Origin of the sequence: Saonia flava (assembly GCF_011927795.1) — a bacterium.
Classification (GTDB): Bacteria; Bacteroidota; Bacteroidia; order Flavobacteriales; family Flavobacteriaceae; genus Saonia; species Saonia flava.
In genome coordinates this window covers 230686-288356 of record NZ_JAATJJ010000002.1, presented here as the reverse complement: position 1 = coordinate 288356, position 57671 = coordinate 230686, and the positions used below count along the sequence as shown (strand labels likewise).

General features: G+C 37.5%; 53 protein-coding genes, 1 tRNA gene and 1 pseudogene (2 of these 55 only partly in view). 28 read left to right on the top strand and 27 right to left on the bottom strand.

Annotated features, from left to right (window positions below):
• From GGR42_RS13415 to GGR42_RS13395, 5 genes are all read right to left on the bottom strand, one after another.
• Positions 1-1005, bottom strand: the 5' end (the start) of a protein-coding gene (locus GGR42_RS13415; RefSeq protein ID WP_167965070.1) for a sialate O-acetylesterase. 1668 nt of this gene lie to the left of the window's left edge; only the first 1005 of its 2673 coding nucleotides appear in the window; it begins with the start codon at positions 1003-1005; its stop codon lies beyond the left edge, outside the window.
• A 78-nt stretch (positions 1006-1083) separates the two neighbouring features.
• A complete protein-coding gene (locus GGR42_RS13410) occupies positions 1084-2277 on the bottom strand; it encodes an endo-1,4-beta-xylanase (protein WP_167965068.1) in 1194 nt (397 codons plus the stop codon).
• 34 nt (positions 2278-2311) lie between these two features.
• The gene (gene uxuA / locus GGR42_RS13405) at positions 2312-3478 is read right to left on the bottom strand and encodes a mannonate dehydratase (protein WP_317169697.1); all 1167 of its coding nucleotides are present in this window, start codon (positions 3476-3478) and stop codon (positions 2312-2314) included.
• A gap of 13 nt (positions 3479-3491) precedes the next feature.
• Positions 3492-4232 carry an SDR family NAD(P)-dependent oxidoreductase gene (locus GGR42_RS13400; protein WP_167965064.1) on the bottom strand — a complete coding sequence of 247 codons (741 nt, stop codon included), beginning with the start codon at positions 4230-4232 and terminating at the stop codon, positions 3492-3494.
• A 17-nt stretch (positions 4233-4249) separates the two neighbouring features.
• Positions 4250-6421, bottom strand: coding sequence for an alpha-glucuronidase family glycosyl hydrolase (locus tag GGR42_RS13395; protein ID WP_167965062.1), 2172 nt, complete (start codon positions 6419-6421; stop codon positions 4250-4252).
• Between the two features lie 321 nt (positions 6422-6742).
• On the opposite strand from GGR42_RS13395, the gene uxaC reads away from it, so the two are divergent.
• Complete coding sequence (gene uxaC / locus GGR42_RS13390; protein WP_167965060.1) at positions 6743-8170, top strand: glucuronate isomerase; 1428 nt, start codon at positions 6743-6745, stop codon at positions 8168-8170.
• Positions 8171-8229: 59 nt separating this feature from the next.
• Here uxaC and GGR42_RS13385 read toward each other — a convergent pair whose 3' ends face one another.
• Complete coding sequence (locus GGR42_RS13385; RefSeq protein ID WP_167965058.1) at positions 8230-9300, bottom strand: LacI family DNA-binding transcriptional regulator; 1071 nt, start codon at positions 9298-9300, stop codon at positions 8230-8232.
• Positions 9301-9631: 331 nt separating this feature from the next.
• Between GGR42_RS13385 and GGR42_RS13380 the strand changes: the two genes are divergently transcribed.
• Together GGR42_RS13380 and xylA are read left to right on the top strand one after the other, a co-directional pair.
• Complete coding sequence (locus tag GGR42_RS13380) at positions 9632-11116, top strand: xylulokinase (RefSeq protein ID WP_167966378.1); 1485 nt, start codon at positions 9632-9634, stop codon at positions 11114-11116.
• Between the two features lie 11 nt (positions 11117-11127).
• Entirely contained in the window at positions 11128-12453 is a 1326-nt protein-coding gene (gene xylA / locus GGR42_RS13375) for a xylose isomerase (protein WP_167965056.1), read from the top strand.
• Positions 12454-12519: 66 nt separating this feature from the next.
• Here xylA and GGR42_RS13370 read toward each other — a convergent pair whose 3' ends face one another.
• The 5 genes from GGR42_RS13370 to GGR42_RS13350 all read right to left on the bottom strand — a co-directional run bounded on the left by GGR42_RS13370 (position 12520) and on the right by GGR42_RS13350 (position 15800).
• The gene (locus GGR42_RS13370; RefSeq protein WP_167965054.1) at positions 12520-12978 is read right to left on the bottom strand and encodes a GyrI-like domain-containing protein; all 459 of its coding nucleotides are present in this window, start codon (positions 12976-12978) and stop codon (positions 12520-12522) included.
• Positions 12979-13303: 325 nt separating this feature from the next.
• Complete coding sequence (locus tag GGR42_RS13365) at positions 13304-14050, bottom strand: GNAT family N-acetyltransferase (RefSeq protein WP_167965052.1); 747 nt, start codon at positions 14048-14050, stop codon at positions 13304-13306.
• Entirely contained in the window at positions 14047-14496 is a 450-nt protein-coding gene (locus GGR42_RS13360; RefSeq protein WP_167965050.1) for a DMT family transporter, read from the bottom strand. Before GGR42_RS13360 ends, GGR42_RS13365 begins: the two co-directional genes overlap by 4 nt.
• Positions 14493-15122, bottom strand: a complete 630-nt coding sequence (locus GGR42_RS13355; RefSeq protein ID WP_167965048.1) for an NAD(P)H-dependent oxidoreductase — start codon at positions 15120-15122, stop codon at positions 14493-14495. Before GGR42_RS13355 ends, GGR42_RS13360 begins: the two co-directional genes overlap by 4 nt.
• 72 nt (positions 15123-15194) lie before the next feature.
• Entirely contained in the window at positions 15195-15800 is a 606-nt protein-coding gene (locus tag GGR42_RS13350) for a Crp/Fnr family transcriptional regulator (protein WP_167965046.1), read from the bottom strand.
• Positions 15801-16006: 206 nt separating this feature from the next.
• On the opposite strand from GGR42_RS13350, the gene GGR42_RS13345 reads away from it, so the two are divergent.
• Positions 16007-16954, top strand: coding sequence for a TIM barrel protein (locus tag GGR42_RS13345; RefSeq protein WP_167965044.1), 948 nt, complete (start codon positions 16007-16009; stop codon positions 16952-16954).
• A gap of 236 nt (positions 16955-17190) precedes the next feature.
• On the opposite strand, the gene GGR42_RS13340 is transcribed toward GGR42_RS13345, so the two are convergent.
• On the bottom strand, positions 17191-18318 hold the full coding sequence (locus GGR42_RS13340; protein ID WP_167965042.1) for a TlpA disulfide reductase family protein: 1128 nt from the start codon (positions 18316-18318) through the stop codon (positions 17191-17193).
• 313 nt (positions 18319-18631) lie between these two features.
• Here GGR42_RS13340 and GGR42_RS13335 point away from each other — a divergent pair, with 313 nt between their 5' ends.
• Positions 18632-19039 carry a hypothetical protein gene (locus GGR42_RS13335; protein WP_167965040.1) on the top strand — a complete coding sequence of 136 codons (408 nt, stop codon included), beginning with the start codon at positions 18632-18634 and terminating at the stop codon, positions 19037-19039.
• 78 nt (positions 19040-19117) lie between these two features.
• Entirely contained in the window at positions 19118-19471 is a 354-nt protein-coding gene (locus GGR42_RS13330) for a hypothetical protein (RefSeq protein ID WP_167965038.1), read from the top strand.
• Between the two features lie 13 nt (positions 19472-19484).
• Here GGR42_RS13330 and GGR42_RS13325 read toward each other — a convergent pair whose 3' ends face one another.
• The 5 genes and pseudogenes from GGR42_RS13325 to GGR42_RS13300 all read right to left on the bottom strand — a co-directional run bounded on the left by GGR42_RS13325 (position 19485) and on the right by GGR42_RS13300 (position 26881).
• Complete coding sequence (locus GGR42_RS13325; RefSeq protein ID WP_167965036.1) at positions 19485-20249, bottom strand: exodeoxyribonuclease III; 765 nt, start codon at positions 20247-20249, stop codon at positions 19485-19487.
• 141 nt (positions 20250-20390) lie between these two features.
• A complete protein-coding gene (gene ftsH, locus GGR42_RS13320; protein ID WP_167965033.1) occupies positions 20391-22352 on the bottom strand; it encodes an ATP-dependent zinc metalloprotease FtsH in 1962 nt (653 codons plus the stop codon).
• 381 nt (positions 22353-22733) lie between these two features.
• Positions 22734-23621 carry a S1C family serine protease gene (locus GGR42_RS13315; protein ID WP_167965031.1) on the bottom strand — a complete coding sequence of 296 codons (888 nt, stop codon included), beginning with the start codon at positions 23619-23621 and terminating at the stop codon, positions 22734-22736.
• Between the two features lie 52 nt (positions 23622-23673).
• A pseudogene (locus GGR42_RS16995) lies at positions 23674-23751 on the bottom strand (VOC family protein); the annotation flags it as partial.
• 235 nt (positions 23752-23986) lie between these two features.
• Positions 23987-26881, bottom strand: coding sequence for a glycosyl hydrolase 115 family protein (locus GGR42_RS13300; protein ID WP_167965029.1), 2895 nt, complete (start codon positions 26879-26881; stop codon positions 23987-23989).
• A gap of 176 nt (positions 26882-27057) precedes the next feature.
• Between GGR42_RS13300 and GGR42_RS13295 the strand changes: the two genes are divergently transcribed.
• Positions 27058-27131: transfer RNA gene (locus GGR42_RS13295), tRNA-Pro, on the top strand.
• A gap of 591 nt (positions 27132-27722) precedes the next feature.
• Here GGR42_RS13295 and GGR42_RS13290 read toward each other — a convergent pair.
• The 3 genes from GGR42_RS13290 to GGR42_RS13280 all read right to left on the bottom strand — a co-directional run bounded on the left by GGR42_RS13290 (position 27723) and on the right by GGR42_RS13280 (position 30037).
• Positions 27723-28787, bottom strand: coding sequence for a DUF1593 domain-containing protein (locus GGR42_RS13290; RefSeq protein WP_167965027.1), 1065 nt, complete (start codon positions 28785-28787; stop codon positions 27723-27725).
• Between the two features lie 17 nt (positions 28788-28804).
• Complete coding sequence (locus GGR42_RS13285) at positions 28805-29704, bottom strand: nucleoside hydrolase-like domain-containing protein (RefSeq protein ID WP_167965025.1); 900 nt, start codon at positions 29702-29704, stop codon at positions 28805-28807.
• Between the two features lie 75 nt (positions 29705-29779).
• Positions 29780-30037 (bottom strand): RNA polymerase sigma factor, encoded by a 258-nt coding sequence (locus GGR42_RS13280; RefSeq protein ID WP_167965022.1) that lies wholly within the window; start codon positions 30035-30037, stop codon positions 29780-29782.
• A gap of 482 nt (positions 30038-30519) precedes the next feature.
• On the opposite strand from GGR42_RS13280, the gene GGR42_RS13275 reads away from it, so the two are divergent.
• The 9 genes from GGR42_RS13275 to GGR42_RS13235 are packed head-to-tail and all read left to right on the top strand — an operon-like array spanning position 30520 to position 40803.
• A complete protein-coding gene (locus tag GGR42_RS13275) occupies positions 30520-31929 on the top strand; it encodes an L-fucose/L-arabinose isomerase family protein (protein ID WP_167965020.1) in 1410 nt (469 codons plus the stop codon).
• A gap of 8 nt (positions 31930-31937) precedes the next feature.
• The gene (locus tag GGR42_RS13270) at positions 31938-32762 is read left to right on the top strand and encodes a transketolase (RefSeq protein ID WP_167965018.1); all 825 of its coding nucleotides are present in this window, start codon (positions 31938-31940) and stop codon (positions 32760-32762) included.
• Between the two features lie 6 nt (positions 32763-32768).
• Positions 32769-33746, top strand: a complete 978-nt coding sequence (locus GGR42_RS13265; RefSeq protein WP_167965016.1) for a transketolase family protein — start codon at positions 32769-32771, stop codon at positions 33744-33746.
• Positions 33747-33750: 4 nt separating this feature from the next.
• Positions 33751-35190, top strand: coding sequence for a DUF1593 domain-containing protein (locus tag GGR42_RS13260; RefSeq protein ID WP_167965014.1), 1440 nt, complete (start codon positions 33751-33753; stop codon positions 35188-35190).
• A complete protein-coding gene (locus GGR42_RS13255) occupies positions 35187-36134 on the top strand; it encodes a D-ribose ABC transporter substrate-binding protein (RefSeq protein ID WP_167965012.1) in 948 nt (315 codons plus the stop codon). The genes GGR42_RS13260 and GGR42_RS13255 overlap by 4 nt, the downstream gene beginning before the upstream one ends.
• Positions 36135-36136: 2 nt before the next feature.
• Positions 36137-36754, top strand: coding sequence for a DUF2291 family protein (locus GGR42_RS13250; protein ID WP_167965010.1), 618 nt, complete (start codon positions 36137-36139; stop codon positions 36752-36754).
• A gap of 1 nt (position 36755) precedes the next feature.
• Positions 36756-38276 carry a sugar ABC transporter ATP-binding protein gene (locus GGR42_RS13245; protein WP_167965008.1) on the top strand — a complete coding sequence of 507 codons (1521 nt, stop codon included), beginning with the start codon at positions 36756-36758 and terminating at the stop codon, positions 38274-38276.
• A gap of 24 nt (positions 38277-38300) precedes the next feature.
• A complete protein-coding gene (locus GGR42_RS13240) occupies positions 38301-39272 on the top strand; it encodes an ABC transporter permease (RefSeq protein WP_167965006.1) in 972 nt (323 codons plus the stop codon).
• Positions 39273-39300: 28 nt separating this feature from the next.
• Positions 39301-40803, top strand: coding sequence for an FGGY family carbohydrate kinase (locus GGR42_RS13235; RefSeq protein WP_167966374.1), 1503 nt, complete (start codon positions 39301-39303; stop codon positions 40801-40803).
• Positions 40804-40819: 16 nt separating this feature from the next.
• Here the strand turns inward: GGR42_RS13235 and GGR42_RS13230 are convergent, their stop codons facing one another.
• On the bottom strand, positions 40820-41662 hold the full coding sequence (locus GGR42_RS13230) for a helix-turn-helix domain-containing protein (protein WP_167965004.1): 843 nt from the start codon (positions 41660-41662) through the stop codon (positions 40820-40822).
• Between the two features lie 688 nt (positions 41663-42350).
• Between GGR42_RS13230 and GGR42_RS13225 the strand changes: the two genes are divergently transcribed.
• The 11 genes from GGR42_RS13225 to GGR42_RS13175 all read left to right on the top strand — a co-directional run bounded on the left by GGR42_RS13225 (position 42351) and on the right by GGR42_RS13175 (position 52400).
• Positions 42351-42584, top strand: a complete 234-nt coding sequence (locus tag GGR42_RS13225) for a hypothetical protein (RefSeq protein ID WP_167965002.1) — start codon at positions 42351-42353, stop codon at positions 42582-42584.
• A 2-nt stretch (positions 42585-42586) separates the two neighbouring features.
• On the top strand, positions 42587-44443 hold the full coding sequence (locus GGR42_RS13220; protein WP_167965000.1) for a CBS domain-containing protein: 1857 nt from the start codon (positions 42587-42589) through the stop codon (positions 44441-44443).
• Between the two features lies 1 nt (position 44444).
• Positions 44445-45644, top strand: a complete 1200-nt coding sequence (locus GGR42_RS13215; protein ID WP_167964989.1) for a succinylglutamate desuccinylase/aspartoacylase family protein — start codon at positions 44445-44447, stop codon at positions 45642-45644.
• A 104-nt stretch (positions 45645-45748) separates the two neighbouring features.
• Positions 45749-46354, top strand: coding sequence for a flavin reductase (locus GGR42_RS13210; protein ID WP_167964987.1), 606 nt, complete (start codon positions 45749-45751; stop codon positions 46352-46354).
• Between the two features lie 8 nt (positions 46355-46362).
• Positions 46363-47526, top strand: a complete 1164-nt coding sequence (locus tag GGR42_RS13205; RefSeq protein WP_167964985.1) for a M20 family metallopeptidase — start codon at positions 46363-46365, stop codon at positions 47524-47526.
• Complete coding sequence (locus GGR42_RS13200) at positions 47523-48566, top strand: DUF1611 domain-containing protein (RefSeq protein ID WP_167964983.1); 1044 nt, start codon at positions 47523-47525, stop codon at positions 48564-48566. The genes GGR42_RS13205 and GGR42_RS13200 overlap by 4 nt, the downstream gene beginning before the upstream one ends.
• A gap of 256 nt (positions 48567-48822) precedes the next feature.
• Complete coding sequence (locus GGR42_RS13195; protein ID WP_167964981.1) at positions 48823-49560, top strand: sulfite exporter TauE/SafE family protein; 738 nt, start codon at positions 48823-48825, stop codon at positions 49558-49560.
• 10 nt (positions 49561-49570) lie between these two features.
• Positions 49571-50365 (top strand): DUF6544 family protein, encoded by a 795-nt coding sequence (locus tag GGR42_RS13190; protein WP_167964979.1) that lies wholly within the window; start codon positions 49571-49573, stop codon positions 50363-50365.
• 5 nt (positions 50366-50370) lie between these two features.
• Entirely contained in the window at positions 50371-51258 is an 888-nt protein-coding gene (locus GGR42_RS13185; protein WP_167964977.1) for a DnaJ C-terminal domain-containing protein, read from the top strand.
• Positions 51259-51266: 8 nt separating this feature from the next.
• Entirely contained in the window at positions 51267-51563 is a 297-nt protein-coding gene (locus tag GGR42_RS13180; protein ID WP_167964975.1) for a chaperone modulator CbpM, read from the top strand.
• Positions 51564-51572: 9 nt separating this feature from the next.
• Complete coding sequence (locus tag GGR42_RS13175) at positions 51573-52400, top strand: hypothetical protein (RefSeq protein WP_167964973.1); 828 nt, start codon at positions 51573-51575, stop codon at positions 52398-52400.
• Here the strand turns inward: GGR42_RS13175 and GGR42_RS13170 are convergent.
• On the bottom strand, positions 52393-52662 hold the full coding sequence (locus tag GGR42_RS13170; protein WP_167964971.1) for a heavy-metal-associated domain-containing protein: 270 nt from the start codon (positions 52660-52662) through the stop codon (positions 52393-52395). The genes GGR42_RS13175 and GGR42_RS13170 overlap by 8 nt on opposite strands.
• 10 nt (positions 52663-52672) lie before the next feature.
• Positions 52673-53188 carry an NADPH-dependent FMN reductase family protein gene (locus GGR42_RS13165; protein ID WP_167964968.1) on the bottom strand — a complete coding sequence of 172 codons (516 nt, stop codon included), beginning with the start codon at positions 53186-53188 and terminating at the stop codon, positions 52673-52675.
• Between the two features lie 310 nt (positions 53189-53498).
• On the opposite strand from GGR42_RS13165, the gene GGR42_RS13160 reads away from it, so the two are divergent.
• Entirely contained in the window at positions 53499-54392 is an 894-nt protein-coding gene (locus GGR42_RS13160; protein WP_167964966.1) for a mechanosensitive ion channel family protein, read from the top strand.
• 9 nt (positions 54393-54401) lie between these two features.
• Here the strand turns inward: GGR42_RS13160 and GGR42_RS13155 are convergent, their stop codons facing one another.
• The 4 genes in view from GGR42_RS13155 to GGR42_RS13140 are tightly spaced (at most 9 nt apart) and all read right to left on the bottom strand, a layout consistent with a single transcriptional unit that may run on beyond the window.
• Positions 54402-55076: an ABC transporter ATP-binding protein gene (locus tag GGR42_RS13155; protein ID WP_167964964.1), complete on the bottom strand. Its 675-nt coding sequence runs from the start codon at positions 55074-55076 to the stop codon at positions 54402-54404.
• Between the two features lie 9 nt (positions 55077-55085).
• Positions 55086-56348, bottom strand: coding sequence for an ABC transporter permease (locus GGR42_RS13150; protein ID WP_167964962.1), 1263 nt, complete (start codon positions 56346-56348; stop codon positions 55086-55088).
• Positions 56345-57427 carry an efflux RND transporter periplasmic adaptor subunit gene (locus GGR42_RS13145; protein ID WP_167964960.1) on the bottom strand — a complete coding sequence of 361 codons (1083 nt, stop codon included), beginning with the start codon at positions 57425-57427 and terminating at the stop codon, positions 56345-56347. Before GGR42_RS13145 ends, GGR42_RS13150 begins: the two co-directional genes overlap by 4 nt.
• 6 nt (positions 57428-57433) lie before the next feature.
• Positions 57434-57671, bottom strand: partial view of a site-2 protease family protein gene (locus GGR42_RS13140; RefSeq protein WP_167964958.1) — the 3' end only. It continues 854 nt past the right edge of the window; only the last 238 of its 1092 coding nucleotides appear in the window; the start codon falls outside the window, past its right edge; the stop codon is at positions 57434-57436.

Below are 57671 nucleotides of genomic sequence, written 5' to 3'. Positions count from 1 at the left end.
TCTTGGAGGGTATTGGTAGGTTATGTTACCTACTTTGGTTCCATTTACATAAACTTCATCGGCATCAACAATGCGTCCCATATATAGTTTAACATCTGTACCCATCATTTCCTCTGAGACTTCTACTTCTCGCCTAAACCATACTACTCCGTTTAAATCCTTTACGCCTTGATCTTCCCAATAACCAGGAATATTAAATCTTTTCCATCCTTTGGGCACATATGTTTCTTCAAACCATTTATGAGGACCAATTAACCCTTTGTCTTTAACTATAGGGGCTGTAGCATTCGAAAAATTAGGCCTCGATGTTACTGATTTGATGTATTCTTTATCCTTGTTTTTCTGAATGATTTCCGTTTCACTGGGAAATTCTTTAAAGCCACTTTCACTGATCCATGATTGGATAGGTGTTCCACCCACACTAGCGTTTATAACCCCAATGGGAACATTATATTTTTCATGTAAATCTTTGGCGAAAAAATAGGTCAATGCACCTATTCTCAAAATATCATTGCCAACAGCGGACTTCCATTCGCCCGATGGTAAATCGTTCTGTGGTCCATCTAAATTTGTTAGTGTTCTGATGAAAAAGTTTCTTATTTCAGGATAATGATCGGTTGCAACTTCTTCAGGGTATTTTTCTTTAACACGGCCCATGTTCAATACCATATTGGATTGCCCGGTACAGACCCAAACATCCCCAAAAAGAATGTTGTCCACAGTAATCTCATTACTTGCGGTAAAAGTCATTTTGTAGGGACCACCGGCTTTTTGAGGTTTTAGGTTAATAATCCATTCACCATTTTCGTTAGCTACTGTTCTATATTTTTTATTTTTAAAGTTTAACGTGATTTGTTCGCCTGAGTTTGCCCAGCCCCAAAGCTTGACTTTAGCATCTCTTTGTAAAACCATCCCATCACCAATCAATTGAGGAAGCTTTATTTGGGATTGCACACTAAAAAATGAAAAAAAACTTATGAAAAATAATTTTATCGTTTTGTCCATACTTTAAAATATTAAAAAAAGGAACAAAAAATATGCTTTCTTGTTCCTGTAATAAATTCCTATTCCATTTAAATTAGTTTAGTTTCCTGGATCTTCGCCATCCAAACCATTGATTAAACCTCTATGGGATATTTTGGTCATAAATTCACCATCATACAATAACGGCCAATCTCCTCCACCATCATACAACCAACTTTCCGTATCCCTAAATCCCCAGACTGTAATTCCAAATTGTTGGGCAACTGGCACTATCGCGGTATAATAATACCCAGCTCTTTGGTATTGGTTCTCTTGTTCTTCAGCTCTTTCTTGGGTAAGTTCTGTTACATCATCATTATAATTGGCTTTTACATCCAGCTCAGAAACATGTACCAAAAGGCCCGTATCGGAAATTTCCTGAATAGCCGTTGGCAAATCTGTATTTGGCCAATTATGGTTTAGATGCATTTGCATACCTATACCATCTATTGGTACATTATTGGTAATCATTTCGTTCACTTTATTAATAATTTGTGAGCGTTTGCCAACTTCACCAGCAATATTATAATCATTATAAAATAATTTAACATCGGCGTCCGCTTCTCTTGCCCATGCAAATGCCTTATCCATAAAATCATCTCCAATTCTTTGTGAAAAAATGGAACTACGTATAGTACCGCCATCAAAATATTCGTTTACCACGTCCCAACTGGCTACAATTGAATTCCCGTCGGTATCTTTTTCTTCTGCAAAATGGGCCACAGTAGCTTTAACATAATTTTCAACCAATGTTTCAAATTCTTCATCAGTTCCAGAAAAACTGTTCAACCAACCTGGAATAGAACTATGCCATATTAGAGCATGCCCATGTACACGAAGACCATTGGCTTTGGCATAGGCCACGATGGCATCGCCATCACTAAAATCATAGGTGTCGGCCGCAGTAAAAATATTGGCCATTTTCATATCATTTTCGGCTGTAATACTATTGTATTCAGTATTGAGGATATCTTTTCTTGCAACATCATTATCACTTGTTCCCGCCAGTCTTGCTGCGGAAATAACATTGCCTATAGGAAACTCGGCCACATCTTTAAGGTTTTCTGTGGCATCATACAATAAAGGGTCGGTTGTACCACCAGTAGAACCGCCACCAGTTTCACCTCCCGTACTTTCACCACCTGTGCCACCTTGTGTGGGTCCCCCAATCATTGGGGGAGGAGTATCGTCCCCAGAACTACAGCTAAAAAAGACGAATGATATACATAGCATTAAAATTTTTCCTGTTTTCATGTTTGTTTTTTTTGAGTTTATATATTTTCTATATTTAATTATTGTAAAGTTTATAGGATATACCTTTTTCAAGGCCTCTAAGTTCTGCTAAACCTTTAAGTCTTCCGATAAGGGAGTAGCCAACAAATTGTTCTTTTTCACCTTCAAAATCATGTAAAAATCCATGGTCTGGCCGCATAGGTAAATCAATACCTCTGGTATTCATCAACACAATTAATTTTTCCATGATAGCTTCCATGGGGTTATCCCCATTTAGGTGCTCAGATTCTTGAAAAACACCATCAGAACTTCTTTTTACGTTTCTTAAGTGCAAGAAGTGAATTCTGTTCCCAAAATCCTCAACTATTTTTACAAGATCATTACTTGGGTTTGCGCCCAATGAGCCCGTACAATAACATAGTCCATTGGCTGGAATATCAACAGATTCAATAATTTGTTTAATATCAGTATAGGTACAGACAATTCTTGGTAATCCCATTACCGAAAAAGGTGGGTCATCTGGATGAATGGCCAGGCTTAACCCTAACTCCTGCGCTATAGGCGCAACCTCATTTAAAAAAGCAATTAGGTTAGCCCTTAATTGCTTCTCATCTATTCCTTTGTAATTGTCCAATAATTCTAAAACCTCATCTCTTGTAAACCCTTTTGTACTCCCTGGCAGACCCAATAAAACACTTCTAAATAATGTTTCTTTTTCTTCATTGGAAAGAGTTTCACCATAAGCTTTTGCTTTTTCAATGTCTTTGGTTGAATAATCTTTTTCAACATTTGGTCGCTTTAATAGAAATAGGTCAAAATACATAAAAGCCGATCTGTTGTATAGGAGGGCTTTGGTTCCATTAGGATTTAAATGCGCATGATGCGTCCGCACCCAATCCAATACAGGCATAAAATTATAGGTGACCACTTTTAAACCACATTTGGCCACATTTTTAAGACTTACTTTATAATTGTCTATATATTTTTTAAAATCTCCTTTTCTACGTTTTATATCTTCATGGACGGGCAAGCTTTCAATTACTGACCATTCCAGACCTTCTGAACGAATAATTTCTTGTCGTTTTTTAATCTCCTCTATAGTCCATATATCACCAACAGGGATTTGATGCATGGCACTTACAATATGGGAGACACCACTTTGCCTAATGTCTCTAAGCTTTATCTCGTCATGCGGTCCATACCATCGCATTGATTGTTGCATTTGTATCATAACTCTAAAATCCTATACAATTACCTCCATCTACAGGAAGTACAACTCCTGTAATAAATTTTGCTTCATCTGATGCTAAAAAATGTACTGCATCACCAATATCCTCGGGTTCTCCCATCCTTCCCATTGGAGTTCTAGAGAAGACTTTCTCTTTTCTTTCGGGATCCGAATCTAGAGCTTTGGCGGTCATTTTGGTTTTAATAAAACCAGGTGCAATACAATTCACTCTAATGTTGTATTGGGCAAGTTCCACCGCCATTGCCCGTGTCATACCTTCAATGGCTGTTTTGCTGGAAGAATAGGCAATTACCTTTGGCAAACCGTATTGGGCAGCCATAGAACTAATGTTCACTATGCTACCGCCATTATTTGCCTTCATTACTTTTGTTACTTCTCTACTAATTGCAAAAACACTGGACAGGTTAATTTTTATAATATTTTGAAAATCTTCATCGGTAACATCGATCAACTCTTTTTTCATGTTGATTCCTGCATTATTGACCAATATATCTATGTGCCCTTCTTTTTTTGCGACATCAGCAATCAGGGCTGGAATTTTATCTAAATCACCTAAATCAAAAATCAAAGGTCTGGCATTCTTGCCAATTTCTGAACATGCATTCTCTGTCCGCTCCTTGGTTCTTCCTATAATGTAGGTAATAATGCCATTGTCGCATAATTTTTTGGCCGTGGCATATCCCAAACCAGAGTTTCCTCCGGTAACTATCGCTATTTTTTTGCTCATTTAAATAAAAAGTTGGTTTACCATCGAGGCCTTATTCCAGGCGCAAATGGAAATTTTAAAGATTTGTAATGTTCTAATGTTTTATCAGGTTTTTCCATTCCTTCTGGAAAGTCCATTTTAGAAAAAGTTTGAAAATACAACATACACGCATTTCTCCACCATTTTGCTTCTTTTAATTGTATTTTTAAAAGCATGGATACTTGATTGTGTCTTTGAGAATCAATATAGGGCTTCATGGCTTCCCATGTCGTAACCATGTTTTGAACATCATCCACACCTTTTTGGTATTTTAGTGCCATTCCGTCCCACAGTGTATTTCCATCCTTTAATGTATAGTCCCAAGCTAAATGATGGAACCATAACAAATCTATTTCTGGACAAGTGTCTAAATTCCCCCACATAGCGGCAAGTTCTGGTGCATATTGTTCCAAAGCATTACTTCCAGTTTCTGTACGGTCAAAACCAATACCATTTTCATCTGCCTTATGGTAATAAACGGGATTCCATTCCGGTCTGGACAAATTACCTACCCAGGGACCTGGACCATAATGGTGACCTGTGTCAAAAATGTGGTGCAGACCTAATGGGTTCATATAATTTACCACCATTTCCCTAGATTCCAACATCATTTTTTTAACGGGACCAATAAATTTTTCATCATTGGAAAAAGTACTTCTTATCCATTCGTCAGCAATGCTTTCTGCACTTAAATGGGGATTCCAGGCCAGTCTTCCAAAGCCGTACCAGTCTGCCTGTCCAAAAGGGTGTCCGGTCCAATTTATATCGTTTCCAATGTTGGATACCCCAGCCATTCCTGTAAGTTTTTTATTGTGCAAGGAACCATCAATTACCTTCGCAACTGTAGAACCTTTACCTTTTCTGTACGTATCTGCACTAAGTACTTCTTCATAGAGTTTTGGTAAAAAAGCCAAATGTGTTGCAAAACCTAGATATTCCTTGGTAATCTGAAATTCCATCATCAAAGGTGTTTTAGGCATGGCACCAAACATGGGGTGAAAAGGTTCACGTGGCTGAAAATCGATTGCTCCATTTTTAACCTGAACGATTACATTATCCAAAAACTGACCATCGTAGGGAACAAATTCACTATATGCTTGTTTCGCTCTATCGGTACTATCATGTTCAGAATATACAAAGGCACGCCACATAACAATCCCTTTATATGGTGCTAAGGACTTTGCCATCATATTTGCACCGTCTACATGGTTCCTGTTATAATTTTGTGGACCGGGCTGGCCCTCGGAATTTGCTTTCACTAAAAACCCTCCAAAATCTGGAATAAGGTCATAGATTTCCTTGGTTTTATTGTTCCACCATTCCTGTACATCGGCGTTCAAGGGGTCGGCGGTATCTAAACCACCAATTTCTATGGGGGCAGAAAATCGGGCCGTTAAGTAAACTTTTATTCCGTAGGGTCTAAAAACATCGGCAAGGGCTTTTACTTTCTCTAAATAATGTGGGGTTAATACCAAGGCATTGGCGTTGACATTGGTAAGTGCCGTGCCATTTATTCCAATAGATGCATTTGCCCTGGCATAATCTATATACCGTTGATCAATATAATCTGGCAATGTATGCCAATTCCACAAAGAAAACCCGGCAAAACCGCGCTCTACCGTCCTGTCCATATTATCCCAGTGGTTTAGCATTCTAACATCCAATTTTGGCGAGTCAACTATGGATAAATTTGTAATGGACTTATTTTGTTGCATTAACCTTAAAAAGTTGAAAACTCCATATAAAACCCCAACATCGTCATTAGAGGTTATAACGGTGTGCTTGTTCTTTCCAATCCTAATGGTTTTTATAATGAAGCCATCCTTGTTTAATTCTTTTAGGTCATCATTTACTTTTTCTAAGATAGATGAGGATAGTTTTTTTGAATTGGCAACAATCAAGGAATTAGTGGAATTTTCAAGATTCTTAAAGGGTACATTTTTCCCGAGCATTGCCATTAGACCTTTTATTAACTCTTTCTTGGTTACTTTTAGGGTTTCCGAATCACCTTCCAAATGGATGTAAGAAAGCGTGTTTACATATTCGTTTAACAAGTTCTCGTTTTCAATTTGTCTATATCCAAGCCATAGATCATAACCATTGGAGGCATAGGTAAAAAATGAAAGTTGAAGGAATGCAATAAAAAGCAACAAATATTTTTTTTGTTTCAAAACAGTATTTTAGGTTTAAGAATTGTTAAAAAATTATAGATTTTTTAATAGATTGCCTAATAGACGAAGGTAAATTAAGTGAAAATTATAGAGATTGGCAAAATATTTAACGCAATCGATTGCATATTTTGTTATATTTACCAAGTTTGCCTGCTATTGCTCATTTTTTATCAAGTAATTGGAGGTGTTTTTTTAGAAACCTAAATTTAGTATATAAACAACACTATTTTATAAAATAACAGAGTTGCCGTTTAAAAACAATCAACTCCTTATATCAAAAGAATCATTAACTTACAGTGGTTTTTGATAAAGTAAATGTAGATGAAGAATATTATTAATTCAGATTTCCTTTTAGATAATAAGTATTCCAAAATATTATATAGAGATTACGCCGAGGATCAACCAATTATAGACTACCATTGTCATCTTCCTCCGGATGAAATTGCAAATAATAGAGCCTTTGGGAATATGACAAAGCTTTGGATAGATGGTGACCACTATAAATGGCGTGCAATGCGTAATCTTGGCATTGCAGAGAAGCACATCACAGGTAATAGTTCGGACGAGGTTAAGTTTAACAAATGGGCGGAAACTGTACCTTATACTATGCGAAACCCTTTGTACCATTGGACCCATCTGGAGCTAAAACGTTATTTTGACATAGATGAAAGCTTAACAGTGGACAGTGCATCTAAGATTTATGGCCATTGTAATGAAAAATTGAAACAGCCGGAGTTTCATGCCCAAGGCCTTATAAAAAGAATGAATGTAAAGGTAGTCTGTACCACGGATGACCCCATTGATAGTTTGGCGCATCATAGAAAGATTAAGGAATTGGACATGGGCGTTAATGTCTTACCGACTTTTAGACCTGATAATATAGTACAAATTGATAAAATAGATTTTACGGATTATTTAAGTACGTTATCCAGTATAAGTACTATTGAAATTACTGACTTGGAGAGCCTTAAGGCAGCTATAAAGAGCAGGGTGACGTATTTTCACAGTATGGGATGTAGATTGTCCGATCATGGTTTGCCACATGCTTACGGATTAGATTTCTCTGAGGTTGAAGTAAACAATATTCTCAAAAATAGATTGAAAGAAAATCCTGTTTCAGAAATTGATGCATTAAAATATAAGTCAGCTATAATGTGCTACCTAGGTAGCTTGTACGCGGAGCATAAATGGGTTATGCAATTGCATTTGGGATCCATAAGAGATACCAATAAGGCATTATTGGAAAAAATAGGAATTAATGCAGGTGTGGACAGTATTGGGGATTATAAGCAAGCGGAGCAGTTGGCATCATTTTTAAATAAACTCAACAATAGTGGAAATCTTCCAAAGACAGTGTTGTACAACTCTAATCCAGCGGACAACGAGGTCTTTGCAACAATGGCGGGTAATTTTAGTGAGGAAGACATTAAAGGAAAAGTACAGTATGGTGCCAGTTGGTGGTTTTTAGATCAAAAAGATGGAATAACCAAACAACTGGATGCCTTGTCGAATATGGGACTTTTGAGTTGTGCCCTTGGAATGCTTACGGATAGTAGGAGTTTTTTATCTTTCCCTAGACATGAATATTATAGAAGAATCTTATGTAATATCTTAGGAAACGACATAAAAAATGGAGAACTTCCCAATGATATTAAGTGGATTGGGAAACTTGTTCAAGACATTTGTTATAATAATGCCAATGAATACTTTGAATTTTCCAATCTTGTTAAAAAAACACCGATATCCTAAATTATACTGGTGATAGGATTTTTGCCTCCTTGGTTTTTTTGAGCGTTTTAATAACAGAATTAAGTTTTGGGTTGCCTAGACTTTTTAGATTTTAACAATGCTTTGGCCCTGTTGGACGAATCCCTTATTATAAGTTCCGTGTTTAAAATGGTAACTTCAGAAATGGTTTTGTCATAATTAGCTCTAGAATGCTCTAAGATTCTTTTTGCAGAAATCTCCCCCATTTTTGCGGCAGGATGTGAGACCGTTGATAAAGCGGGATCAACAATGGAAGATATGGGATCGTCATTAAAACCTATAATTGCTAAATCTTCAGGAACTTTGATCCCCATACTTTTTGCATAAATAATGGCACTTACAGCTGCCGTATCATTGGCTGAAAAAATACCATCAGGAGGGTTGGGCAAAGCCATAAGTTTAGCAGTTGTTTTTCTACCTTCCTCAAAGCTCAACGTCTTAAAATATTTAATTAGTTCTTTCTCTACAGGTAATCCATGTTCTTTTAGGGCATCTACATAGCCCTTTTTTCTTTCCTCATACACATTTCTATGCTGCGCTCCCGCAAAATGTGCTATCCTCTTGCATCCCTGTTCTATTAAATGTTTTGTAGCGGAATAACCTGCACTGTAATTATCTATGACCACTTTGTAGGAATTAAGACTGGCAGGTACCCTATCTACAAAAACAACGGGGATGCCTTGATCAATAAATTGATTGAAATGTTTGTAATCAGACGTTTCCATGGAAAGAGATACAATAAGACCACTAATTCTACTATCGTAAAGGGCTTTGGTATTGCTTAGTTCGTTTTTGTATTTGTCATCAGACTGACTAATAATAACATTATAGCCCGCATTTCTGGCGGCTTCTTCAATCCCGCTAATCAAGGATGACATAAAAGGTCTGTTAATTCTAGAAATGGATATACCTATGGTTTTACTCTTATTGTTTCTAAGTCCGGCCGCCAAAGTATTGGGTCTATACCCCATTTCTTCTGCTGCGTTCTTAATTCTCTGAACAGTTTTTTTGCTAATGCTCTTATGATCGTTTAAAGCTCTGGAAATTGTGGAGGGAGAATAGTTTAATTCTTTTGCAAGATCGTATATGGTGATCTCCTTTTTAATACTCATGCTTAAGTGTAATGTTTATGTATACTAGGATTATAGGGGAATATCCCTCATATAGTGTAATATACTAATTTAATATAAATTATTCTTTAGTGGAAAAATGTTTTTAGGTGCAAAAGGAACAATTATTTGTGTCAAGCAGTTGGGTTTGGTATATTGGCTTCTTGGAAATTAATGTAATGAACAGTTAGTTGCCCAAATTTTATCTATTTTAGATTACTGCAAAATAAAGTCTTGATACCTTAGGGTAAATAATTCAGTTTTATGTTTACGAAAACGATTTCGTTAGCTATATTTGTCAACTTTAAATAATCAAATCTTAGGGTTAGAATTTATGTATTGGATAGGGTATGATATCGGAAGTTCGTCTATAAAAGCAGCGTTAATTGGTTCGGAAAGTGGTGAAGTTAAGGGAGTTGCGCAGTACCCAACGGTGGAAATGCCCATAATTTCACATGAAATAGGTTGGGGAGAACAAGAACCCGAGCTTTGGTGGGAAAATTTATGCAAAGCTACCCATAAGCTTTTAGAAGAAACCAAGGTAGCAAAGAAGGACATAAAAGGAGTTGGTATTTCTTATCAAATGCACGGTCTGGTCTTGGTAGATAAAAATATGAAAGTACTGCGACCATCAATTATTTGGTGTGACAGTAGGGCGGTTAGCGTTGGCGAGGAACTTTTTAAGCAATGCGGTGTGGACAAATGCGCTGATAGTTTGTTAAACTCTCCTGGGAATTTCACCCTGTCCAAATTAAAATGGGTAAAAGACAACGAACCAAAGGTGTATAGTGAAGTGCATAAATTTATGCTTCCCGGGGATTATATTGCCCTTAAATTAAGTGGTAAATGTACCACCACACCATCAGGCCTGTCAGAAGGGATAATGTGGGATTTTAATGCTAATGATTCAGCTGACTGGCTATTTAAAGAGGCTGGTATAGATACAGCTTTAATTCCTGAGATATTACCAACATTTGCAGAGCAAGGAAAAGTTAATTCTCAAGGAGCATCGGAAAGTGGGCTTCCTGAGGGCATTCCAATCATGTACCGGGCAGGTGACCAGCCCAATAATGCATTAGCGCTAAACGTTTTGGAACCTGGTGAAATTGCTGCGACCGGGGGAACCTCTGGAGTAGTTTATGCAGTTTCAGATAGTACAAATACAGTAGAGCATACCCGTATCAACAGTTTTGCACATGTAAACCATTCCAAAGCAAATCCAAGGATAGGTAAGTTATTGTGCATTAATGGTACAGGGATACAGTATAGTTGGATGAGAAATCAGATTACAGAGGAATTCTCATACAATAAGATGAACGATTTGGCCTCAGAAGCGCCCATTGGTTCGGACGGGTTGATTATTCTACCTTTTGGAAATGGTGCGGAACGTATGTTGAACAACAGCAATAAAGGGTCTAGAATAACCAATCTAAATTTCAATATTCATCAACAGGGCCATTTGTTTAGGGCCGCTTTGGAAGGTATTGCATTTTCTTTTGTTTATGGAATGGAAATCCTTGCGAACGATGGCGTGGATGTAAAATCAATAAAGGCCGGTAACGACAATCTGTTTAGGGCCGAGATTTTTTCCAATACCATAGCAACCCTTACTGGAAGTGAAATTAAAATAGTAGAAACAACAGGAGCAGTGGGGGCAGCAAGAGCAGCAGCCTATGCCTTTGGAGATTTTAAGTCTTTTGATGATGCCGTAAAATCGGATGAGGTTCAATATGTTTATAAACCTTTGGACAATAAAGAAGCATACCAAGAAGCTTACAACAACTGGAAAAAAGAATTAACAGATTATATTAATAATTGAATACGTATAAAATGAGTACAATAGGAGACAAAGAATACTTTAAAGGTATTGGTGAAATTAAATTTGAAGGAAAGGAATCTGACAATCCTTTAGCGTTTAAATATTACAATCCCGAGCAAGTAGTGGCGGGTAGAAAAATGAAGGATTGGTTTAAATTCTCTGTGGCTTACTGGCATACATTCTGTGGTCAAGGAGCAGATCCATTTGGGCCTGGAACACAAAATTTCCCTTGGGACGCACCATCAGATGCTATAGATGCGGCCAAGGCCAAAGCAGATGCCGCTTTTGAGTTTATTACCAAAATGGGCTTTGACTACTATTGTTTTCATGATTACGATTTGGTACAAGAGGGCGCCACTTTTGCAGAGTCTGAAAAAAGATTGGCAACCATTGTGGGTGTTCTTAAAGAAAAGCAAGCCGCTTCTGGGGTTAAATTACTTTGGGGAACGGCAAACTGTTTCTCTAACCCACGTTATATGAACGGTGCAGCTACCAATCCAGATTTTAATGTAGTGGCACGTGCTGGCGGACAAATAAAATTGGCATTGGATGCTACAATTGCCCTTGGTGGTGAAAACTACGTATTCTGGGGTGGTCGTGAAGGCTATATGTCCCTATTAAATACAGATATGAAGCGCGAGTTGGACCATATGGGACAGTTCTTAACTATGGCCCGAGATTATGCAAGGGCACAAGGGTTTAAAGGAACTTTCTTTATTGAACCCAAACCAATGGAACCCATGAAGCATCAGTACGATTTTGATTGTGCTACTGCTATTGGTTTCTTGCATGAATATGGTCTACAAGACGATTTTAAAATGAATATTGAGGTGAACCATGCTACTTTAGCACAACACACCATGCAGCACGAATTGGAAGTTGCGGCCGGTGCAGGTATGTTGGGTAGTGTAGATGCCAACCGTGGTGATTACCAGAACGGATGGGATACGGATCAATTCCCCAATAATGTACAGGAAGTAACAGAAGCCATGTTGGTATTCTTAAAAGCAGGTGGTCTGCAAGGCGGAGGTGTTAACTTTGATGCGAAAATCAGAAGAAACTCCACCGATATGGAAGATGTGTTCCATGCCCATATTGGAGGTGCGGATACCTTTGCCAGAGGTTTGATTACTGCCGATGCCATTATCTCCAACTCTCAGTATGATGCCCTAAGGGAAAAACGCTATAGCTCTTTTGATAGTGGAAAAGGGAAAGACTTTGAGAACGGTAAATTGGACTTTAAGGATTTGTATGATATCGCCATGGAAAATGGGGAACTGGACTTGCAAAGTGGCAAGCAAGAATTATTTGAGAATATAATCAACCAATATATTTAATTAACCAATCGACCTTTGGTCAAATCCCTGTTGATATTTCAACAGGGATTTTTTATGGGCTGTTTTTTATTTAACTCCAATATAAATGTCGGCCTCTCCATGGGTAGGGTCAATGGCTTTTTTTCCATAGACTTCAAAGTCAGAAATATAAGTTCTATTTAAATCTGTATTCCAAATCTTGTCCCATTCATCTTTTACCGCATTGTCCGTAAGGTCCCCTTTTGCCGTAAACTTGGTATATGTGGCAGGTTCTATTTCTTTGCCCACCATTCCTTCTGGAATGGTATCCAAGCTCCAAACTTTATACCCTAGAATTGTGGTATAGGGCTTGGTGTGGTCTTTATCATAGTCCGTATAGACGGCGTAGATGGTTTCGTCCAGCACATTTGGGATTTTGGTAACGATATTTTTGGACATAAATTCGCTCCAAAGGTTCCCAATATCTTTTTTTGCTTGGCCGTTTTCATTTGTGGTCCTTACAGATATTCCAATAACTTGAAAGGCGCTTAGTTGGTGTTTTTTCATATTTAACAGATTTTATTACAAGATTTACTACAAAATTAAACTGGGAATATGACAGGATATGTCAGGGGTAGCTACAGCCTTTAATTTTATCTTAAAATTTGGACATATGTGCCAAGAACAAAGCAACGTTTACATAAATTGACATCTAAAAGCTAAAACAGATTAATTGACGTTAGACTATGATGGACCAATTGCTTAACATTATCGAAAAAAATCCTTTTATCTTCCTTTCCATTGGGGCTTTGTTAATCCTATTTCTTGTCCGTTTGGAATACAAAAAGAACTTCTCCAAAAAGAAATAAAAATATACGTTTTTGTCAAGGACCTATACGGGTCTTTGTAAAGTGTAATTTTTGATCAAGAACTGTTCATGGAAACCCAGTTTTAGATATAAGTTTTTTCCCATTTCGGATGCCTGTAATGTGATGAGCCCATACCCATCTTCAATTGTTTTGTTTATAAGTAACTTCATAATATTTTCCGCGTGGCCCTGTCTTCTCATTTCAGGGGGTATTCCCATAGAATGAATGCCCAAAACAGTGTTGGTTTTGTGCACTAGTGCCGTTCCCACAGCTTTATTGTGGTCATAGGCTATGTAATAATCGATCTCATTAAAAGTTTTACTAATTGTTTCTAAACTAATAACATACCCAAACGATTTTATGAATAGCTCCGACCATAGTTTTGCTTCGTGTTCATTGGTGACCAGTTTAATTTTTATATCAGTTTCAATATCCAAAAGTTTATCGGGTTTTAATGACATTCCAATCTGCCCAAACTTTGTTTTAAAACCATTGCGCCTTAAAATCCCATCGTCACTGTTGTCATAAATGTTCCAAATTGGCAAAGTGATGTTCACTGGAACAGTGGCCAATTTTGCTAGGGTCAGATCCATGGTTTCCTGGGTTAGGTTTTGGTTGAACCACAATCTATTTGGCCATTCCGAACCTTTTATGGTGCAATATTCAAAATCCGGAGTTTTGAAATAAGAACCAAACGGAACGGCAACCGTTTTCCAAAGCGAGGTAAGGTTTCCTATATTGGCATTAATTAATGTATTGGCTTCTTTCATTTTATATTGATCAATAAAATTCCCGATAACATCGTAATTATTCCTGCTGTTCTATTAATTGTGATAGGTTCTTTCGGCAGGTTTAACCATCCGTAATGACCAGCTATTACCGAAAATGCCAGTTGCCCAAACAACCCCAATGAAATCATGGTGGAGATACCAAGTTTTGGAATGGTATAATAATATAGACTGATTCCCAAAACACTGAACAGGCCCCCTGTAAACCATAAATAAATGGGGATTTGTTTTATTTCTATCCATGTAGGGGTGTTTTTAACACTTAATACGGCAAAAGCAAAGGCAAACAGTGTACTACTTAAAAAGGCTGCGATAGAAGCAAGTAACGGATTTTTTAACAGTACGCCCAAACTGGAATTTAGGCCCCCTTGAGCGGCCAAAAGAACACCCCCAATAACTGCTAGTAGAGATAATGTATATTGGTTCATAGCACCTCGAATAATTCATTCAACGGTTTTCTAACTTTAGGACGGAACTGTGTTTGGTCCTCCTGTGATCTATACCCTACGGGCGCAATTACCGCTGCATTTAATCCTTGTTCTGTAAGGCCCAAAATTTCATTGTACTTCTCAGCTTCAAATCCTTCCATGGGACAGGCATCTATTTTTAGTTCCGCACAGGCATTAAGTAAATTGCCAAGGGCAAGGTATGTTTGTCTTATGGTCCAGCTTTTTTGTTCTTCTTCTGCCATTTCACCAATTTTTTCTTTCATAAAATCTCCATACCCACTTAAATCACTTACATCTATGCCCTGTTTGTTAGCGATTAGCTCAATATACCCATCAACATGTTTGCTTTTTACGTCTGTATAATTACAAAAAATGAAGAGATGGGAAGCATCGGTTATTTGGTTTTGATTCCATGAAGCAGGTTTTAATTTTTCTCTTATTTGCTTGTTTTCCACAACCAGCACCTTATAGAGTTGAAGACCATAGGAGGATACGGATAATTGGACGGCCTCTTTTAACATATCCAGGTTTTCTGTAGAAACCTTCTTTGACGGATCAAAATGTTTTGTGGCATAGCGCCATTTTAGATTGTTTAATAATTCCATGATGTTTTTTTTAATTGATTTATAGGGCAAAAATATCATGGGCCAATGAGCCTTGCATTTACATATGTTGATTTAAGAATTTTTCTTTAGATCTTTTCGGATTCTACTTAACTGTGTAGGGGTAATTCCTAGATGGGCGGCAAGATGCAGCTGCTGTATTCTCTGGTCAATATTGGGATGTTGTGAAAGCAGTTTTAAATACCTTTCGGTTGCATTTTCCATGACCAAGGAAATTTCCCTTTGTTCCTTTTCAATGACCCAATTGTTCTCCAAATAGGCAATGTAGAAATCTTTTAGGTCAATCTTTTCGGCTATAAATTGCCTGTATTTTTTATAGTCAAGGCTAATAAGAAGGGTATCCTCCAAGGCTTCCAAGGTAAAGTTGGATGGAGTGCTTAAAAGACACGAAACTGTTGAACCGGCAAAATCGGTTTCTAGAAAAATATTTTTGTTATATATATTTCCTTCAAGATCCGTTACGTATGCCCTTAAAGCCCCGTTGCCTATAAAATGTAGATTTTTTGCAATTTGCCCATTTCTTAGGAGGGTTTCACCCTTTTTTAAGGTTTGGAACGTAACTATGGATTTAATTAACGACCAGGACTCTTTGGTAATGGGAGCGTAACTTTCAAATTTTAATCTTAGATTGGTAATGTATTTTTCTTTGTCAATCTTCATTTTCGTTTGTTATGACCTACAAGGGTAAGATGCCCTTGTTTTAAAAGGGTAGAGGAACGAATAACTAAGGTAAGATTTAATTTTTTTAGGTTCAAATAGGGTTGTCAAAAAGTAGGGTGTCCAATTATTATTGTTAAGTAAATGCCCTTTTTTTATGGGGTGCAATTCTTTCGTTATATTAGAGTCTGGAATAACCACAACCAATTATGAACAGAAGAAATGTATTAAAATCAACACTGGCAACGGGAGCTGCATTGAGCTTGGGTGGCATTACAGAAATGTTTGCATCCAATAGGCCAGAAAATGGGAAAAGCCACAACTTTAAATACTGTTTAAACACCAGTACCATACGTACCCAGAACTTGGGTCTTATGGGTGAGATGGACGTGGCGGCCCAAGCGGGGTTCGATGGTATAGAAATATGGATGAATACCTTGCAGGCCTACCTTAAAAATGGGGGTGCCACGGCCGATGTTAGAAAAAAGGCGGCCGATTTGGGGCTTACCATAGAAGACTCCATAGGTTTTGCGGCGTGGATCGTGGATGATGAGGTACAGCGCAACAAGGCCATGGAACAAGTAAAGCAAGAAATGGACCTGTTGGCGCAAATAGGCTGTAAAAGAATAGCGGCACCACCGATGGGAGCAACCAACGAACCGGGACTGGATTTATTAAAAGCAGCGGAACGTTTTGGAAAGATGTGCGAGCTTGGAAAAGAAATGGGCGTATTGCCACAATTGGAGCTATGGGGCTTTTCCCAGAACCTGCATTTGTTTGGAGAGACCCTTTTTGTGGCTGCGGAATGCGGACACCCAGATGCCGTAATTTTACCAGATGTATACCATTTGCGTAGGGGAGGTTCCCCTTTTGAGGCTTTGGAAATGATCAATGGCAGCAAAATACAGATGTTCCATATAAACGATTATCCGGGGAATATTGCCAAACAAGAATTAACGGACGCCATGCGGGTGATGCCCGGTGATGGGGATGCCCCAATGGATAAAATACTGCAAACTCTTAATAGTAAAGGAGTGCCCATAGTGCTTTCTTTAGAAATCTTTAATGAAGACGTCTGGAAAATGGATGCTTTGGAGGCCTGTAAAATGGGCATCTCTAAAATGAAATCCAGTGTGGCCAGTGCCGTGGAAGGGTAGCACAGGACTAATTATAAAAGCTAAAATAAAAATCATTGTTAAAAACTTTAGCAAGGATTTTTTTATATGTTTTGGATTGTTTCGTTATTGGTTTTGGCTTGGAAAAGTTGCGGTTGATATACCATAATTTTGCGATGTTCATGTTTAAATACCATAACTAGTCTACTTTTAATTTCTAGCATAATGGAACAATTTTTTGGGCATTTTTGTTACGCAGTAGGTAATCTCAAATATTTTTATTCAGCTTTTTCAAAAAGTTTTTCTAATTCTATTAATGAAATATTCTTTTTAATAATAATTCCTTTTTTATTTAAAAGGTAATTTGTTGGAAACGAGACGATACCCAATGTTGAACTTTTAGTTCCATTTTCATCTAATAAGTTTGGCCAGGTCATATTTTTCTGTTCCATAATTTTATACCAATTATCTATGTCCTTAGTTTTATCAGTTGAAATACTAATAATATTAAATTGTTTTGGATTATACTTTGAATGTAATTCCTTTAATTTAGGGAATTGAGCAATACAAGGTCCACAATTACTAAACCAAAAATCTACAAGAGAATAATCAGCTTTTGAGTTTTCAGTAACATTTAATACAATTTCATTTAATTCTTTATTTTTCAATTTTATAATCGGAAAATGATTGCCAATTTTAAATGTTTTTGCTTTTAATATATTTTGTAATAGTACATTCGAAACTTTAGACTGTTTAATTGTAGTTGAAAGATTGTTATACGCATTTTCCAGTTCTTCATTATACCCATTATACTGAATATTCATAGCTATTTTCCAAAAAGAAACGAATGAATTTGGGTAATCTTTAGCGAATTCCTTTAAAATTAAATTTGATTCAAAAGTCAGTTTTTCTCTTGCATTTATTGCTGATTTCTCAATTGAATCTTTTGGAAAATCTGGACTTTTAATTTTTTTGAATTCTGTTTTAAACTTTTCTAAAGCTATAGATATTCGCTCTTTCAAAATCAATTGTTCTTTTTGAATTGTTGAGTTTTTACAGATTATTTTAGGGAAAACATTATAATATAAACTATCGATTATTATTTGTTGGTCTTTGGGTTCTAATATAAAATGAGAAGTTTTTGTTTTATCAGTTTCAATATAAAAAGGCAAGGGGAAATTGTTTTTTGTACTTAGTCTAAATTCAAATTTTCCATCACTTACTAGAACGCTGTCCTTTAAGGAGTTGTCAAAATAGTATTCATCGTCAAATAATGCCTTTGTTAAATATATGTTCCCATTGAAATTTTCTATTTTACCTTTAATAGAATAATATTCTTTAGGTTTTACTTTTTTGCAACTAATAATTATGAAAATTAAAAGCAATATGGGAGCTATTTTTTTCATAGAATTTCTTATAAAATTGTTTATACCATTAAAATATTGCACATTTTAATAAGTTATATTGACTGAAACAAGTTCAGCACATGTAACAAGGTTAGGCCTTAATTTTTTTGGTCTTAAGTGGGGGAGGTAATTCTTGTCACTAAGATATTACTAATTAATGGTTTATAAAAAACAATAGTAGGCATGGGTTATTTGTATAAGTTTTGGTGAAGAATTTGTAGTGCTAAAATGGCACAATACTGATCTAGATCATTTGCTCCAATAAAACAAGTTTGCAACTTTACAGCGTTTAACAAACAATACACTATCTATCATGAATGCAACAAGTTTAAACCCTAAAACAGAATTTTTGTTGGGCGCAGGACTAAATGTGCTGCACCAAGAAAGTAGGGAATGGTTAGAAACCATTGCCTTTTGGAAAGATGAAACTCGTTTTTTTGCAGACTTGCTACAAAAAAAAGAACTTAAGGAGAAAACCAAATCCGAGTATGGGAAAATGCTGGAAAATTTAGATAAGATCCATGCAAACCTTTTTGATTATTTAGCGGATGACATTAGGGGCCATGAAAAACTATTGTCCAAATTACATACCCAAGAAAAAGGTTTGGCAGATGGGGAGTACCGTGACAAACACCGCAACTTAAAAGAAAGAATGGATATTTTTTCAAATGATTTTAAGGAATTCAAAAAAATGGTATTTGGGTATGCAAAAAAACTCTGACAGCAAGTGGAATTAACTATTGGGCATTGGGCCAAGAGATGCTAAACCCTAACAATTAGTACGCTAAATAGATCATGTATGGAAATTGCAATTTTCACAAAAGAATATAAGACCTCCGATAGCATAGCCAACTTCATGGATTTTTATTATAGTCTAAGAATGAGGTATTTGGCAAGTGATTTTTTGGACAAGGGGTTGTCCCCAAAACAAATTACAGATGGAGTGGTACAGGCAATGAGGGCAGGCAGGTCTTCCGGTATTGATCTACGCCAACACTTTATGCCCATTTTTAGTGGAATGAACAAGGAAATTATCCGCGATTGCAAACTGTCCCGATTGGGGTATGCACTGGTACTTATGAATGCAGATGCAAGACTTACCGAGGTAGGTAAGTGGCAACTAGAGGTTTTAAAGAACTATTTTAATAAATGATTTCCTTTGAATATCATAAATCAATTTCCAGTGCTATGGGGCAATGATCGGAGCCAAGAACATCCGAACATATATTTACATTCTTAACTTTGTCCAAAATGGAATTGCTAATTAAAAAGTAGTCAATTCTCCAACCTGTGTTGCGTTCCCGTGCCTTAAAACGATAGCTCCAATAGGTATAGGCCACCTCATTGGGGTGCAAGTGCCTAAATGTATCTACAAAGCCGGAGGTTAAAAAATTATCCATACCGTCAATTTCAACCTGGGTATAGCCCGCTGTTTTGTTATAATTGGATTTGTCGTTTTTAAGGTCAATGGGTTTGTGCGCTACATTAAAATCGCCACAAACAATGACAGGCTTTGTTTTTTCCAGGTCCTTTAAGTAATTTAAAAAATCGGCATCCCATTTTTTTCGGTAGTCCAGCCTATCCAATTGTTGGCCAGAGTTGGGAACATATACATTGACCAAGTAGAAATTAGGGTACTCTGCACATTGTACCCTACCTTCCTCATCATGTTCGGCGATACCCATATCATCTTTAATGTTAGTAGGTTCCATTTTACTCAATATTGCCGTTCCTGAGTATCCTTTTTTATCGGCCGAGTTGTATTCTTTGTGATACGTGGTCATTGGGGCCAATGCTTTTTCCACCTCATTGTACTGCGCCTTGGTTTCCTGTAGACAAAGGATATCTGGGTTTAATTGGTTTATGTTTTCAAAAAAATCCTTTTTAACAACGGCGCGTATGCCATTAACGTTCCATGAAATAATTTTCATTCCTCTTATTTATTGTTTTAAATAAAAAAATAGCTCCAATTAAATATAGTAAATCAGGGCTATTTTTAAAAAATAAGTAGCTAAAATTTAGCTGGGCCTATTCATAATAGTGCACTTTAAGCTCAATTTTACATTAAAAATTTATTCCTTAGGGTTCACTAGAATTTCCACCCCCCTTTCACCTAGAATTTCTTCTAGATCTTCTTTTTCCACGACTTCTTTTTTTAAGAGCATTTGAGCTAGTTTTTCTAATTGGTCCCTATGCTCCAGCAAAAGATTTTTTGTTTTTTCATAGGCTGTTGTTACTAAATCCCGTACTTCTTTATCAATTAATTGAGCCATGCTCTCACTATAGGGTTTGCCCAATATGCGTTCATTTTGGCCCGAGGAATCATAAAAACTTATTGGACCAACTTCCTCGTCCAATCCGTAATAGGAAACCATATTATAGGCTTGTTTGGTTACCTTTTCCAAATCATCCAAAGCACCAGATGAAGGTTCTCCAAAAATAATTTCTTCGGCTGCGCGCCCACCTAAAGAAGCACAAATTTGGTCCATAAACTGTGACTTTGTAACAATTTGGCGTTCTTCTGGCAGGTACCATGCAGAACCCAGTGACTTCCCCCTGGGAATAATGGATACTTTAACCAAAGAATCCACATTTTTTAAATACCAGCTTGCCACGGCATGGCCTGCTTCGTGATAGGCAACAATTGTTTTTTCCTCCTGTGAAATAATTTTGCTCTTGCGTTCAATTCCGCCCACCACACGATCTCTTGCTTCCATGAAATCACTTTGTTCTACTTCTTTTTTCTTTTTACGGGCCGCGATCAAAGCTGCCTCATTGCACATATTGGCAATATCTGCTCCTGAAAATCCAGGACTAAGTGCGGCCAGAGTACCTAAATCAACTGTTTTTGCATATTTAAGGGGACGAACGTGAACTTTAAAAATTTCAATACGTTCTTCTTTTGTAGGAAGCTCTAAATAGATATGTCTATCAAATCTTCCTGGGCGTAACAAAGCTTTGTCCAGAATATCTGGCCGGTTGGTAGCCGCTAGGACAATCACACCTGTATTGGGGCCAAATCCGTCCAATTCTGTGAGCAATTGGTTGAGTGTACTTTCACGCTCATCATTTGCTTGAAATGCATTTATCTTACCGCGGGAACGTCCCACGGCATCAATCTCGTCAATGAAAATGATACTGGGGGCCTTTTCTTTGGCCTTTTTAAACAAATCACGTACTCTAGAAGCTCCAACACCAACAAACATTTCCACAAATTCCGAACCGGACATGGAGAAAAAAGGAACCTGGGCCTCCCCGGCTACAGCTCTAGCCATTAGTGTTTTTCCTGTTCCGGGAGGACCTACCAACATGACTCCTTTGGGAATTTTAGCCCCAAGTTTGGTATAGGTCTCTGGGTTTTTTAGAAAGTCGACCACTTCCATAACTTCCGTCTTGGCCTCCTTTAAGCCTGCAATATCATTAAAGGTTACAGAACTTTTAGCTCCTTTTTCGGTAAGCAAAGGGGTAGATTTTCCAAAGTTGAACAAAGAGCTGCCCGTATTTTTTCCCTTTCCCATTCTCCTAAGTAGGAACAGCCAAAAGAAAATAAAAAGCCCTAAAGGTAAAATCCATGATAGGATATTTCCCCAACCGGTTCTGTTTTCGTAGCTAATATCTATTTTGTCTTCTTGGGAAAAATCCATTTGGGCTTTTTGTACTTTTTCCTCAAACATTTCTACCGAGCCAATGGTTATGAAATAGTGGGGTCCATCTGTGGAACTGAATTTCCCTTTAAGAATTTCCTTGTATTTTGGGTCTTCTAGATGATCCTTTTTTATATATATTTCTGCTGTTTCTTTGTTGACCACTACTATTTTTTCAACATCATGCTGTGCCAACATGGTATGCTCAAAAACCGACCAACTGGTTTCTTTAAGGTTGGAAATGGGATTTAAGAACAAAGAAAAGAACAACACTGCGGCATATAGAAAAAAGTAAAACCATCCAAAACCATATCCTCCACTAGGAGATTTTGGATTGTTCTTTTTGAACCAATTGAACTTTTTATTTTTTTTGATGGGTTCTTTATTCATTTACTGGGATATGTTTGGATATTTTTTAAATACATAGTGTCCAACAAAAATATTTTAAGCAAAATGGTTTGGGAATGATATTAATCATACAATCCATATATTTTGCCAGTAAAGAGGAATAAGGGCCTAGGTTGAAATTATGGCAATGGTACAGGAACAAAAGAATCTAAAAATATCGGTATCAATTTTTATATGGAAAATGTTCTTATGTAGTTGAGAGTTACGACTCTGGTTATTATTGTGGAATTTTACCTGTTAATTCTATAACCTTACCTTTTCTTAGAATTGAGGATTTTATATTGCTGCCCGGTTTTAGACCTTGTACCAATTGCCATGCGCTCATTAGGTTATCTTCATTTGTCAAAGGAATGGTTTCTAGGGTCAATAGATATCACCTCCAACCAATAATTCTTCATCGTTAAGCGTCATTTTATAAAAACCACCTTGCAGTCCCATGGCATCACCTAATGAGAGGGGTGCTACCCTCTGTACCAATATGCCGGCCTTCTGTGGTAAATTTAAAACCTCTGCCAGGGACCCAGTAACAAAATAAGATTCTATACCTGTCCATACAGGTCGTTCTTCGCTCAGTAGTCTTTTAGCTATGTTGGAAGTAGCGGCAAAGGATATCCCTTGAAATCCTTGGGAATGACTTAAAATGAAACTGGCAATCCCTATAACTTCTCCCTTCATATTGAACAAGGGGCCACCAGAACTACCTTCATTAATTGCAGCATCGGTTTGAATAAATTCTGTTGTTACAAACCCACTCAGTACATGTTTTCGGGAGTATTTACCACTAACGTACCCTACGGATAGGGAGTGTCCCAATCCAAAAGGTGCGCCAATAACAAAGACTTGTTCACCAATTTTAACTTTATCGGAATCTGCCAAGGTAACCGGTGATAGCAAGGTACTTTTTGGTTTGGTAAGTTTAATAAGTGCAACATCTGCCATGGGATAGGAGTACATAACTTTAGCTGGAACCTCTTCACCATCTGAAAAAACCACAAGTATGGATGCTGCGGTTTGTACTACATGGGAGGCTGTCATGATATCTCCTTGTTCTGAAACAACAAATCCAGAACCAAGACCCTCCAGCGCAATCATTGTTTTTATTTTGCCATCTCCCATTATTTCTGGCTGGAGTGTTTTTATTAAAACTACAGATTTGTTGGCCTTATCATAAAGTTCACTAATATCTTGGGCAAAACTTAATGTTGCCCAAAAAAATCCAAGTATTAGAGTAATGTTTTTTGTTTTTTTCATTTTCAAAAATGTCTACACTATCGCAGGGTTTCTTCTTTAATTAGCCCAACTTTTAATGATTTTGCCAGGATACGCCAAACTTGTCCTTTAGCCATCCAGGATTACTCTCTTTTGCATCATGATCCGTAAGTTTATTCCAGAACTAATCTATTTCCTGTTGATTTTTAGATTCCACCACAAAGAATATGGCTTCATTAAAGGTGAAATTATGGGCTCTTGCACCCATCCATGGCCATTAATACTTTGTGGGGATCAATTACAAATTGGGAAAAAGGGAACCGTAAAATTCCGCAGCAACTTTTGTGTTGCCATCATACCAAATGCATGGATAAATGTTATTCCCATGGATACTAAGATACTACTATTTATTTTACATAAATACTCTCCGAAGGGCCTAAATAGGATTCTTTTAACCCACCAGTATCTATCACAAATTTTTGAAAAACAACCCCTGCATCCACCATCCAAATTTTTAGGGTGTGCGTACCACTTTTTATGTTGGGGTGGACAGATTGTTTTTTCTTGATATGGTCCGTTACCGAGTTGTTCCACCAGTCTGGGTATTCCCAATCCGGTACGGTTTCCCCTTCATGTATGTTGATGATCTGTGGTGCTTCATCATCTATGGCAATGGCATATTTTAGACCTTCGTTCTTTTGGTAATTTAGGGTAGGAGAGAGGTAGGTATCTATTTTTAGTTCCCCCTCGTTGAAAAGGGTAAATTCATATTCAATACGGGGAGTATTCTTGCCCAGTATTTGCCTTTCGGCATCGGCAGGCTCCATTGTTATGGCAGAATTGGTACGGCCCATGTTGGGAACTACGGTCCAGCTGATATTTTTTGAGTTGAATGTATTGCTAAAATGTGCAGCTTCAATAGAAACAACACCATTGTTCTCTACAAAACCGGAAACCTCTGGCAAATTATTTTTAAGGGGTACAGTAATGGTGAATTCATTCCCTGCACCAGAGAGAACAATTTCACCAGTTTCTTGACCTTTTGGGGCTTTGCTCCAGTCGATACTTACCCTAACTTTTTCATCGTATTGTATTGAGCCACTTTTAGAAGAAAGTTTGATCCAATCATTTTTAGCGGTTAGGGTATAGCTTAATTTTTCTTTACCCCTGTTAAAAATTTCCAAGTAGTAGTTTTGATCATTTATAGGGTCGAAAGGGGAAAAGCTTCTACTAAACAGACCAGAACGGTTCCAACGAGAGGTAACACCATTCTCCAGCACGTAACCCAATTGGGCAGAAGGTTCTATTTGAAGATAGGACACTTCGGGCATTTTGTTATAAGGTGGGTTGTTCCATGACCTATATCCAATATGGGTTTGGGACATCATGTGGTTCCATTTGCCATTTTCCATCTCTTCATGGTATTGGCGAACAAGTTCCGCATCCTTAAAGAATTTTTCTTTTACCACATCTGCATAATAGTTGGCCGATGCCCTGCCTTGATCACCATACAGCTTGTTTTTACCGGCAGCAATGTACATCTCATTTAGATTGCTGCTAATTTCCACAGGAAAAAGCACCAGTTGATAAAAAGCCGATTTATGGGTTTCTGGAAGTTTTTCATAGATATTTTTACTTCGGGCAAGTAGTTGGGTGTATTCCTCAAGGATTTTATCCGCTTCACGATAGTTTTGTAGGCTATAGGTATCTGGTTTCAACATTTCTGGCGTGCGGCGTGCGGCATACTTTGTAGAAAGGGATAAAATCTCTCCAATTTCTGTAGCAAGTTCATCACCAAATTGCTTTTTTACCCAGTTTTCATAATAGTTTGGTAAATCCTCTGCTTTTATGGCCTCTGGATCCCAGGCAAAATCCAGAAAGAAGCTAGTGGGCAGTTCCATGGGTTTAATATCCCCCACATTGACCAACCATAAATCTTTTACACCGCGTTCATAGGACAGGTTCATTTGTTCCCATACCTTTTCTATTTGCGTAACATTGAGCCATCTGTAGGATACAGGACCCCCAACAAAATCAAAATGGTAATACATTCCAAAGCCACCTTTATGGCTTAGGTCCTCTTTTTTTGGTAAGATGCGCACATTGCCCCAGTTATCATCACAGAAGAGAATCATGATATCATCATCTACCCGCATTCCCTTGTCATAATAATCTTGAACCTCTTTGTACAAAGCCCAAACCTGTGGAGTTTCTTCTGTAGGTTTTCCGGTAACATCGGCTATGATTTTACGTTGGTCCACTATAATGTTTTTCATTAGATCAACCACAGTTTCTTCACTCATGGCCTCATCACCATCTCCACGCATACCCAAGGTAACAATGCTTTCATGATTACCCATACGCTCTATACCAGCACGCCAAAACTCTTGTAGTTTTTCTTTGTTTGTTTCATAGTTCCAAGCCCCATCTTTATTACTGTCCCATTCTGCATGTGCCCGCATCATGGGTTCATGGTGGGTAGTGGAAATTACAATGCCGTATTCATCGGCCAATTGGGCATTTTCTGGATCATCTGTTACAAAAGAGCTGGGTTGCCACATGGCAGGCCATAGGTAATTGCCCTTATTTCTTAGAATTAATTCAAAAACGGTTTCGTAAAATTGATGGTTAAAGTCACCGAACTTTTCTTTTGCCCAGTTTCTCAGTGCCGGAGCTTCATCATTGATAAAGATTCCACGGTATTTTACTTTGGGCTCGCCCAGCGTGTGAATGCCGGAAGTAACGTGCAATTCGGTTTGTTTAACTATGGGCATATCTGCCCAATAATACCAAGGGTGAATGCCAATTTGTTCGGATAAATTATACATGCCATATATAGTACCACGTTTGTCACTCCCTGCAATGACCAATGCTCTCTTTACGCCTGGCATGGGATTTTTTACGGATAGGGTAATGAACTTTTCCCATTTGCCCTCCAATAGGGAAGCTTTTATTTTTCCTGATTCTACTAAAATGTTAATAAGGGGACTTTTGCCCAGAGTACCAATAATGACAATGGGACCACTATCGGAAATAGTGTCTTTAAAAAGATTGGGTCTGGTACCTGTGACTTTGTAGAGATCGTTCTGTAAATGCCCAGCAACTTTTTGAACTCCTGAAAAATCTGCAGAGCTCACCAATAAATTGACAGGTACCCCTTTGCTTGCCAACGGAAAACTTTTTTTAGTGGGTTCTTTGGTTACATAGTCGGTTTTATCTGATGCTGTTAATTGTGTAATGGCTGAAAGTACAAGAGAAAGAGTTAAACAGTATTTGATTTTCCTTAAAGGCAACAGCTTCATAATAATATAGTTAAATTGATTCATTCAAATATAACAAAACATTCCGCAATCGATTGCGTAGATGTGTTAAAAAGAGTGTGCAATGCCAGAACAATAGTTGTAAATACGATTGATATATTTTTTAAATAAAGTTGAAAGAATTTGGTTCAACTTTTCTATTTTTGCAATCCTACTTTCGGGATGTGGCGCAGTCCGGTAGCGTACACGGCTGGGGGCCGTGTGGTCGCAGGTTCAAATCCTGTCATCCCGACGAAGCGGAAAAGTGATTTGTAAAACAAGTCACTTTTTTTGTTTCCAGAAAATTGGAAACACAGTTTTTAAAATTGAATGGAAACAATAATAAGAATGGCATAAGCCATCACTTTTCCATTTGGACTGAGGGTTCACTAGGATTCTGTAAATCCTGTCATCCCGACGAAACGGAAAAGTGATTTGCAAAACAAGTCACTTTTTTTGTTTTTCTTCCCTTTATTATAATTGCCATGTAAAAAGTTTGAAGATCGGCGAATTGGGCTAATAGAAAATGCGCCAGCTCTCACTTACGCATTCTAACCAAACTACTTATTGAGAGAGAAAATCTCCTTCAATTGTATCTCATTAACTTTTCGATATAGTATGCTTATGCTTGAAGCAGTCCCTTTATGTCCTGTGATATTGGTTTGAACTCTTATAGACCAACCAAAACCCACTCATGGTCTTTAACCCTAATTACATATCCGCCACCGAGAATAACCAATACCGCTGTACCATTACGCACTGTGGCGTCTGGTACAAACGGTATTATTGATGGTTTATCATCATCACTGGTTTCATGGATAGCTTTTTATATGTGGCAACTTGTTTAATCAACCATCCAATCCGCTCGTTTTGCAAAATCAGCCTGAATTTCTTCTAGCCATTTTGAAACGCTTTCACGTCCAGGCCCATCATACCAATGATTCTTAGCTGGGTCACGTTGTTCATATTGCCCACCCCAACTTTCTTGATTGGGTTGGTCCGGGTCGTTTTTGCCATTTATGGCACTAATTAAGTGCAAAAATGTTGGTGTATCCCCCTCCTGCATGCCCGGAGGTTCTGGGTTAAAACCAGATCTGGGGTAAATGGCACCTAAAGGACCATGATTTTTTCTGATATTGGTATTGAGCCATTCCAAATTGCCCAATGGTGATTTTTGAGCGAACATTCCCCCATAGGTTTTTTGCGAAACGATCACGAACAAATTGGGAAAGTTGTCTAGCATCCACTGACCTGAACCATCTTGACCGGTCTTACTTCCTAAGCCTATCATAAAAATCCGCATTTTACTTAGAAATTTGTCCAATTCCTTAGGTGTTCTAGTCTGCTGCACTTTCCAAATGGCCTGGGCGACCTCTTGCGGACCACCCCAAACACCAATCCATACCGGTCTTGGGTCATCTTCATCTATAATTTTGATAATTGCTTCTGAACCATCACTATTCTTGCCCTCTCCAATAATTTCCTCAACAGGTTTTCCCCAGTTTCCGGAACGCCCTTGGTAGGTAACTGATTTTAAATGGTCTGCAGTTGGAAATTTTGGATTGTGTTTTCTAAGATTCTCATCAACTTCATCATACAAGTCCAAAATATCCAGAATATTTTGTTTGTTGGCGATATTGGCAAAAGTACCGGAAGAAGCTATTAAGGCCTCAACTTCTAAATCATTGGTGTATAAAAGAAAGCGAACCATAGATTGAATGTCATCAGGATCACTTCGTTTTTCAGCTGGACCATAACCCGCTCCGCCGGGGATGACGTCCAAAGGAGGGAAATCCGAAGACATAATAACACGATACGGTTTTTGTTCGGTAATTTCTTGTGTGGCCAAAGGTTTACAAGAACCTATGACGAGACATACTAATAGTAAGGGTTTAATAAGAGATTTCATTGTATTTTCTTTAATTATTATTCTACATGGATTACCATTCTACGGTATCGGGTCAATTTTGGTTCACCATTATCACTTACAACCAATAGTACGTGCAAGGTTTTTCCCGATGCATCTTTTGGCACCTTAAAAGTGGCCGTTTTTTGCGTAGGATTTTTAATATTCAGTGTTCCTTTATAGGAGCTTGGTTCGTGGTAGTACCTCCATTCATAATAAAGCTCATCACCGTCGATATCGCTGCTGCCTGTAGCATCTAAGGTGATTTTCTCTTTTGGTTTGACATGGACTTCCAAAAAGTTAAGACTTTCATCACCATTCAATACAGCTTTTGGAGGGTGGTTGGCTTCATCAAAATCCTTTATACACCAATCCATTCTTGCCTGAAAATCATTTTGAAATTCCCTTGCCCAACGGCTGATGGTATGCCCTAAACTGTCTTTTTTAATATTGGATTCAAGGTCAACCCATTGTGTGTCCGAGCCAGCTTGCTTTTGAAGGCGACCACCCCAGCCACCCCAATCTGGGTGTTCCATATAGCTTAATCCATTTGGGATTAAACCAAAGTAGGTCTCTGAATCGGCACCGCCTAGTTTCCCCCAGCGTATGGGACATAAGGCGCCCAAGGGGCCATGATTAAAACGCACATGGGTATCCAACCATTCTTTACTATGCAATTCTGGTGGGGCAGAATAAATAACACCACCTGTAGATACTAAATAAACCAAGTTTGGAAAGTTCTCTTGAATCCAAAGTCCCGTAGCGTCTTGATGACCCCACGCATACACCCTCAATTTGGATATGAATTTATTTAATTCTTCTTCACTTCTATCATTTCGTACTCTCCACAGTGCTTGCGCCAGCTCTACGGATAGTTTATTATTTAATTCGTTGATTGCAACCAACTGTTCGGCCTTCATGGGGCTAATTTGTTTTACACTAAGATATTCAAGCCTTACTTCCTTAGATTTGGATTTTCTGAAGTAATCTATTATCTAATACTTCATAGCTGTATGGAGATAAACTTTCATACAACCATTTACCTTGAAAGTTTTTCTGTTCCATAGATTAATAAAAATCTCCTGTATTATGTCCTCAACATCGTTCTTTGATTTAATTCTACTGTAACCTATGGCGTAAAGTGATTCCCAGTATTGTTCATAGAGTGCTACAAACTTCTTTCTACATATACTATTTTCGCTAATTTCATTTGGTGATATAACAGGGCCTATATAAGGATTTTGGCTTTTCATAGTAGAGTATTAAGATTTTGTTCCAAACCTTTAATTTTTCGGATTTATAAATTTAACCTCGCTTTTAACTTAAAACTAACCGAAAAATGAATTAAACTAGATGAATTCCGAGGTCCTTTAATTATTTTTTTTGTAACTTTTGTAACTTTTGTCAAATCTATGTTTATAGCGGTGTCTACATTTAAAGATTTGCAACATCTATAAGAAAGGCAATCGGAATCTAGAGATAGATTTGGAGTAAAATCTTAAAGTAGACTTTCGTGTTTTTAAAGACATCAAAAGTGTCATTGCATTATCAGATGTAAACGCTGCTTCAATTTTCTTCAATTTGATGGCATATATAGGTAAATGATAGATTTTAATATGAATATAACTGGTTTTTGTTTGTTTGCTAGTAGTAAATTGAACCGTTGAATATTCGACTCGTCCCTTGCGGAAATCTCTAATTTATAAGATTCTTAATAACAAATATATAGCAGCATATGAGTAAACCAATTAGCCTGGGTATTATAATAGGAAATAGAGATTTTTTCCCCGACAGTTTGGTGGAAAAAGCAAGAATTGAAATTCTTGACGTTTTTAAAAAACTTAACCTTAAATCGGTCTTGTTGGATACCACGGACACCAAACTTGCAGGTGTTGAAACTTTTAAAGATGCCCAAAAGTGTGCGGAACTGTTCAAAAGGCATAGTGAAGAAATTGCAGGGGTATTGGTCTTGTTGCCCAATTTTGGAGATGAAAAGGGAGTGGCCGACACCTTGAAACTGGCAAACTTGAATGTTCCTGTTCTCATTCAAGCATATCCAGATGAGCTTTCTAAAATGAACGTTATCAATAGACGTGATTCCTGGTGTGGTAAAATATCGGTCTGCAACAACTTATATCAATATGGAATCAAATATTCCTTGACCAGCAAACATGTTATGTCGCCTTCCGAAGAACTGTTCCAAAAAGATTTAATGGATTTCGTGGCGGTCTGTAGGGTAGTTAAGGGGTTGCGCAACGTTCGAATCGGAGCCGTGGGTGCAAGACCTGGAGCATTCAATACGGTTCGCTATTCAGAAAAAATTTTACAAAGAAATGGTATTACCGTTACTACGGTAGACCTATCCGAGATTCTCGGCAAAGCGGACAAACTCACAAAGGATGATACTGTGGTCAAACAACATTTGAAGGCTATAAATGCCTATGCCCCTAAAGGTAAAACCCCCGATGCGGCGATGATCCAAATGGCGAAATTGGACGTTGTGCTCAATCAGTTTGTGGAAGAATATGCACTGGATGCTACGGCAATACAATGCTGGACATCATTGCAACAGAATTTTGGGTGCAATGTATGTACAAGTATGAGCATTATGTCAGAGAACATGCTGCCATCTGCCTGTGAAGTAGATGTAACGGGAACCTTGAGTATGTATGCCATGCAGTTGGCTTCCGGTTCGCCAAGTGCTTTGGTCGATTGGAACAATAACTACGCCGATGACCTCAATAAATGTGTGCTATTTCATTGTGGCAATTGGGCAAAATCGTTCTTGCCCGATATCGAGATCAGTAATGCACCAATTTTAGGAACTTCTGTCGGAGTAGAAAATACCTATGGAGCATTGGATGGGCGTACCCCTGCAAATCCATTGACTTACGGTAGAATAAGTACCGATGACCCAAAAGGTATTATAAAGGCCTATATTGGGGAAGGCGAGCTGACAGATGACCCCTTGAAAACATTCGGTAATAGGGCGGTGGCCAAAATTGAAGACCTACAAGGATTAATGAATTATGTATGCAAGAATGGCTTTGAGCACCATGTTGTCATGAATGCATCCAAGACCGGTGCAATATTGAACGAAGCCTTAGGAAATTATATGGGCTGGGAAGTGTACAATCACAAATAGTTTAAGACATGACCGATAGAGAAATGAAGTTAAAATCAGTGTACCTAAGAAAAAGCCTTCTCAAGTACATCTATAAGGCAAAGGCGGGCCATACGGGCGGTAGCCTTTCGTGTACCGATATTCTCAATGTACTTTACAATCGTGTTTTGAACGTTGATCCGAAGAATTTCAAAAATCCCGATCGAGATCGCTATATTCAAAGTAAAGGACATTGTGTGGAAGCACTTTTTGTGACCTTGGCCAATCGTGGGTTCTTTCCGGAATCGGATTTGGAAACACTATGTCAATATCAATCGCATTATATAGGACATCCGACGAAAAAAGTAAACGGGGTTGAGCAAAATACTGGTGCCTTGGGCCATGGCCTTCCGATCTGCGTAGGGGAAGCAATTGCGGCAAAACTGGATAATAAAACACATCGCGTATTTACCTTATTGGGAGATGGAGAATTGCCCGAAGGTTCCAACTGGGAGGCCTTTCTATCCGCTTACCACTATAAATTGGATAACCTGTACGCCATTCTGGATTACAATAAGCAACAGATAACAGGGTCGAATGAGGAAGTGATGAACACCGGTTCTGTTCGTGATAAATTGGAAACTTTTGGCTGGTCAGTAAAAGAGGTCGATGGGCACGATCTAAAGGAATTGGAAGCAGCCTTGAACAACGGACCTTTTGAAACAGGAAAACCAAATTTTATTGTAGCGCATACTGTTAAAGGCAAGGGCGTAAGTTATATGGAAGGCAATATAAAATGGCATCATGGTGTACCCAGTCAAGAAGAGTATGAATTGGCTCAATCGGAATTAACAGAAGCGGAAGCTGAAATCTAGAGACCTATGCAGTTAGATAAGATACACGAAAAAGATTTAAAAATGGGAATAGCCAATCAAGTGGTTTTTTCAAAAACCCTTGAAGAATTGGCGGCTAATGATAAGGCGATTCTCGCAGTTACAAGTGATTCACGTGGCTCTGGAAAATTGGTGCCATTTGCTGAAAGATACCCGAAACAAATTGTGGAAGTGGGTATCGCGGAGCAAAATCTTGTTGGTGTGGCAGCAGGTCTGGCCTCGGCAGGCAAGAAGGCTTTTGCTGTATCTCCGGCCTGCTTTTTAAGTGCTAGGGCTCTAGAGCAGATAAAAAATGATGTTGCCTATTCTGATAATCCCGTAAAATTGATAGCTATAAGCGCCGGAGTGAGTTACGGCGCATTGGGTACCACACATCACAGTTTGCATGATTATGCAGCATTACGCTCCATTAATAATATGACGATTGTTGCTCCAGCCGATAATTTTGAAACCGAACATGCGGTGCGTAAAGCGGTGGAATTCAAAAAACCTATTTATCTCCGCCTGGGAAAAAAGCCAATGCCGTTTTTGAACGAAGCGGACCAAAGTTTTGAGTTCGGAAAAGGACGTGTTGTTAGAGAGGGTGAAGATTTAGCCATTATCGCTAATGGTGAAACGGTATATCCTGCATGGTTGGCAGCAAAAGCCCTGGAAGAAGAACATGGTATAAAAACTACGGTAGTAAGTATGCATACCATAAAGCCCTTGGATACCAATTTATTGGAAGATATTGCTGTGAACGGTAGGCCTATACTAACTGTTGAGGAACATATGGTCAACGGAGGTTTGGGCGAGGCCTGTGCTTCCTTTCTATTTCAAAACAGATATAAAAATCCATTTAAGATTGTTGGTATTCCAGATGAATATACTGTAACAGGATCACAGGTTGAAATCTTCAATCATTATGGGATTTCAGGCTCTGGATTGAAGGAATCTGCATTAGAACTAATTAACAGTAAAAAATAACCGGATGAAAAAGTTCAAACTAAAAACCGTTATAATTTTCATTTTAATGATTGGAATACTGCCCGTACAGTCACAATATTTTAACCAAAAACCAAGAGTATTCGTTCTTACGGACATTGAAAATGAACCGGATGACGCTCAATCATTAGTCCGGTTTTTGACATACTCCAATATGTGGGATGTTGAGGGGATAGTTGCGACTACCTCTTGTTGGCAAAGGGATAAAACGGCGGAATGGCGTATACATGAAATAGTGGACGCTTATGGAAAGGTAAGAGACAATCTGGAAAAACATGAATCGGGATATCCTGAATACGGATACCTCAAAGGCATCATAAAAAAAGGAGTTCCAAAATTTGGGATGGCCGGGGTTGGCGAAGGGCAAGATTCTGAAGGATCAGAGTGGTTGATAAAGGCATTGGAAAAGGATGATGACCGCCCGCTATATGTTCAGGCTTGGGGTGGTGCCAATGTTTTGGCACAGGCGCTCTGGAAGATGGAACGTACCAAAACTAAAGCCGAACTGGATAAAATCATTTCAAAAATCAGAGTGTACACCATTTCGGACCAAGACGATACAGGCCCTTGGATTCGCAACAATTTTCAAGAAATTTTCTATGTTGTTAGTCCTGGTTATGAAGAAAACGGTGGAGGACAATATCATCTCGCTACATGGACCGGAATTTCGGGAGATAAATTCCATGGGCGTTTCGTAGGTCCTGATTTTTCGATTGTTGACAATCCGTGGCTTGATGAACATATTAGAAATAACCACGGGCCCTTAGGTGCAGAGCATCCACATACGGAATACTTGATGGAAGGTGACACTCCTTCGTTTCTTGGCCTGGTCAACAATGGTCTTAACAATCCCGAACACCCTAATTATGGCGGTTGGGGCGGCAGGTATGAGTTATATATTCCTCCTTTTAAAAAATACATGTACGAACCCGAATTACGGCCAATCTGGACCGATGCCGATGATGAGGTATATGGTCCAGCCACAAAATCAAATCATACAAGCAACCAAGCTACAATCTGGCGATGGAGGGAAGCCTATCAGAATGATTTTGCGGCACGTATCGATTGGAGCAATACCTCTGATTTTAAGAAAGCTAATCATCCTCCTATTGCAAAATTAGATCATCCAAACGAGTTGCTCGTGCATTCCGGTGACAAGGTAACCTTAAGTGCTGGGGGTTCAACGGATCCCGATGGCAACAACCTAGCTTACAATTGGATGCTTTATAAAGAAGTCGGTACTTTGAACATTAGCAGAGGCGGCCTCGAGTTTAAGGATGCCAATGCGCAAGTCACAAGTTTTGAAGCACCAAAAACCGATAAGGTAAAGACCATGCATATTATTCTGAGCGTTACCGACGAGGGTGCTCCAAGTTTAACACGTTACCAAAGGGTAATTGTCAATATAATGCCCAAAGTTAAATGAGAAAAAACATAGTCTATTTAATAGTAATTTTAATACTGTCTTTTACAGGTTGTAATTCTCGAACAGATAAGGCACACGAACTGAAAAAAATGGCGGTGGTAATTTCTACTTTAAATAATCCTTGGTTTGTGGTGTTGGGTGAATCAGCAGTAGAAAGGGCCAAAGAACTAGGTTATGAAGCCACCATTTTTGATTCGCAGAACAACACTTCAAAAGAAGCCGAACATTTTGAAAATCTGATTGCAGCGGGATACGATGCTATTTTGTTTAATCCCACCGATTCCGAAGGTTCCGTATCCAATGTAAAACGGGCAAAACAAGCAAATTTGCCCACTTTTTGTATGGATAGGGAAATTAACTCCTTGGATGTGGCCACCTCTCAAATAACCTCCGATAATTTTTCAGGATGCGTTGCGCTTGGGGAATATTTTGTTCGAAAACTAAACAAAAAAGGGAAATACGTTGAGCTATTGGGTTTGGTCGGCGACAACAACACTTGGAACCGTTCTAAAGGTTTTCATAGTGTGGTAGATTATTTTCCCGAACTTGAAATGGTAGCACAGCAAAGTGCCGATTTTGACCGGAGCAAGGCTATGGAAGTGTTGGAATCCGTGATGCAATCGAACCCTGATATTGATGCTGTATTCTGTGGAAACGATGCCATGGCCATGGGCGCCTATCAGGCCTTGATCGCAGCTGGAAAGGCAGATAGCGTAATGGTTTTCGGATTTGATGGTGCTAAAGATGTCATGGATGCCATTAAGGATAAAAAAATAGTGGCCACTGCCATGCAATCGCCCAGGCAAATGGCGTTTACCGCAGCAGAAATGGCAGATGAATTCTTAAAGGGGAAACGGGATTTTAGTAAAAAAACACCCCTACAGGTAAAAGTAGTTACCCAAGAAAATATCGATGAGTTTGGTGCTTATGGTTCAGATAATTGATTATGAATAAAGTATTAAAATATAGCATATTGGTTGTGGTTCTCGGACTTGCCCTTTACAATTCCGTCAATATTGAACCGTTGGATCAAATCAAAAAGAGCAAAAGTGACTTGGTATTCAATGCAGCTTCCTATGCCACCGATTTTATGTCCAACAAAATTGAAACGTTGCCTGCGATCAATGCTTCCAATTTTTTGGGCAACATCTCCGATGACCTCGAAAATTATACTAAACAAAAAGGGAAAAAACTGGGCATCAGCGATGAGTATAGTTTTATCATCGAAGGTGAAGCAAGGATAACCGAAATCGAAGAGGAGTACGTTACGGTTCTGCTCGAAGAAAACCAAGAACTGAGAATTTCGACCGAATTTATATTCGGTAATGCCATTCGAGATGGCAGCGGAATGGCCAATATCGATGATTATCAAAACACGATGGATTTCAATTCCATTTCCGTTGAATTGAACAATATTGTCCGTGAAACCGTTGTGCCGTCCTTTAAGAAGAAAGCAAAAATTGGGGATATCTTATATTTTAAGGGAGCCGTTACAATTGATATTGCAGACACACAAATAAATGGGATTAAAGTGATTCCAATGATCATTAAATTCAGCGACTAAATTGGAGAATCTATCCGACATATTATTTGAGGCCCAAGGCATTACCAAAAGATTCGGCGGGGTTACCGCATTGGATACAGTTAACCTGAAAGTGCACACAGGCAAGGTCAATGTCATTGTTGGTGAAAATGGTGCCGGTAAATCTACTTTGATGAAAATTTTGTCAGGAGTGTATCCTGACTACGAGGGCAAGCTCCTTTTCAACAATGAAGAGGTTCATTTCAATAGTCCGAAAGAGGCTATGCAAAAAGGAATTGCCATTATCCATCAAGAATTGAACCTGATTCCCTATTTGACTATCGCACAGAATATCTTTTTAGGCAGGGAGATCCGAAATGTATTTGGGCTTCTCGATTCAAAATTGATGCGCTACAAAACCAAGGAACTTTTGACACGGTTGGATTGCAATTTAAATCCAAGCACATTAGTCTCCGAACTAAGGGTGGGCGAACAACAATTGGTTGAAATAGCAAAGGCCTTACTAGGTGAGGCAAAAGTCGTGATTATGGATGAGCCAACGTCGGCCATTTCCGACTCGGAGGTCGAGTCTTTATTCAAAATTATTGCCTCCTTGAAAGAGCAGAACGTGTCCATTTTATATATCTCCCACAAATTGGATGAGCTCTTATTGATCGCAGACCACTTCATTGGGCTGAGGGATGGAAAAATGGTAGGGACCATTGAAAATTCCGCCCACGCCAAAAAGGATGACCTCATTCGTTTGATGGTCGGACGGGATATTAAAAATGTGTTTCAAAAAGAGAAAGTACCCTTAGGGGAAGAAGTGCTAAGAGTTGAAAAAATGAGCCTGCCAAGAAAGTTTGATAAAAGGAGTTATGTCTTTAAGGATATCGATTTTAGTGTAAAAAAGGGGGAAGTCCTCGGAATTTTCGGACTGATGGGGGCAGGGAGAACCGAGCTTTTGGAAACCATTTTTGGATTACACCCCAATCTAATGTCGGGATCCGTATATATTGAAAATAAAGAAGTTAAGTTACGATCCGTCATGGATGCCATTAGAAATGGAATGGGCCTGGTGCCTGAAGACAGAAAGAAAGATGGTCTAGTCTTGCAGATGGAAATAACCAAGAATGTAAGTATGGCAAGCGTTGGGCAAGTCGTAAAGAACGGATTAGTGAGTTCAAAATCAGAAGCCAGCTTGTCGAAGAAATATATCGAGGCGTTAAAGATAAAGACCCCTTCAGTAATGCAGTTTACGAAAAACTTAAGTGGTGGGAATCAGCAGAAAGTAGTGCTTGCAAAGTGGTTGGCGACGAATCCTAAAGTCCTGTTTCTTGATGAGCCTACAAGAGGAATCGATGTGAACGCCAAAAATGAAATCTACCATCTGATCAATTCGTTGGCAAAAAAGGGATTGGGTCTTGTTGTTGTTTCTTCTGAACTACCGGAAATATTGGCTATTGCCGATCGCATTTTGGTCTTAAGTGATACTAAAATAAATGCCGAATTAAATCAAGAAAATGCCAGTGAAGAACTGCTTATGCAAGCTGCAATATTATAAAGAACAAGCAAGAATATAACCAAAATGACCAATGTTAAAAGTACCTTGTTGAAATTCCAGTCCATTATCGCTCTTGTGGCTTTATGTATTGTATTGACTATACTTTCCGATAAATTTCTGACACCCGAGAACGGATGGAATATTATGCGACAGATTTCAATCAATGTCTGTATTTCGGTAGGGATGACCTTGGTAATCCTTACCAAAGGCATCGACCTTTCTGTAGGATCTATGCTTGCTTTTGCAGGAGCCATTACAGCGGGTTTACTAAAAAACGGAATAGCGATTCCATCGATGAACATCTTATTGGAGTTTACTGTTTTCGGAGCCATTTTCGCCGGGTTAATGGTTGGGGGTGGGCTTGGAACCTTTAATGGGTGGATGATTACAAGATTCAAAGTTCCCCCTTTTGTAGCCACACTGGCGATGTTGACCATTGCCAGGGGGGCCACAATGTTATGGACAGGGGGTTTTCCCATAACTGGTTTCGGAGACACTTTTGCATTTATAGGAACGGGGTGGTTCTTGGGCATTCCCATGCCGGTTTGGATTATGGCCATGGTAGTTGCCATTGCCATTGTAATCACTAAGAAAACGGTCTTCGGCAGGCACATTTATGCCGTTGGCGGTAATGAGAGTGCCGCGCGTTTATCGGGCATCAATATTAATAAGGTAAAAGTCTGGGTGTACGCCATTGCTGGCATTTTGTCCGCTGTAGGCGGTATTATTCTCATTTCTCGATTAGATTCGGCCCAACCCAATGCAGGTATGAGTTACGAACTGGATTCTATTGCAGCTGTTGTCATTGGGGGCACTTCATTATCGGGAGGCAGGGGTTCCATTATGGGCACCGTGCAAGGGGCTTTGATCATTGGGGTTTTGAATAGTGGTTTGGTTTTGTTGAACGTATCCCCCTTTTGGCAACAAATCATCAAAGGATTCGTCATATTATTTGCTGTGATCATGGATCGTTTAAACCATCCGAACGAGGATTAGTTAATCAAAAAACAGTATTTTGACCAATATGACAACATCTTATATTTTAGCTATTGATCAGGGTACTAGCGGTACTAAAGCGATTATTTTTGATCAAGAAGGGAAACTTGTTACCAAGGCCAGCGTGCCTTTGGCTTCCTATTACCCAAAACCCGAATTTGTTGAACAAGATCCTGAGGAAATTTATCAAAATGTGATTGATGCGGTTGCTCATTGTCTTCGCGAATTTGAGCAACAATATCCAGGGCATAAGGAAAAAATAGTTAGCTGTGGTATATCTAACCAAAGAGAGACCTTTGTACTTTGGGATGAACACGGTCATCCTCTGTGCAATGCCGTGGTCTGGCAATGCAAACGCTCTATTGCAATTTGCAATGGACTTCAGGAAGAAGGAATGGAAGCCGAAATATCGACCAGAACCGGATTAAAAATTGACCCCTATTTTTCTGGAACCAAGCTCATTTGGCTCTATAAGAACAACAAAACAGTAAAACTTGCCATTGATGAAGGGCGGTGTCATTTCGGAACAGTCGATACATGGCTGCTATACAAACTTACCAATGGTGCGATGTATGCGACTGATATGACCAATGCTTCTCGCACCTTACTTTTTAATATTTCGGATCTTAAATGGGATACCCTAATACTGGAAAATTTTGGTCTTTCGAAATTAAAAATGCCAGAAATAAAGTGCTCCTCAGCACAATTTGGTACTACTACTTTAACTAATCATTTTATAGAAGGGATTCCTATAACAGGACTTATTGGTGACTCCCATGGCGCCGCATTCGGAGAAAGGTGCTTTAGCCCAGGAACCGCAAAGGCTACTATGGGAACAGGTTCGTCTGTTTTATGGAATACAGGGAACAATCTAGTACGGTCGGAAAAAGGAATGGTTACCACCATCTGCTGGAGTATAGAGGGTAGAGTCGACTATGCCTTAGAGGGTGTGATCGTGAGCTGCGGCGCCACCATTGAATGGCTTAAAAATCAATTGGAACTTTTTGAGAACAGTGCTGAGACAGGACAAATGGCCACCAGCTTGACCAGTAATGAAGGAGTTTATTTAATTCCAGCCTTTAGCGGCCTTGGGGCACCCCACTGGCAAATGGATTGGAAAGCTTCAATTCATGGGATTACCTTCAAAACGGACAAAACACATTTTGTACGGGCTGCATTGGAATCCATTGCCTATCAGATCAAGGATGTTATATCCGTAATGGAAACTGAGAGCAATATTATACTGAACGAATTAAATGTTGACGGAGGTATTTCGGCCAATTCTTTTCTAATGCATTTCTTGACCGATTTATTAGGAACTAAGGTAGTCAATATTGGTATTGCAGATGTTTCGGCATTAGGGGTAGCCTTTATTGCTGGCTTGGGTGCGGGACTCTGGAAAGACTTAGACGATTTGCCCAAACCAATGGAAAATTTACAAGTTTATAAACCTTCTTCAAAAAATGATCTCGTTAAAAAGAGCTATGAAGGTTGGCTAAAAATAATGAACGAAAGAAAATTGACGATATAGTTTATCTTTTCAAAAACTATGTACTAAATTCTTTCCGAAAATCCCTTGGGGTCATATCGCTAAATTTTCTAAAAGTTGCGTTGAATCTACTAATTGAGTTAAACCCTGATTCATAGGCAATTGAAGTTATCGAATCTTGGGTAATGCTTAACTTTCGTTTGGCATACAATACCCTTTGTTCCAGTAAATAATCAGAAATAGTATAACCAAATGCTTTTTTGAATATGACGTTGGCGTAGTCTGGGTGTAATTCCACGGCCTTAGCTACATCTATGACTTTAATTGGACTATTAAAGTTTTTGGCGATATAGACAGCTATTTTTTCAACCAAATTTATCGGGAGCGGCTCAACCTTTTCGATAGAAGAAGTGGCATTCATTGTTCGGTAAGCAAACCGCTTTAAATACGCCTCGATTTCTAGACTACAAATTTCCTTCAGAACCTCCGTGTCCCTATTAAGTTCATTGGCCCAACGTTTGAATATTTGATTTGCTAAAACAGGATTTGAAGGTTTGTAAGTCGTAGCCTTGAGTTCGCCTCGAAAGAGCATGTCCAAAAATCGCTTTGGGAGATTCCAACTGAGCAAAGTGGAAAAAGGAATTGTAATTACGTGGTAAGGAGCGTCATTGGAAAAATCAACAATCTGATGTGGAAACAATGCCCAAAAAACAATCATCCTACCTTTTTTGATTTTAAATTTTTGGTCATGAATCAAATAAGACAATGATCCTTCTGGCAAATAGTTGATTTCAATCTCATTATGCCTATCCGGCCTTTCCATTATCTTGGGCTGCCATAACTCACATGTCAAGCCGTATGGCTTTAAGTCCTGCCTGTTTTCATCGAATTTCTTTAGCATGTCGTAAAATGATAGATTATAACGTAAATGTAAGTCATATCTATTTAAATACTAGTAATAATAGATGGCTATAGTTCATAATAATATGAAGAGCGACTTAATTTCTATTAGTAGATTATACTACTGAAATTTGGATAACAGTATGGAATTTTAAGTTAGGTAAGGTTACACCTAGAGTTATATTTTACCTGTCCAAAAGATTTAATACAATGCTCCGCATAATTATTTATAGTCTTTTCAAAATAGCAATAGCGCCAATCAGGATAACTACCACATACGACAGTTGTATAAAACGGCCATTTTACGGCACAATTTTTTATGAAAAAGTTTAGATAGCGGTTAATTGCAAACCATATTTTAAGTAATTTCATTAAATTTATATTGCAAAAACATCTATAAGTTTTGCCTCTGGATGTGCTGTTTTAAATGCAGTTTAAAGTTCGGTTAATAAGTTTTTCAAATTAGTGTAAAATATTGACTGTTAAAATTTTGTGTATACCATTTTCTTTCTGTCATCCCGACGAAACGGAAAAGTGATATGTAAAACAGGTCACTTTTTTTGTTTCCACCAATTCTTGTTTTACAAGACTATCGCAAACAGAAATAGTAGTATAGGCATTTTAGGACAATGACATTTATCATATGAGCCTAAAAGAGAGAAAATTATATTTGGGTAATTGAAACAATAATGAAAAGAACAATTGCCCTTACTGTAAATTCGACTATCAATAAAAGCAATACCATTGCCAGGAATGCACTCAATAAGAAATTGAGCTGTGCTGAGCCCATTTTTGAAACTACTAAAAATGGAATAACTATTTCAAAAGGAAGAGAAGAACGTGGTGAAAAGGAAGATGCAGCTATACTCTATGAATGGATAGGTTCCAGTTCTAATAATCTTAAAAAAATTCAAGTATTTTAAAAATGGGAACGCACCAAGTAAATAAAATAGATAGGGAGACAAGGGCAGAATTTGTGCGACATTTATTGAGCGATGTAAGGGCATTGGAAATAATGTTGGAAAAAGGGTTGATAGAATCCGGGATTAACCGCATTGGCTCAGAGCAAGAGTTTTGCCTGATCAATGAAAATTGGCGCCCTGCAAAAAATGCAATGGCCATACTAGAGGCAATTAATGATCCTCATTTTACCACAGAAATGGCTCTCTATAATCTTGAGATTAATTTGGATCCATTAGAATTAAAGGAGAACTGTTTTTCCAAAGCAGAAAAACAACTAAAGGATTTGTTAAGGAAAGCTTCTTTGGTGGCAAAAGAGCAAGAAACCAAAGTTTTGCTTACAGGTATATTACCCACAATTGGCAAAAATGAGCTTCAGTTGGAGTATATGACACCAAGCCAAAGATACCAGCTGTTGAACGAGACAGTAAGACAGATGAGGAAAAAGGATCTGGAGCTGCACATTAGGGGAGTGGACGAACTTTCCATAATCCATGATTCCATTTTGTTTGAAGCTTGTAATACCAGTTTTCAAATGCACCTTCAAATTTCCCCAGAAGATTTTGTATCCAGTCATAATTGGGCACAGGCAATTTCGGGTCCTGTACTGGGTATTTGCGCCAATTCACCAATGCTTCTCGGAAGAGAACTTTGGAGCGAAACACGGATTGCCCTTTTTCAGCAAAGTGTAGATACAAGAAGCTCTTCCTATACTCTAAAAGATAAGGAAGCTCGGGTAAGTTTTGGAAATCATTGGGCCTCTGGGTCAATAGTCGATATTTTTAAAGATGATATTTCAAGGTATGAAGTATTGTTGGGGACAGCTATAGAAAGGAATTCTCTTGAAGAACTGGAAAAAGGAAATATCCCCAAGTTAAAAGCTTTGGCCTTAAATAATGGTACTATCTATCGTTGGAACCGTCCTTGTTATGGACATGGAGAGAAAAAAGCCCATGTACGCATTGAGAATAGATATATTCCTGCAGGCCCAACTGTGCTGGATGAAATGGCCAACTTCGCTTTTTGGGTGGGATTAATGATAGGAAGACCATCCAAATATGATGATATGCCCAACCTTATGGATTTTAAGGATGTGAAGGCAAATTTTATAAAATCTGCCAGAACTGGTAGCGATAGTATAATGCAATGGATGGGCAGGAGTGTCCCGACTCCAGAGTTGGTTGTTAAGGAATTGCTTCCATTGGCATACTCAGGTTTGGAAAAAGCATCCATTGACAAGGAGGATATTGAAAGATTCCTTGGGGTTATAGAAAAACGGGCAAGTGGTATGACAGGAGCTAAATGGAATATTAGAAACTATCGCCAACTTAAAAAAAGCATGAAAAAGGATGATGCCCTGGTAGTATTGACCAAATCTATCTATGAAAACCAACAAGGCCAATTGCCAATCCATGAATGGCCTATGATGACGGAAGTATCAAAAGACGTAAAACACGCATATTTGGCAGAACATATAATGTCCACACAGCTTTTTACAGTAAACAAAAATGATTTGGCAGATATGGCGACCAGTATAATGCAGTGGAAAAATATTCACCATGTTCCCGTAGAGAACGATGAAGGTGAATTATGTGGATTGATAACATGGTCCCATATGAAGGAGCATATTAAGGTCCCAAAAGAGCAAAGTGATAGTATAGTAGCAGATATTATGATAACCAATGTAATGACTACAAACCCCGATAGGCCAATTAAGGAAATTATTCATTTAATGAAGGAGCATGGGATAGGTTGCCTTCCAGTTGTACAGAACAATAACATGATTGGAATAATAACGACAAACGATATTACCGGAATATAATATGGCAATTGTTTATAGTAAGGCTCTTAAAGAATCTATTAAGGTAAATCGCCTTGTAGGTAGTATTAAGGGAGAGCTACCAGGCCCAACCGTAATTTTTACGGGAGGCATTCATGGCAATGAACCTTCGGGTGTATTTGCTTTACATAGGGTCTTGGAAAATTTGCGTTCAAAACTCTCATCCTTCAAAGGAAATATGTACGCTATTTCTGGGAACTTAACTGCACTTGAAAAAGGGATACGTTACCATGACAAAGATCTCAATCGTCTCTGGACAACCGAACACATGAATCAAATGATACGTAGAGAAATTCATGGGGAAAATATGGAAACCACACAGCAACTGGATATTTATAAGACCATATTAGAAATTTTGGAAGCTGAAAACGGACCATTTTACTTTGTGGATTTACATACTACTTCCAGTGAAACAAAGCCCTTTGCTACTGTAAATGACAATTTGTTGAATAGGAAATTTACCAAGCAGTATCCCGTGCCATTACTGTTGGGCATAGAAGAATATCTAGAAGGTCCCTTGTTGAATTATATTAATGAACTTGGGTATGTGGCCTTTGGGTTTGAATCTGGTCAACATGATTCCTTTTCCTCTATAGAGAATCATATAGCATTCATATACCTTACCATGGTCTATTCTGGAAATATAAATAAATCCGAGGTAGATTTTGATGCCCACTATCAACTTTTGGTCAATGCCACTAAAGATTTGACCAAATTTTATGAAATAGTCTATCATTATAAGATTAAGGAAAACGAAGTTTTCACCATGAAATCGGGATTCACCAATTTTGAACCCGTTCATAAAAACCAAGAAATTGCTATTAGCGATGGAAATAAGGTTCTTGTACCACAAAATGGCGAAATTTTTATGCCTTTATACCAGAAACAGGGTAATGATGGTTTCTTTATTATTAAACCAATACCAAGAATATTCCTCAATTTATCGGCTTTGTTAAGAACAATACATGCAGATTATATTTTGCCATTGTTACCTGGGGTTTCATGGGTTTCCAAAAAACGCGACATTTTGGTGGTCAATTTAAAAGTTGCAAAATTTATTGCCAAGAAAATTTTTCATCTTCTGGGATATAGAAGTATGCAGTTGGACAAGACCCATATGGTAATAAAAAACAGGGAAGCAAACTCAAGGAAAAAGGAATATCAACATAGTATTTGGTACTAAGAGTATTGTCCAGGCTTCTCTATTTTTCTTACCCATTTTTCCTGATAAAAATCATCTTCTGGGAAACTTCAACTTTGTAAATTGTTCTACTGGATTTTTTAAAGATGGAAAAACAAGAAGACTTTATTGCGTTGGACACTTCATTGTCCATTTGGAATCGATTTTTTACAATCGCCCCTTTAATTGTGGTGGGCACCAAAGAGGGAGATGGCTATGATTTGGCACCCAAGCATATGGCAACCCCAATAGGTTCATCTAATTATTTTGGCTTTGTATGTACTCCCAATCATTCAACATATCATAACATTAAAAAGAGTGGTGAATTTTCAGTAAGTTTCCCAATGCCCAATCAAGTAGTATTGGCCTCGTTAAGCGCTTCACCCCGTTGCGGAGAAGATCAAAGCACTAAAAGTATTGTAAAATCACTACCGACCATTAAAACCACTAACATTGATTCAATATTTGTAAAAAATTCATACCTGTATTTAGAATGTAAATTGTTTCAAATCATAGATGGTTTTGGTGAATACAGCTTCATAACAGGTACAGTGGAGGCTGCATTTGTTCATAAAGATTATGCGAGAACTTCAGAAAAAGATGAGCAGCAACAGATTTATGAACATCCATTATTGGCTTATGTGTCCCAAGGGCGATTTGCCAATATTTCAGAAACATTTAATTTTCCGTATCCAAAGGATTTTAAACTATAGTGGTGTTTATGGGTATTCCAAATAATATACAAGCATATTTAAAGTCTCATGGTGAAGAAATGATTGGTTTTCTAAAACAACTCGTCACTATGGAAACTCCATCAAAAGAGGTGGAAATGCAGCATATAATGCTAAGGTTTTTAAAGGACAAATTAGAAACTTTGGGATATTATGCAATACATATTCCCGGTAACAAATCAGGGGGTTTTTTATATGCTCGTCCTAAAGACAGGGACAAAAAACTCCCTTTACAACTTTTGGTGGGACATTGTGATACGGTATGGCCGAAAAGCACCTTGGCACATATGCCCATTACGCAAACTAAAAGTAAGATTGCAGGCCCGGGAATTTATGATATGAAATCTGGGTTGACGCAGCTTGTTTTTACACTTCAAGCGATTAAAGAGTTGGGTTTGTCCCTTTCTGTAACCCCAGTAATTTTGATTAACTCGGATGAGGAAATAGGAAGCAGGGAGTCTACTAAGAGTATTGCAAAATTGGCAAAAATATCAAACCGTGCCTTTGTTTTGGAACCACCACTAGATTTGGAAGGAAAATTAAAGACAGCAAGAAAGGGAATAGGAAGGTTTACTATCTCTGTAGAAGGAAAAGCAGCCCATGCAGGATTAAACCCAGACCAGGGAATCAATGCCATTGTGGAGTTGTCCCATCAAGTACAAAAACTATACGCCATGAACGATTTGGAGAAGGGCATTACGGTGAATATAGGTATGATTGAGGGTGGAATTTCCCCAAATGTTGTTGCTCCCAGTAGCAAGGCGGTTGTAGATGTAAGAATACTTAAGGAATCCGATGGGGATTATATCACCAAAAAAATAAAAGAATTAAAACCCTATCTTAAGGATATAGAATTGCATATAGAAGGAGGTATTGGCAGAAGGCCCATGGAAAAAAACTCTCGTAATCAAAAATTATGGGAAATGGCCAAATATAAGGGGCAGTTATTAGGTCTAGATCTAGGACAAGCAACCGCTGGCGGTGGTTCTGATGGAAATACTACAAGTCTGTTTACTGCGACTCTGGATGGGCTGGGGACACCTGGAGATGGAGCCCATGCAGAGCACGAATATATATTTTTGGATAAATTGATTGAGAGAACAGCATTACTAACACTTTTACTACTGGCAGAACCGTTAAATGAAAACTCATGAACAATAAATATATCTATACTTCCTTAACCCGTATTTCCAATCTTTCCGATAAGGAGTTTGAACTAAAGGAATTACCCAAAAAACAATGGGAAACAGGGGATTATGTCGTTTGTGAAATAATTGATCCAGGCAGCGAAACCTTAAAGTTAGAACTTACCAATGGCCGAATGAGAGGGGTAATTGGTGGAGAAACTATTGTAGGGGCTTTGGGAGAACGCCATGCAACCTTGGAAGCTACAGGATCTTGGAGAAATGTGGGAGACGATTTAAAGATGAGTGTTTTGACCGGGGCAGGACTATTGGGAAAGTTAACCTCCAAGTCGGTTTTTATGCCCAGTATGATGGAGGTAGTATATAAAGGGCATGTTTGTAGAGATGGTGTAAAGCTTACAATGGAAAGTTTTGTGAAACCTATGAAAAAAATTCCCTTCAATACTCCCGTGGTTCTTTTTGTAGGGACTTCTATGTCCGCAGGTAAAACTACTTCTGCCAGAATTGTTACCAACTTGTTAAAGCTTGCGGGACATAAAGTTGTTGGCGCCAAGCTTACCGGAGCAGGAAGACTTAAGGATATTATGGCAATCAAAGATGTAGGGGCAGATTCAGTAATGGATTTTGTAGATGTTGGCCTTCCTTCGTCCATATGCCCCGAGAACGAGTATAAAGAAAAGCTAGAACAACTTTTAAGTAGGATTGAACATGAAAATGCAGATGTGGTAATAGTTGAAATAGGAGCTTCCCCTTTAGAGCCATACAATGGTGATTTGGCAATAAATGCTATAAGAGAGCAAGTAAAGTGTACTATTCTGAGTGCATCTGATCCCTACGCAGTGTATGGTCTTATGAAGGCATTTGATATTGTACCCGACATTGTTACCGGAATAACATCTAACACTTTAGGAGGTGTGCAATTGGTAGAAAAGCTCTGTAATGTGAAAACTTTAAATTTAATTGATGCAACCACTACTACTGAATTGAAACAAATATTATCTTCTACTACAGGATTTTCATTAGATGAAAATATGGACTCTAACAAATAAAACTTCGGGAATGATATATAGCATTTGCCAGTAAGCTTCTATTTGCACTAATTTTTTTAGTGTTTTTTAAAACTATGTGTTTTGTAATTATCCTAACAGAATATTTTTATGAGTTTGCTATACTTCTAGGTTATTATTTTTTGGATATTGTAATAATAAAGAATTCACTGATTACTTTGTTTACAATCCTGAATGACATTTATCATTTTCAAAACAGGATGCAAAGTCTAGATTTGATCAACTAAACTTCATTTTTATGCTTAGCAGGTATTTACCCATATTTATTATCCTCTCTATTTTGGCAGAGATTTTGGGCACAGTAGGTGGTTTTGGTTCTTCTGTTTTTTTTGTTCCAATGGCCAGTTATTTCATGGATTTTCAGTCTGTTTTGGGAATTACAGCTTTATTTCATTTGTCCAGTAATATTACCAAAATTGCCTTTTTTAAAAAGGGTTTCGATAAAAACTTAGCATTATACTTGGGAATACCCGCTGTATTATTTGTCTCTCTTGGGGCATTTATAAGTAAATATATCAATCCGGAATTTTTAATGTACGCCCTTAGCGGCTTTCTAATTCTTTTTAGTCTAGTATTGATTATAAATAGGAATTTTGTGGTAAAACCATCCAAAAGTAATGCCATTGTAGGTGGAACCTTATCCGGATTGTTTGCTGGGTTATTGGGAACTGGCGGAGCTATAAGGGGGGCAACAATGACCGCATTTAATTTGAAGAAAGATAAGTTCATTGCTACCTCGGCGATAATAGATTTGGGAATAGATTTTAGTAGAAGTATAGTTTATACGTATAATGGGTATGTGCATGTAGATGACCTTTATTTGATTCCTATATTGATTGTGGTTAGTATTATTGGGACTTACATGGGAAAGAGAATATTGGATAAAATTACCCAAGCTCAGTTTAAGAGATTTGTACTGTTTCTTTTAATGGGAATAGGCATTGTCACATTAGTGTTCCATTTGTTTAAAGCTTAAAAATTTTGATATGATCCTTTATCTCGTATTAGTGATTATTTTAGGACTGGTGCTTATTGTTTTTTATGGTTTTTACCGTTTTAATGCCCATGTGGAAAAGGAAAAGGACTTTCTTTTTAATATCTATGATAAAAAAGAAAGCACCATAAAAAAAGAAGATTTGGAAGGTTTGCCCTTTATTATGAAAAAATATCTGGAAAAGGTAGGTGTATTGGGAATGTGCATAGATTGTAATGTTACATTTAAACAATCTGGAAGAATTAAAACAGACCCATTAAAAAAATGGACCAAATTTTCAGCGGTGCAATACATAATTGCCAAACACCCTGGTTTTATTTGGAACGCGAATGCATTTCCAATATTTATTCGGGATAAAAGTATTCAAGGAATGGCAGAGGTAAAAGTTAGCTTTGCTGGTCTTAAAGATATAGCAATTGCCGATGGGGCAAAAACGGATGTAAGTGCACTTGGGAGATATTTGGGAGAATTAATATTTTATCCCATTGGATTTTTATCCAAAAATATTAAATGGGAAGAAATGGATGAAAATTCCGTAAAAGCACATATTTCCATAAATAATATTTCAACAGAAGGTATTTTTCATTTTAATGAAGAAGGGTTAATTGTTTCTTATGAAGCACAGAGATACCGTGATGAAAACCTTGAATATTTTACAGGAATAGCAGAAAATTATAAAATTATGGATGAATTATATATTCCTTCTTCCATGAGGGCAATATGGAATTTAAAAGAAGGTGATTTTGAGTATTTTAACTGTGATGTATATAGTTATAAAATAGATTGAGTTTTATGGAATTTATTGATTATTACAAGGTACTGGAGATTGATAAAAAAGCCTCCGAAAAAGATATTAAAGGGGCCTATAGAAAACTTGCTAGAAAATATCATCCTGATCTTAACCCCAATGATTTGGAAGCAGAAAAGAAGTTTAAGCAAATTAATGAGGCCAATGAAGTATTGAGTGACCCAGAAAAGCGCAAAAAGTACGATGAGTATGGAAAAGATTGGCAGCATGCTGAGGAATTTGAGAAAGCAAAAAGCTCAGGACGCCAACAAGGAAGGCCTGGAGGTTATACCTATTCTAGCGGGAGAGCAGAAGATTTTTCCGATTTTTTTGAGTCCATGTTTGGAGGGAGTTCCAGAACCCAAGGGAGAAATGTAAGGTACAGGGGCCAGGATTATAGTGCAGAACTAAAATTGAATTTAACAGATATAAGGGTAGCCCATAAACAGACTTTAAATCTAAATAACAAGAAAATACGTTTGACCATTCCAGCCGGAGTTGAAGATGGCCAAACTATAAAAATTAGTGGGCATGGTGGTGAAGGAATCAATGGAGGTCCCAATGGGGATCTTTATATCACATTTTCAATTTTTAATAACACTAGTTTTAAAAGGGATGGGGCAAATCTTTACAAAACGGTTAATTTGCCATTGACAACGGCAGTGTTAGGAGGCGAAATAACGCTGGACACACTTGATGGAAAAGTTAAAATGAAAGTAAAACCAGAAACCCAAAATGGGAGTAAGGTTAAATTACAGGGTAAAGGTTTTCCCAAATACAAAAAGGAAGGGGAATTTGGAGACCTTTTTGTAACCTATATTATTAAAATGCCTTCCAAATTATCCCAAAAGCAAAAAGAGTTATTTAAAGAATTGGCCAAAACAAATTTATAGCGTAAGATATGGAAACAAGAAAGTACATAGCAATTTCGGATTTTTGCGATAGCCATAGGATTGATGAATCTTTTGTTTTTGCACTTAGCGAGTTTGAAATTGTACAAATTAATTATTCAGAAGAACAACCTTTTTTTCATCTTGATGAATTACCAAAACTTGAGAAAATGGTCCGGTTGCACCATGATCTGAATATAAATATAGATGGGTTGGAGGCAATTCACCATCTTTTGGAAAAGATTGAGAAACTAAACGAAGAATTGACCGTTTTAAAAAGAAAACTTAACAGATTTGAAGGCCACTAATAATAAGGTATGGAATCGGGTTTTAACAAGTTGTATAAAGTAGGTTCTTTAAAGTACATTACATTTTCTATTTTGGTTCTTGCCAGTATATCCTGTGCAATAAGCATTGTTAATAATGATCTATACCTAGATGGAGAATGGGCCAATGCTCAATGGCTGGGCCAGGATATCGCCACTCTTTTTGTAGCAATCCCTTTGCTGCTGCTTTCATATCAGAAATCTATTAAAACTAAAAAATGGGAAACTGTCTTAAGTGGAACACTATTTTATTTTGTGTACACTTACTCTTTCTTTGTATTCGAGGCAAAGCTCACTTTTCTTTATTTTTTTCATCTTCCAATCTTTAGCCTTTCCTTAATAGGTCTTTTTATTTCACTAAAAAACACATTGGCTGAGAAAAGAAAATATGTCACCAAGAACAATAGTATAAAGAGATTGGTTCTGGTATACCTTTTATTAATTTCGGGTATGCTAAGTTTTTTATGGCTTTCCGATATTGTTTCTCATATTACTATACCAAATTATAAATCTGACACTCCAAGCGGGGAACCCCTGCTAATTGTGTATACTCTGGATTTGGCAATAGTAATCCCTTTAATGATGATTTCCGTAATTGGGTATTATAAGAATAGACAATATGGAATTAAACTAATTGGTGTGATGCTTACAAAGACCAGTACCTTGGGAATAGCTCTCATGGCCATGTCTTTAAGTATGTATTTACAAAAATTGAGCCTTGATTTGTTTCTGGCTATACTTTGGTTTAGTATTGGGATTATAGGAACAACATTATCCCTTTTCTTTTTAAAAGATTTAAGAGAAGAAAGTATTATTTAGCCATGCTTCCAACTGCGCAAGCAATATAGGATTTGGTTTTTGTTGTTAAATTATTAGCATCCCCCGTTATTGGATACCCAATTTTTCTGAGATTTCTTTTTAATTCTTCAAGGTTGAGAAGCGTATCATACTCAAAAGAAAGTGTTGAATCTTCCATGTTTACTAATATGTTTCTTATTCCTTCCAAAGTATTGAGTCTTCTTACTATAGTGTTTTCACATCCAGAACATTTTAAATTTTGAATTTCTACTGTAGTGTTCATTTTATATGTTTTAGTTGTTTCTATGAATGATGGGATTTAATTTATTTACAATTTCATTTTTATGACTACCAATATTTTCTAATTTTGAAGCCCCTGTAATGGCATCTACATTTTCCATTTTATAAGAACCCTCCCCAGAGGTTGTAAAAACCACCATTTTTTTGGAATTATACTTGCCACTATTCATAAAAGATTGAATAGGGGAAGGAGGTTTTGAGTATTCCCAAGTATGCATGATCAAAATAGCATCGTAATCATCCAAGTTAGTAGTACCCAAAGACGAAATATCCATGATTTTAATATAAGTAGAATCTGTTTTATAATATTCTACAATTTCATCTGTTAGTTTGTTTTTAAAATTGCTTCCCTGTGTTGCAATCAGCAATTTTTTATTTAAACTGATGGAATTTACCTCACGACTAACGGCCTCATCCATGGAATATTGGTATTTATACCATATTGCGAACATGAGAAAGAGCCCAAAGAAAATTAAGAAGCCAATGAGTATTTTCTTTATTAGTTTCATTAAAAATGATTTTGCATGGAATTTTAGATTCCATAAAATTAGAGTAGCACAATTCGATATAAAATGACTTTGGTCATTTTTTGTTACCAGTCTGTAGGATAGTTTCACATTTTAATAGGCATAAATCTAGAAAAGGCAATATGCTTGTAAGGTTGGAAAGAGGGGACGTTAAGTCTCTTACTAATAAGAAATTGGTAAAACATAGGGTGTCTAAATACAATATTCCCGCCTTAAGTATACGCAAAGAAAATATTTAAGTTAAAGGAACTAGTAAACAGATTTATATTAATTATATACTATATATTTAATAATGGACGCAATAAAACAATGGTTGTCACAAAACTCATTATCTCTAAGTGTTTTAAAATATTTGGCTTGGGTAATTTTTATTCTTGTTGTTGTTCAATTTTTTAGACGATATATTAAAAAAAACCTTCCAGACTCTACAACTAGATATCGTTCTCAAAAGGGAATAGAGATATTTGGGTATCTACTTTTAATCATTTTAACTCTGTCTTATTTTACAGGAAATATCAAAGATTTTACTTTGGCAATAGGGTTGTTTACTGCGGGTATTACAATAACATTACAGGAATTAATACTGAGTATTGCTGGATCCATCTATATTTTTGTGGTTAAAGTTTATAAGCCTGGGGATAGAGTCCAGATTAACGGAATTAAGGGGGATATAATTGATATTGATAGTATTTATACTACAATGATGGAAATAGGCGAATGGGTTACCAGTGACAATTATAGTGGCAGAATTGTTAAGCTTAGCAATGCTTTTGTGTTTAGGGGGCCCATTTATAATTATTCGCAAGATTTTCCTTTTATTTGGGATGAGTTCGATTTGCCCATACGTTATGGCTCCGATGTGGAATTGGCTAAAACCCTATTCATAAATGTGGCCACAGAAGTGCTAAATGAGTACACAACTGATTCTTTGGCCAAATGGAAAGATGTGGTGGGCAAATATTATATTGAGGACGCTGTGGTAGCACCAACATTGGCCATATCAATGACAGATAATTGGATTTCATTTAACTTAAGATATATAGTTGACTATAAAAAAAGAAGGATGACAAAACATGTTCTTAATGAAAAGATTCATCAAGAAGTGGAGAAAACAAACGGAAAAGTAGTTTTGGCTTCCGCTACAATTGAAATAATAAGACTTCCAGAAGTTACTATTCAAAAATAGCTTAATATACTAGGTAATAATTCTGCCATCTTCCATTTGAATTATACGATCCGTCCTGTTTGCAAAATCCTTGTCGTGTGTAACAACCAGAAGTGAAAGACCTTTTTCTTCCTTTAATTGTTTAAATATTTGGAAAACGTTTTCTGCGTTATAACTATCTAGATTTCCAGTGGGCTCATCACCCATTAAAATAGCGGGGTTATTTATTAATGCCCTTGCAATGGCTACACGTTGTTTTTCGCCACCAGAAATTCTAGACGCCCTTTTCAAGGCCAAATGATCAATGTTGAGCATTTTCAATTTTTCCATGGCATCATGTTCAATTTCTATATGTGATTTTTCAGCTAACTTTTTGGCGGGTAGCATTACATTTTCCAGCACACTAAATTCTGATAAGAGATAATGAAACTGGAAAACAAAACCAATATGTTTGTTCCTAATTCTTGAAAGTTCCTGGTGTGCTTTCCCGGTAATTAACTCTTCATTTAAGAACAACTTACCTTCATAATCAGTATCCATTGTGGATAAGATATATAGCAAAGTAGACTTTCCAGATCCAGATTTACCCATGATAGAGGCAAATTCCCCTTTCTTTATGCTGAAGTTAATATCCTTCAGGACATGGAACAGTACAGGTTTTTTAAAATGTTTATTTATGTTTTCTGCCTTTAATACTAAGTCCATAATGCTTTTTTAGGTTCCTCTTATAATTCGGACTGGATCTATGCGTCTAGCTTTATTGGAGGGTAGGTACCCTGCAACAAATGTGGACAATAAGGCAAAGGTTATTCCAATGATGTAATACAACGGATTATAGTTAATGGGGTAGGTTGTAATTGTGGGCAATGCCTCGGTTTCAAAAGCCACATTATCTATAAGCCTAGAAAGTCCAAATCCTATTAATAGACCTAAGATGCCTCCAATTGCACCTATTATCATAGCCTGGCTCATAAAAATAAGTTGTACATCAGCTCCAGAGAAGCCCGTTGCTTTAAGGATGGCAATGTCCTTCATTTTCTCATAAATGAGCATATTTAATATATTATAGATTCCAAAGCCTGCAACTATAAGAAGCGTAATGGAAACAGCATAGGTTATCAAATTTCTAATATCGGAACCCGTTTCAAATTGGGCATTAGCCTCATTGATATCTGTTGCCTTTACTTTAAATTGTTTCTCCAAACTAAGGGCCATACTTTGCGCTATGGCTATATCATGCAATTTTATGTTGATATCAGTTATAAAATTTTGTGCTACTCCTTGGATTCGTTGTACCGTTTTTATATTGGCATAACTAAGAACATTATCTATATCGGCAATTCCACTTTGATAGATTCCTACAATTTTTAATGGAAAAATATCTCCCTTTACTGTACTTACCTGTACTCTATCTCCAACATCCAATGACATTTTTTTTGCCAAACCTGCGCCTAACAAAATACCACTGTCATTATTTTTTAAAGCTTCTGGACTACCTTTTATTATATAATCTTGAATGTTGGATAATCTAACTTCTTCCATAATATCAATCCCGGTAAGATTTCCCCCAAGTTCAATAGATCCAGAAATATAGAATATTTGGGCTCTAATTTGAGGTGTTGCACCCTTCACATTTTCATTCTGCTTTAAATAATTGAGGATAGGAAGGGCATTATGAATTTTTTGTTGACTTTTTTTGGGTTTTATGGAATGAACAACGTTCAAAGCATTTTCAAATTCCTCATGCAGTTCAATAGGCTGGGCAATAGATGGTTCTATTTCATTATATAAATGAATATGTGGCGTTTGGTTGAGGACTAGATCATCTAACATGTTATTTAACCCAGTCATAAAACTTACCAAGGTAATATAGGCCCCGATCCCAAAGGTTACACCAAGAGAGGCCGTAATGGTAGATTTAAGTTTTGTAACCAAATGCGTTTTGGCTATGTTTAGTATTACCTTCCAGTTTATCATTGGTCTGGCTTTAAGATATAGGTTTCCGAATCCAGTCCTTTTAAGACCTCTATATGGTCCAAATTTTCTAACCCAAGATCAATTTCTACTTCCCCATTTTCTGTTAAGACTTTATTTTCTCCAATTAGGTATTCTTTGGGAATGGTCAATATATTTTCTTTCTGTGCTATTATAATGTTTGCCTCACCAGATAGACCTGGATATAAAACTTCTGGAGGCGCTATAAATATGGCTTCAACTTTAAAGGTTTGTGATCGTTCATCTTTTCTTGGGTATATCTTATTAATTTTAGTTTCAAACACACGGGAATTATAGGCATCCAATGTAACCATGGCCTTTTGGCCCACTTTAATTTTGATTACATCCACCTCATCTACCAACATGTCCAGAACAAAAACATTTTTTGAACCAATGGATGCCAACGGCTCCATTGTAGTTGCTATTTCTCCAGGATTTTTGAATAGTGCATAAACTTTACCATTTATTTTGCTCACAACAGTAAAATCTTTGGTTAAAATTTGGGAGCTTTTATAATTGTTTTGTGCTTGTTTTAGTTGTGCAGCGAGTTCTCTTTGGGTTCTGTCATAATTACTATTTAAGAGTTTTAGGTTGTTTTTGGAAAGTTCATATGCCAGCTTTCTATTATCATATTCTATTTGAGATCCTATTTTTTGTTCCCAGAGATTTTTTTGTCTAAAAAAATTAATGGAATCGTTGGAAAGTGTCAAAGTAGCTGCCTTAATTTGGTCTTGAAGATCATTGAGCAGAGCAGAGCTCCCTTTATAATTATCTCTCGCCAATTGTACATTAACTTTAGCATTTTCGGTAGAAAGTTTAGGAGAGGTATTTATTATCTGTAAAATGGGGGTGCCTTTCTCAACGTTGTCCCCTTCCTCTACCAAGTTTGCATCTAGAATACCATTAACTGCGGCATAGGCCAGATACAAGCTATCTGGTTGAACGGTAGCGGAAGCATAAATAGATTGTGTAATAGACTTTATTTCAGGTTTTATTTTTTCTTGTTTTGTACCACAAGAAATTAGTAGACCCAACAGAAGTACAGCATAAATTTTGGACATGGTCATCTATGTTTGAATTATTTTGGACTTAAACACTATAAATTCACTTATGTTGGTGAGGTCTATAGCTCCCACAAGTTTTTTGTTTTCCAGTACGGGAAAGAATCCATTTCTTTCATTTCCAAAGAGACCAAATATTTTATTGATTTCTTCTGATGCATCAACAGTTTTAAAAGTGGTTTGCATAACATCTTTTACAGTCATGGAAGGCTTATCAGAATACTTAATTATATCTTTATTTAAA

What these genes read in the sequence shown, in the direction of transcription:
- GGR42_RS13410 (WP_167965068.1), bottom strand. Translation starts at nt 2,277, where the DNA reads ATGAAAACAGGAAAAATTTTAATGCTATGTATATCATTCGTCTTTTTT.
- uxuA (WP_317169697.1), bottom strand. Translation starts at nt 3,478, where the DNA reads ATGCAACAATCAATGCGATGGTATGGACCGCATGACGAGATAAAGCTT.
- GGR42_RS13400 (WP_167965064.1), bottom strand. Translation starts at nt 4,232, where the DNA reads ATGAGCAAAAAAATAGCGATAGTTACCGGAGGAAACTCTGGTTTGGGA.
- uxaC (WP_167965060.1), top strand. Translation starts at nt 6,743, where the DNA reads ATGAAGAATATTATTAATTCAGATTTCCTTTTAGATAATAAGTATTCC.
- GGR42_RS13385 (WP_167965058.1), bottom strand. Translation starts at nt 9,300, where the DNA reads ATGAGTATTAAAAAGGAGATCACCATATACGATCTTGCAAAAGAATTA.
- GGR42_RS13380 (WP_167966378.1), top strand. Translation starts at nt 9,632, where the DNA reads ATGTATTGGATAGGGTATGATATCGGAAGTTCGTCTATAAAAGCAGCG.
- xylA (WP_167965056.1), top strand. Translation starts at nt 11,128, where the DNA reads ATGAGTACAATAGGAGACAAAGAATACTTTAAAGGTATTGGTGAAATT.
- GGR42_RS13370 (WP_167965054.1), bottom strand. Translation starts at nt 12,978, where the DNA reads ATGAAAAAACACCAACTAAGCGCCTTTCAAGTTATTGGAATATCTGTA.
- GGR42_RS13365 (WP_167965052.1), bottom strand. Translation starts at nt 14,050, where the DNA reads ATGAAAGAAGCCAATACATTAATTAATGCCAATATAGGAAACCTTACC.
- GGR42_RS13360 (WP_167965050.1), bottom strand. Translation starts at nt 14,496, where the DNA reads ATGAACCAATATACATTATCTCTACTAGCAGTTATTGGGGGTGTTCTT.
- GGR42_RS13355 (WP_167965048.1), bottom strand. Translation starts at nt 15,122, where the DNA reads ATGGAATTATTAAACAATCTAAAATGGCGCTATGCCACAAAACATTTT.
- GGR42_RS13350 (WP_167965046.1), bottom strand. Translation starts at nt 15,800, where the DNA reads ATGAAGATTGACAAAGAAAAATACATTACCAATCTAAGATTAAAATTT.
- GGR42_RS13345 (WP_167965044.1), top strand. Translation starts at nt 16,007, where the DNA reads ATGAACAGAAGAAATGTATTAAAATCAACACTGGCAACGGGAGCTGCA.
- GGR42_RS13340 (WP_167965042.1), bottom strand. Translation starts at nt 18,318, where the DNA reads ATGAAAAAAATAGCTCCCATATTGCTTTTAATTTTCATAATTATTAGT.
- GGR42_RS13335 (WP_167965040.1), top strand. Translation starts at nt 18,632, where the DNA reads ATGAATGCAACAAGTTTAAACCCTAAAACAGAATTTTTGTTGGGCGCA.
- GGR42_RS13330 (WP_167965038.1), top strand. Translation starts at nt 19,118, where the DNA reads ATGGAAATTGCAATTTTCACAAAAGAATATAAGACCTCCGATAGCATA.
- GGR42_RS13325 (WP_167965036.1), bottom strand. Translation starts at nt 20,249, where the DNA reads ATGAAAATTATTTCATGGAACGTTAATGGCATACGCGCCGTTGTTAAA.
- ftsH (WP_167965033.1), bottom strand. Translation starts at nt 22,352, where the DNA reads ATGAATAAAGAACCCATCAAAAAAAATAAAAAGTTCAATTGGTTCAAA.
- GGR42_RS13315 (WP_167965031.1), bottom strand. Translation starts at nt 23,621, where the DNA reads ATGAAAAAAACAAAAAACATTACTCTAATACTTGGATTTTTTTGGGCA.
- GGR42_RS13300 (WP_167965029.1), bottom strand. Translation starts at nt 26,881, where the DNA reads ATGAAGCTGTTGCCTTTAAGGAAAATCAAATACTGTTTAACTCTTTCT.
- GGR42_RS13290 (WP_167965027.1), bottom strand. Translation starts at nt 28,787, where the DNA reads ATGAAATCTCTTATTAAACCCTTACTATTAGTATGTCTCGTCATAGGT.
- GGR42_RS13285 (WP_167965025.1), bottom strand. Translation starts at nt 29,704, where the DNA reads ATGAAGGCCGAACAGTTGGTTGCAATCAACGAATTAAATAATAAACTA.
- GGR42_RS13280 (WP_167965022.1), bottom strand. Translation starts at nt 30,037, where the DNA reads ATGAAAAGCCAAAATCCTTATATAGGCCCTGTTATATCACCAAATGAA.
- GGR42_RS13275 (WP_167965020.1), top strand. Translation starts at nt 30,520, where the DNA reads ATGAGTAAACCAATTAGCCTGGGTATTATAATAGGAAATAGAGATTTT.
- GGR42_RS13270 (WP_167965018.1), top strand. Translation starts at nt 31,938, where the DNA reads ATGACCGATAGAGAAATGAAGTTAAAATCAGTGTACCTAAGAAAAAGC.
- GGR42_RS13265 (WP_167965016.1), top strand. Translation starts at nt 32,769, where the DNA reads ATGCAGTTAGATAAGATACACGAAAAAGATTTAAAAATGGGAATAGCC.
- GGR42_RS13260 (WP_167965014.1), top strand. Translation starts at nt 33,751, where the DNA reads ATGAAAAAGTTCAAACTAAAAACCGTTATAATTTTCATTTTAATGATT.
- GGR42_RS13255 (WP_167965012.1), top strand. Translation starts at nt 35,187, where the DNA reads ATGAGAAAAAACATAGTCTATTTAATAGTAATTTTAATACTGTCTTTT.
- GGR42_RS13250 (WP_167965010.1), top strand. Translation starts at nt 36,137, where the DNA reads ATGAATAAAGTATTAAAATATAGCATATTGGTTGTGGTTCTCGGACTT.
- GGR42_RS13240 (WP_167965006.1), top strand. Translation starts at nt 38,301, where the DNA reads ATGACCAATGTTAAAAGTACCTTGTTGAAATTCCAGTCCATTATCGCT.
- GGR42_RS13235 (WP_167966374.1), top strand. Translation starts at nt 39,301, where the DNA reads ATGACAACATCTTATATTTTAGCTATTGATCAGGGTACTAGCGGTACT.
- GGR42_RS13230 (WP_167965004.1), bottom strand. Translation starts at nt 41,662, where the DNA reads ATGCTAAAGAAATTCGATGAAAACAGGCAGGACTTAAAGCCATACGGC.
- GGR42_RS13225 (WP_167965002.1), top strand. Translation starts at nt 42,351, where the DNA reads ATGAAAAGAACAATTGCCCTTACTGTAAATTCGACTATCAATAAAAGC.
- GGR42_RS13220 (WP_167965000.1), top strand. Translation starts at nt 42,587, where the DNA reads ATGGGAACGCACCAAGTAAATAAAATAGATAGGGAGACAAGGGCAGAA.
- GGR42_RS13215 (WP_167964989.1), top strand. Translation starts at nt 44,445, where the DNA reads ATGGCAATTGTTTATAGTAAGGCTCTTAAAGAATCTATTAAGGTAAAT.
- GGR42_RS13210 (WP_167964987.1), top strand. Translation starts at nt 45,749, where the DNA reads ATGGAAAAACAAGAAGACTTTATTGCGTTGGACACTTCATTGTCCATT.
- GGR42_RS13205 (WP_167964985.1), top strand. Translation starts at nt 46,363, where the DNA reads ATGGGTATTCCAAATAATATACAAGCATATTTAAAGTCTCATGGTGAA.
- GGR42_RS13200 (WP_167964983.1), top strand. Translation starts at nt 47,523, where the DNA reads ATGAACAATAAATATATCTATACTTCCTTAACCCGTATTTCCAATCTT.
- GGR42_RS13195 (WP_167964981.1), top strand. Translation starts at nt 48,823, where the DNA reads ATGCTTAGCAGGTATTTACCCATATTTATTATCCTCTCTATTTTGGCA.
- GGR42_RS13190 (WP_167964979.1), top strand. Translation starts at nt 49,571, where the DNA reads ATGATCCTTTATCTCGTATTAGTGATTATTTTAGGACTGGTGCTTATT.
- GGR42_RS13185 (WP_167964977.1), top strand. Translation starts at nt 50,371, where the DNA reads ATGGAATTTATTGATTATTACAAGGTACTGGAGATTGATAAAAAAGCC.
- GGR42_RS13180 (WP_167964975.1), top strand. Translation starts at nt 51,267, where the DNA reads ATGGAAACAAGAAAGTACATAGCAATTTCGGATTTTTGCGATAGCCAT.
- GGR42_RS13175 (WP_167964973.1), top strand. Translation starts at nt 51,573, where the DNA reads ATGGAATCGGGTTTTAACAAGTTGTATAAAGTAGGTTCTTTAAAGTAC.
- GGR42_RS13170 (WP_167964971.1), bottom strand. Translation starts at nt 52,662, where the DNA reads ATGAACACTACAGTAGAAATTCAAAATTTAAAATGTTCTGGATGTGAA.
- GGR42_RS13165 (WP_167964968.1), bottom strand. Translation starts at nt 53,188, where the DNA reads ATGAAACTAATAAAGAAAATACTCATTGGCTTCTTAATTTTCTTTGGG.
- GGR42_RS13160 (WP_167964966.1), top strand. Translation starts at nt 53,499, where the DNA reads ATGGACGCAATAAAACAATGGTTGTCACAAAACTCATTATCTCTAAGT.
- GGR42_RS13155 (WP_167964964.1), bottom strand. Translation starts at nt 55,076, where the DNA reads ATGGACTTAGTATTAAAGGCAGAAAACATAAATAAACATTTTAAAAAA.
- GGR42_RS13150 (WP_167964962.1), bottom strand. Translation starts at nt 56,348, where the DNA reads ATGATAAACTGGAAGGTAATACTAAACATAGCCAAAACGCATTTGGTT.
- GGR42_RS13145 (WP_167964960.1), bottom strand. Translation starts at nt 57,427, where the DNA reads ATGTCCAAAATTTATGCTGTACTTCTGTTGGGTCTACTAATTTCTTGT.